50 protein-coding genes and 1 pseudogene (2 of these 51 only partly in view) are annotated in these 56,487 nt (G+C 63.3%); 24 read left to right on the forward strand and 27 right to left on the reverse strand.

The features are described from left to right. The 3 genes from JFU57_RS29020 to JFU57_RS29030 form a co-directional block, all read right to left on the reverse strand. A protein-coding gene (locus JFU57_RS29020) for a translocation/assembly module TamB domain-containing protein (RefSeq protein WP_201131653.1) crosses the window boundary here: on the reverse strand, positions 1-567 show its 5' end (the start). It extends 3,105 nt beyond the left edge of the window; the window shows 567 of its 3,672 coding nt (coding positions 1-567); it begins with the start codon at positions 565-567; the stop codon falls past the left edge of the window. Then, a complete protein-coding gene (locus JFU57_RS29025) occupies positions 564-2,291 on the reverse strand; it encodes an autotransporter assembly complex protein TamA (protein WP_201131654.1) in 1,728 nt (575 codons plus the stop codon). The genes JFU57_RS29020 and JFU57_RS29025 overlap by 4 nt, the downstream gene beginning before the upstream one ends. A 65-nt stretch (positions 2,292-2,356) precedes the next feature. Next, on the reverse strand, positions 2,357-3,007 hold the full coding sequence (locus JFU57_RS29030; protein WP_020296772.1) for a GNAT family N-acetyltransferase: 651 nt from the start codon (positions 3,005-3,007) through the stop codon (positions 2,357-2,359). A gap of 174 nt (positions 3,008-3,181) precedes the next feature. Here JFU57_RS29030 and xthA point away from each other — a divergent pair, with 174 nt between their 5' ends. Further along, positions 3,182-3,994, forward strand: a complete 813-nt coding sequence (gene xthA / locus JFU57_RS29035; protein WP_020296773.1) for an exodeoxyribonuclease III — start codon at positions 3,182-3,184, stop codon at positions 3,992-3,994. A gap of 59 nt (positions 3,995-4,053) precedes the next feature. On the opposite strand, the gene JFU57_RS29040 is transcribed toward xthA, so the two are convergent. Next, positions 4,054-4,380: a YegP family protein gene (locus JFU57_RS29040; protein WP_020296774.1), complete on the reverse strand. Its 327-nt coding sequence runs from the start codon at positions 4,378-4,380 to the stop codon at positions 4,054-4,056. Between the two features lie 253 nt (positions 4,381-4,633). Between JFU57_RS29040 and JFU57_RS29045 the strand changes: the two genes are divergently transcribed. Further along, positions 4,634-6,016, forward strand: coding sequence for a substrate-binding domain-containing protein (locus JFU57_RS29045; protein WP_078473607.1), 1,383 nt, complete (start codon positions 4,634-4,636; stop codon positions 6,014-6,016). Between the two features lie 52 nt (positions 6,017-6,068). Here the strand turns inward: JFU57_RS29045 and JFU57_RS29050 are convergent, their stop codons facing one another. Then, the gene (locus JFU57_RS29050) at positions 6,069-7,298 is read right to left on the reverse strand and encodes an acyl-CoA dehydrogenase (protein WP_020296776.1); all 1,230 of its coding nucleotides are present in this window, start codon (positions 7,296-7,298) and stop codon (positions 6,069-6,071) included. 179 nt (positions 7,299-7,477) lie between these two features. Between JFU57_RS29050 and JFU57_RS29055 the strand changes: the two genes are divergently transcribed. The 3 genes from JFU57_RS29055 (at position 7,478) to JFU57_RS29065 (ending at position 9,906) form a co-directional block, all read left to right on the forward strand. Then, the gene (locus JFU57_RS29055) at positions 7,478-8,413 is read left to right on the forward strand and encodes a LysR family transcriptional regulator (RefSeq protein WP_020296777.1); all 936 of its coding nucleotides are present in this window, start codon (positions 7,478-7,480) and stop codon (positions 8,411-8,413) included. Between the two features lie 115 nt (positions 8,414-8,528). Next, on the forward strand, positions 8,529-8,933 hold the full coding sequence (locus JFU57_RS29060; RefSeq protein ID WP_020296778.1) for a MerR family transcriptional regulator: 405 nt from the start codon (positions 8,529-8,531) through the stop codon (positions 8,931-8,933). A gap of 73 nt (positions 8,934-9,006) precedes the next feature. After that, positions 9,007-9,906 (forward strand): hydroxymethylglutaryl-CoA lyase, encoded by a 900-nt coding sequence (locus tag JFU57_RS29065; RefSeq protein WP_201131655.1) that lies wholly within the window; start codon positions 9,007-9,009, stop codon positions 9,904-9,906. 638 nt (positions 9,907-10,544) lie between these two features. Here JFU57_RS29065 and JFU57_RS29070 read toward each other — a convergent pair. Then, positions 10,545-12,239, reverse strand: coding sequence for an AMP-binding protein (locus tag JFU57_RS29070; RefSeq protein ID WP_201131656.1), 1,695 nt, complete (start codon positions 12,237-12,239; stop codon positions 10,545-10,547). A 258-nt stretch (positions 12,240-12,497) separates the two neighbouring features. On the opposite strand from JFU57_RS29070, the gene JFU57_RS29075 reads away from it, so the two are divergent. From JFU57_RS29075 to JFU57_RS29090, 4 genes are all read left to right on the forward strand, one after another. Continuing rightward, positions 12,498-13,661 carry an isovaleryl-CoA dehydrogenase gene (locus JFU57_RS29075; RefSeq protein WP_078473610.1) on the forward strand — a complete coding sequence of 388 codons (1,164 nt, stop codon included), beginning with the start codon at positions 12,498-12,500 and terminating at the stop codon, positions 13,659-13,661. 106 nt (positions 13,662-13,767) lie between these two features. Then, positions 13,768-15,372, forward strand: coding sequence for a carboxyl transferase domain-containing protein (locus JFU57_RS29080; RefSeq protein ID WP_201131657.1), 1,605 nt, complete (start codon positions 13,768-13,770; stop codon positions 15,370-15,372). A 17-nt stretch (positions 15,373-15,389) separates the two neighbouring features. Continuing rightward, positions 15,390-16,205: a gamma-carboxygeranoyl-CoA hydratase gene (locus JFU57_RS29085; RefSeq protein ID WP_201131658.1), complete on the forward strand. Its 816-nt coding sequence runs from the start codon at positions 15,390-15,392 to the stop codon at positions 16,203-16,205. After that, positions 16,205-18,160, forward strand: coding sequence for an acetyl/propionyl/methylcrotonyl-CoA carboxylase subunit alpha (locus JFU57_RS29090; RefSeq protein ID WP_201131659.1), 1,956 nt, complete (start codon positions 16,205-16,207; stop codon positions 18,158-18,160). The genes JFU57_RS29085 and JFU57_RS29090 overlap by 1 nt, the downstream gene beginning before the upstream one ends. Positions 18,161-18,211: 51 nt before the next feature. On the opposite strand, the gene JFU57_RS29095 is transcribed toward JFU57_RS29090, so the two are convergent. Continuing rightward, complete coding sequence (locus JFU57_RS29095; RefSeq protein ID WP_201131660.1) at positions 18,212-18,877, reverse strand: LexA family protein; 666 nt, start codon at positions 18,875-18,877, stop codon at positions 18,212-18,214. Positions 18,878-19,007: 130 nt separating this feature from the next. On the opposite strand from JFU57_RS29095, the gene JFU57_RS29100 reads away from it, so the two are divergent. Together JFU57_RS29100 and JFU57_RS29105 are read left to right on the forward strand one after the other, a co-directional pair. Further along, positions 19,008-19,349 (forward strand): DUF6124 family protein, encoded by a 342-nt coding sequence (locus tag JFU57_RS29100; protein WP_078473614.1) that lies wholly within the window; start codon positions 19,008-19,010, stop codon positions 19,347-19,349. A gap of 490 nt (positions 19,350-19,839) precedes the next feature. Further along, positions 19,840-20,991 carry a M14 family metallopeptidase gene (locus JFU57_RS29105; protein ID WP_078473615.1) on the forward strand — a complete coding sequence of 384 codons (1,152 nt, stop codon included), beginning with the start codon at positions 19,840-19,842 and terminating at the stop codon, positions 20,989-20,991. 42 nt (positions 20,992-21,033) lie between these two features. Here JFU57_RS29105 and JFU57_RS29110 read toward each other — a convergent pair. Further along, positions 21,034-21,479: pseudogene (locus JFU57_RS29110) on the reverse strand (winged helix-turn-helix transcriptional regulator). A gap of 104 nt (positions 21,480-21,583) precedes the next feature. On the opposite strand from JFU57_RS29110, the gene JFU57_RS29115 reads away from it, so the two are divergent. After that, positions 21,584-22,810 carry an MFS transporter gene (locus tag JFU57_RS29115; RefSeq protein WP_421549218.1) on the forward strand — a complete coding sequence of 409 codons (1,227 nt, stop codon included), beginning with the start codon at positions 21,584-21,586 and terminating at the stop codon, positions 22,808-22,810. 18 nt (positions 22,811-22,828) lie between these two features. Here JFU57_RS29115 and JFU57_RS29120 read toward each other — a convergent pair whose 3' ends face one another. Continuing rightward, entirely contained in the window at positions 22,829-23,368 is a 540-nt protein-coding gene (locus JFU57_RS29120; RefSeq protein WP_078473617.1) for a cytochrome b, read from the reverse strand. Then, positions 23,365-24,453, reverse strand: coding sequence for a catalase family peroxidase (locus tag JFU57_RS29125; RefSeq protein ID WP_201131661.1), 1,089 nt, complete (start codon positions 24,451-24,453; stop codon positions 23,365-23,367). Before JFU57_RS29125 ends, JFU57_RS29120 begins: the two co-directional genes overlap by 4 nt. Before the next feature lie 168 nt (positions 24,454-24,621). Here JFU57_RS29125 and JFU57_RS29130 point away from each other — a divergent pair, with 168 nt between their 5' ends. Together JFU57_RS29130 and JFU57_RS29135 are read left to right on the forward strand one after the other, a co-directional pair. Beyond that, positions 24,622-25,128 carry an RNA polymerase sigma factor gene (locus JFU57_RS29130; protein WP_078473619.1) on the forward strand — a complete coding sequence of 169 codons (507 nt, stop codon included), beginning with the start codon at positions 24,622-24,624 and terminating at the stop codon, positions 25,126-25,128. Next, positions 25,125-25,877: an anti-sigma factor family protein gene (locus tag JFU57_RS29135; RefSeq protein WP_201131662.1), complete on the forward strand. Its 753-nt coding sequence runs from the start codon at positions 25,125-25,127 to the stop codon at positions 25,875-25,877. Before JFU57_RS29130 ends, JFU57_RS29135 begins: the two co-directional genes overlap by 4 nt. A 15-nt stretch (positions 25,878-25,892) precedes the next feature. On the opposite strand, the gene JFU57_RS29140 is transcribed toward JFU57_RS29135, so the two are convergent. The 7 genes from JFU57_RS29140 to JFU57_RS29170 form a co-directional block, all read right to left on the reverse strand. Beyond that, positions 25,893-26,882, reverse strand: a complete 990-nt coding sequence (locus tag JFU57_RS29140) for a Csu type fimbrial protein (RefSeq protein ID WP_201131663.1) — start codon at positions 26,880-26,882, stop codon at positions 25,893-25,895. A 28-nt stretch (positions 26,883-26,910) separates the two neighbouring features. Next, the gene (locus JFU57_RS29145; RefSeq protein ID WP_201131664.1) at positions 26,911-29,268 is read right to left on the reverse strand and encodes a fimbria/pilus outer membrane usher protein; all 2,358 of its coding nucleotides are present in this window, start codon (positions 29,266-29,268) and stop codon (positions 26,911-26,913) included. Positions 29,269-29,464: 196 nt separating this feature from the next. Next, entirely contained in the window at positions 29,465-30,259 is a 795-nt protein-coding gene (locus tag JFU57_RS29150) for a fimbrial biogenesis chaperone (protein WP_201131665.1), read from the reverse strand. A 43-nt stretch (positions 30,260-30,302) separates the two neighbouring features. Next, complete coding sequence (locus JFU57_RS29155) at positions 30,303-30,803, reverse strand: Csu type fimbrial protein (RefSeq protein WP_078473623.1); 501 nt, start codon at positions 30,801-30,803, stop codon at positions 30,303-30,305. 4 nt (positions 30,804-30,807) lie between these two features. Continuing rightward, positions 30,808-31,344 (reverse strand): Csu type fimbrial protein, encoded by a 537-nt coding sequence (locus JFU57_RS29160; RefSeq protein ID WP_201131666.1) that lies wholly within the window; start codon positions 31,342-31,344, stop codon positions 30,808-30,810. A 20-nt stretch (positions 31,345-31,364) separates the two neighbouring features. Next, a complete protein-coding gene (locus tag JFU57_RS29165; protein WP_078473625.1) occupies positions 31,365-31,904 on the reverse strand; it encodes a spore coat protein U domain-containing protein in 540 nt (179 codons plus the stop codon). Positions 31,905-32,004: 100 nt separating this feature from the next. Then, positions 32,005-32,505 carry a Csu type fimbrial protein gene (locus tag JFU57_RS29170; RefSeq protein ID WP_421549222.1) on the reverse strand — a complete coding sequence of 167 codons (501 nt, stop codon included), beginning with the start codon at positions 32,503-32,505 and terminating at the stop codon, positions 32,005-32,007. 307 nt (positions 32,506-32,812) lie between these two features. Here JFU57_RS29170 and zapE point away from each other — a divergent pair, with 307 nt between their 5' ends. After that, positions 32,813-33,952 carry a cell division protein ZapE gene (gene zapE, locus JFU57_RS29175; RefSeq protein ID WP_201132226.1) on the forward strand — a complete coding sequence of 380 codons (1,140 nt, stop codon included), beginning with the start codon at positions 32,813-32,815 and terminating at the stop codon, positions 33,950-33,952. A gap of 92 nt (positions 33,953-34,044) precedes the next feature. Further along, entirely contained in the window at positions 34,045-35,358 is a 1,314-nt protein-coding gene (locus JFU57_RS29180) for a leucine-rich repeat-containing protein kinase family protein (protein WP_201131668.1), read from the forward strand. 51 nt (positions 35,359-35,409) lie between these two features. Here the strand turns inward: JFU57_RS29180 and JFU57_RS29185 are convergent, their stop codons facing one another. Continuing rightward, positions 35,410-36,114: a YebC/PmpR family DNA-binding transcriptional regulator gene (locus JFU57_RS29185; protein WP_020296803.1), complete on the reverse strand. Its 705-nt coding sequence runs from the start codon at positions 36,112-36,114 to the stop codon at positions 35,410-35,412. Positions 36,115-36,235: 121 nt separating this feature from the next. Beyond that, positions 36,236-37,096 (reverse strand): LysR substrate-binding domain-containing protein, encoded by an 861-nt coding sequence (locus JFU57_RS29190; protein WP_201131669.1) that lies wholly within the window; start codon positions 37,094-37,096, stop codon positions 36,236-36,238. An 81-nt stretch (positions 37,097-37,177) separates the two neighbouring features. Here JFU57_RS29190 and JFU57_RS29195 point away from each other — a divergent pair, with 81 nt between their 5' ends. The 3 genes from JFU57_RS29195 to JFU57_RS29205 all read left to right on the forward strand — a co-directional run bounded on the left by JFU57_RS29195 (position 37,178) and on the right by JFU57_RS29205 (position 39,964). After that, positions 37,178-38,320: a 2-aminoethylphosphonate--pyruvate transaminase gene (locus JFU57_RS29195; RefSeq protein ID WP_201132227.1), complete on the forward strand. Its 1,143-nt coding sequence runs from the start codon at positions 37,178-37,180 to the stop codon at positions 38,318-38,320. Between the two features lie 86 nt (positions 38,321-38,406). Further along, a complete protein-coding gene (gene phnX / locus JFU57_RS29200) occupies positions 38,407-39,234 on the forward strand; it encodes a phosphonoacetaldehyde hydrolase (protein WP_201131670.1) in 828 nt (275 codons plus the stop codon). A gap of 181 nt (positions 39,235-39,415) precedes the next feature. Then, on the forward strand, positions 39,416-39,964 hold the full coding sequence (locus tag JFU57_RS29205) for a cytochrome b (RefSeq protein WP_020296807.1): 549 nt from the start codon (positions 39,416-39,418) through the stop codon (positions 39,962-39,964). Here the strand turns inward: JFU57_RS29205 and JFU57_RS29210 are convergent. Together JFU57_RS29210 and JFU57_RS29215 are read right to left on the reverse strand one after the other, a co-directional pair. Then, entirely contained in the window at positions 39,961-40,890 is a 930-nt protein-coding gene (locus tag JFU57_RS29210; protein ID WP_201131671.1) for a 1-aminocyclopropane-1-carboxylate deaminase/D-cysteine desulfhydrase, read from the reverse strand. The two genes, JFU57_RS29205 and JFU57_RS29210, sit on opposite strands and share 4 nt — an antisense overlap. Positions 40,891-41,045: 155 nt before the next feature. Continuing rightward, positions 41,046-43,085: an NADPH-dependent 2,4-dienoyl-CoA reductase gene (locus JFU57_RS29215; RefSeq protein WP_201131672.1), complete on the reverse strand. Its 2,040-nt coding sequence runs from the start codon at positions 43,083-43,085 to the stop codon at positions 41,046-41,048. Between the two features lie 209 nt (positions 43,086-43,294). On the opposite strand from JFU57_RS29215, the gene JFU57_RS29220 reads away from it, so the two are divergent. From JFU57_RS29220 to JFU57_RS29230, 3 genes are all read left to right on the forward strand, one after another. After that, positions 43,295-44,425 (forward strand): carbon-nitrogen hydrolase family protein, encoded by a 1,131-nt coding sequence (locus tag JFU57_RS29220; RefSeq protein ID WP_201131673.1) that lies wholly within the window; start codon positions 43,295-43,297, stop codon positions 44,423-44,425. Between the two features lie 3 nt (positions 44,426-44,428). Next, the gene (locus tag JFU57_RS29225; RefSeq protein ID WP_201131674.1) at positions 44,429-45,469 is read left to right on the forward strand and encodes an AraC family transcriptional regulator; all 1,041 of its coding nucleotides are present in this window, start codon (positions 44,429-44,431) and stop codon (positions 45,467-45,469) included. 332 nt (positions 45,470-45,801) lie between these two features. Beyond that, the gene (locus tag JFU57_RS29230) at positions 45,802-46,872 is read left to right on the forward strand and encodes a transketolase-like TK C-terminal-containing protein (RefSeq protein WP_201131675.1); all 1,071 of its coding nucleotides are present in this window, start codon (positions 45,802-45,804) and stop codon (positions 46,870-46,872) included. Here the strand turns inward: JFU57_RS29230 and JFU57_RS29235 are convergent. Further along, positions 46,869-47,357: a MarR family winged helix-turn-helix transcriptional regulator gene (locus JFU57_RS29235; RefSeq protein WP_020296813.1), complete on the reverse strand. Its 489-nt coding sequence runs from the start codon at positions 47,355-47,357 to the stop codon at positions 46,869-46,871. The two genes, JFU57_RS29230 and JFU57_RS29235, sit on opposite strands and share 4 nt — an antisense overlap. A 159-nt stretch (positions 47,358-47,516) precedes the next feature. Between JFU57_RS29235 and aceE the strand changes: the two genes are divergently transcribed. Further along, positions 47,517-50,189: a pyruvate dehydrogenase (acetyl-transferring), homodimeric type gene (gene aceE / locus JFU57_RS29240; protein WP_201131676.1), complete on the forward strand. Its 2,673-nt coding sequence runs from the start codon at positions 47,517-47,519 to the stop codon at positions 50,187-50,189. Positions 50,190-50,196: 7 nt separating this feature from the next. Here the strand turns inward: aceE and JFU57_RS29245 are convergent, their stop codons facing one another. Together JFU57_RS29245 and JFU57_RS29250 are read right to left on the reverse strand one after the other, a co-directional pair. Beyond that, on the reverse strand, positions 50,197-51,045 hold the full coding sequence (locus JFU57_RS29245; RefSeq protein WP_201131677.1) for a DUF2242 domain-containing protein: 849 nt from the start codon (positions 51,043-51,045) through the stop codon (positions 50,197-50,199). Between the two features lie 81 nt (positions 51,046-51,126). Further along, positions 51,127-52,035 (reverse strand): LysR family transcriptional regulator, encoded by a 909-nt coding sequence (locus JFU57_RS29250; protein WP_201131678.1) that lies wholly within the window; start codon positions 52,033-52,035, stop codon positions 51,127-51,129. Positions 52,036-52,159: 124 nt separating this feature from the next. On the opposite strand from JFU57_RS29250, the gene JFU57_RS29255 reads away from it, so the two are divergent. Continuing rightward, positions 52,160-53,365, forward strand: a complete 1,206-nt coding sequence (locus JFU57_RS29255) for an MFS transporter (protein WP_201131679.1) — start codon at positions 52,160-52,162, stop codon at positions 53,363-53,365. A gap of 63 nt (positions 53,366-53,428) precedes the next feature. Here JFU57_RS29255 and JFU57_RS29260 read toward each other — a convergent pair whose 3' ends face one another. The 3 genes from JFU57_RS29260 to lon form a co-directional block, all read right to left on the reverse strand. After that, positions 53,429-55,300: a SurA N-terminal domain-containing protein gene (locus JFU57_RS29260; protein ID WP_201131680.1), complete on the reverse strand. Its 1,872-nt coding sequence runs from the start codon at positions 55,298-55,300 to the stop codon at positions 53,429-53,431. A 229-nt stretch (positions 55,301-55,529) separates the two neighbouring features. Next, positions 55,530-55,859, reverse strand: a complete 330-nt coding sequence (locus JFU57_RS29265; RefSeq protein ID WP_020296819.1) for an HU family DNA-binding protein — start codon at positions 55,857-55,859, stop codon at positions 55,530-55,532. A gap of 94 nt (positions 55,860-55,953) precedes the next feature. Further along, positions 55,954-56,487: the final stretch of an endopeptidase La gene (lon, locus tag JFU57_RS29270; protein WP_020296820.1), read on the reverse strand. 1,863 nt of this gene lie beyond the right edge of the window; 534 of the gene's 2,397 nt are visible here — the last part of the coding sequence; the start codon falls outside the window, past its right edge; it ends in the stop codon at positions 55,954-55,956.

The raw sequence follows: 56,487 nt of genomic DNA on the forward strand, positions 1-56,487 counted from the left end.
GCCGCTGGCCTGCAGGGGCCAGTTGCCGCTGGGGTGCAGCAGCCCAGACAGGTTCAGGCTCAGGTCGTCGCGCTGCAGCTGCAGTGAGTCGATCTGCAAGCCCTGGGCGGTCCATTGCGCGGCCAGTTGCAGGCCTTTGAGTTGCTCGCTGCCGTTAAACAGCAGGTTGCCGACCCGCACCTGACCCAGCTCGATCGCCAGCGGCAATTGCAGGTCCGGCAGGCTGATGGGGCCGCTGCTGTCGTCGCTGCCCGGGGGGAATTGCAGACTGACCTGCTCCACATCCAACTGCTCGATGCACAGGGTCATGCGCAGCAGGCACGATGGCGACCAGGCAAACTTCGGCGCCACCAGCTCGACCCGGCTGCTGCCTTGCTCCCACAGCAGGTGATCGGCGCTCCACTGGCCAGCCAACTGCCCGGCAAAATTTTCCACGCTCAAGCCCGGTACCCGGCCCAGGGCCCAGCGACTGCCGGCCTGAGTACCTACTAGCAAGGCCACACTCACCACCAGCAGCAACAGCAGCGCCACCATTGCCAGCAGCGTTATTTTCAAACCACGCTTCACAGCTCCGGCCCCATGGAAAAGTGCAATCGAATACCACCGTCATCATTCAGCGCGTGGGCCAGGTCGAGGCGAATCGGCCCCACCGGTGACACCCAGCGCACGCCAAGGCCGACCCCGGTCTTGAGGTTCGGCAGTTCGAGCTTATTGAAGGAGTTGCCCTGGTCGACGAAGGTCGCGATGCGCCACTTCTCGGCAATCGAATACTGATACTCGACACTGCCGGCCACCATGTAGCGCCCACCGATACGGTCGCCGTCGGAGTTTTCCGGGGACAGGCTCTGATAGTCATAACCGCGCACACTTTGGTCGCCACCGGCGAAGAAGCGCAGGGACGGCGGGATCGATTTATAACCGTTGGTGGCACTGCCACCGAACTGCACCCGCCCCAGGAAGCGGTGGTTATCCCAGACCGTGGTCAGCCCCTTGAGCAGCACCGTGCCGTACAGCAGGTTGGTGTCGGAGGCCAGGCCTTCCTTGGCCAGCTTGGTGTCGAATTGCAGGCGATAGCCGTTGTGCGGATCGATGCGGTTGTCACTGCGCAGGTAGGAATACGTCAGCCCGGGCATCAGCAGGTTGCTCAGGCCCGAGTCATCGCCCAGGCGATATTCTTCGCGCTGCCATTTCAACGACACCACGCGCTGCCAACCACTGGGCAGCTTGCTGTGCCATTCAGGGCCGATGGTCAGCAGTTTGCTGAGGGTGTCGGTGTTGGCGATTTCTTCATTCTGATAGCCACCGGCAAAACGCAGTTTGTCGGTGAGCGGTGGATCCAGCGGGATGTCATACCACAGCCCGACGTTCTGCCGGGGCGCCGAAACCTCGGCCTCCCAGCCATAGCTGTGGCCCTGCGGGTTGACCCAGTGCCGGGTCCAGTTGGCCTTGGCCCGAGGCCCGACGTCGGTGGAAAAACCCAGGCCCAGGCCCATGGTCCGGGGCTTGCGGGTTTCCAGCTGGACCGCCACCGGGATCACGTCGTTGGCCGCTGCCGTGGGCGCCGCGTCGACCCGCACGCCCTCGAAATAGCCACTCGATTGCAGCGCCTGGTTGAGTTCGGCAATCAGCTCGGAGTCATAGGGTGCGCCGGCCTTGAACGGCACCATGCGCTGCAGCAGCTCTTCATCGAACGGCGCATCGCCGGCGAAGCTGACCTTACCCAACGCATAGCGCGGGCCGCTGTCGTACACCAGTTCGATATCCGCGACCCCTGCCTGGGGATCGACCGCCAGCCGCTGCCGGGTGAAACGCCCACTGAAAAAGCCATAGCGCGAGGCCTGATTCTGAATCAGGCGCTTCGCATCTTCGTAGTAACCGTGGTTGAGCACGGCCCCGGTTTTGAGCTGGTCGCTCTTGGGCACTCGGAAAGCCTTGAGGCTGGCCGCCGGGCCTTCGATACGCACGATGACGTCGCGCAGGTGCACGGGTTCGCCGGGGTCGATATTCAATACCAGACGTGGCTTTTCGCCACCTTTGACGTCGCTGCTGATCTGCGGCTGATAGTAGCCAAGGGCCTGGGCGGCCTTGCGCGCCTGCTCCTCGGCGCCGCGACTGAAGCGCAGCAAGGCCTCTTCGTCACGGTCTCCGACACCGCCAATGTAGCCCTCCACATTGGCCTTCAACTCGTCATTGGCCGGCTTGACCCTGACATCCAGTTCGCTTTGCGCCAGCGCCGCACAGCTTGTAAACAGCAGCAACAGGCTGCTGGTGATTCTTCCAGGAAACTTCATAGGCGCGGATGCTATCACGAGCTTGGGAGCGTGATAGAACCCACAGCCCCCGGAAAAGTTCTATCTCAAGCTGTTGCGCTGTGTAACACCTGGGGATTGGCGTGAAAAAAAACGTGCTCGCGAATCGGCCCCACAGCGATTTCGCCGATCTCTTCATAACCCTGGCGCTTGTAGAACTCCAGGTAGCGTGGGTTGCCGGTATCGAGCACCACGCCCTGGGAGTTTTCGTCCACCGCGCACCAGTTGTGCACGGCGGTCAGCAGTTGCTCGCCAAAGTGCTGGCCCTGGAATTGCGGGTGAATCCCCAGCAGCGGCAACACGTGCACAGCGTCGCTGGGCAAACAGGCGCTGACTGCTGCGTGGTAGTCCAGGTAACGCCGGGTGCAGCGAAAGCCGGTGCTCAGCACCATGCGCAGGCGCCAGGCCCAGCTTTCGGTGATCCCCAGCCGGCGCTGGGGCGGTGCGATCAGGGCAATGCCGATCAAGCGGTCGTTGACCAGCAGGCCGATGGCTGGCAGATCCTGCAGAAAATGCTGTTTGACCAGTTCCCGTACCGTGGCCCGCACGCGCTGCTCATACCCCGGGCGCTCGGACTCGAACAGAAAACCGAAGGTCGGTTCATGCCGGTAGGCCTGGTACAACAGCGAACGCGCCTCCCGCGAGTAGCCGCTGTCGAGCATGTGGATATCGGCGATGGCAGTGGATGTTTCAGGCATTGCGGTTGACTCCCCTGGACCCGGCTCAAATGGCCGCGCTCTTGTTGTTACGAGCCTTTTCGTCCGGTGATCGTTCCCCGGTCCAAGGACATTAGCAGCGCATCCGGGCTGCCGCCACGCTGGTGGCGCTGCGACTTGTCGGCTAGCATCGCTGTTTTGCCAGGACCGCCGACCATGAAAATCGTCTCGTTCAACATCAACGGGCTACGTGCCCGCCCTCATCAGCTGGCGGCGCTGATCGAGAAACACCAGCCGGATGTCATCGGCCTGCAGGAAACCAAAGTCTCGGACGAGCAGTTCCCCCTGGCTGATGTCCAGGCCCTGGGTTACCACGTGCATTATCACGGGCAGAAAGGCCATTACGGTGTGGCGCTGCTTTCGCGCCAGGCGCCCCTGAGCCTGCACAAGGGGTTCGAAGGCGATGACGAAGAGGCCCAGCGGCGTTTTATCTGGGGCACCTTCGCCGACGCCGATGGCACCCCGGTGACCATCATGAACGGCTACTTCCCCCAGGGCGAAAGCCGCGACCATCCGACCAAATTCCCGGCCAAGCAGCGTTTCTACAACGACTTGCAACAGCTGCTGGAAAGCCGCTTCAGCAACGACCAGCCCTTGATCGTCATGGGCGATGTGAACATATCGCCGGAAGACTGCGACATCGGCATCGGCCCGGAGAACATGAAGCGCTGGTTGAAAACCGGCAAGTGCAGCTTCCTGCCGGAAGAGCGCGAGTGGATGGCGCGCCTGAAGAACTGGGGCCTGGTGGACAGCTTCCGTCACCTCAACCCGGAGGTCAGCGACCGCTTCAGCTGGTTCGACTACCGCAGCCGCGGCTTTGAGGATGATCCCAAGCGCGGCCTGCGCATCGACCTGATCATGGCGTCCAACGGACTGCTGCCACGGGTCAAGGATGCCGGGGTCGACTACGAATTGCGCGGCATGGAAAAACCCTCCGACCATGCGCCGATCTGGCTCGAACTGAGCTGATTCACCGGCTTTCGCCCAGGCACAAAAAAGCCCATCGCAAGATGGGCTTTTTCATGAGGTCAGCGCAGCTCGATATGCGGGGTGGTGCCAGCGGCCATGATGGCTTCGATGGCGATCTCGCGGGTCGGCTCCGAATCATAGAGGTGGCTGGCGATGATCACCTCCTGGCCGGCCTTGAGCTTGAAGTACGACTTGCCGCCCTGGGAAATCTTGCGCACATAGCGCTCGGCAGATGCGCAATGACGACGAAACAACGCAATGGCTGCTTCGGCAGTGTCTCGACACGGGTAGCGGTTGCTTTGCAGCAGGGTCTTGGCTTCCTTGGACTTCAACAGGAATCTGCATTCGCCACTGTCATACTGCTTCAGCTCGAACCAGGCACTCATTTCCAACTCCTTTGAACAACGAAATAGCAGCAACATGCTGCTGGGGAGCCTGTCGGGGATGCAGGCTTCGCAGCGCTTCCAATCCCCGCCAGACAAAGTTTTCGACTCTATCCATCCCCCCAAGGAAGGTCTTTAGGACATATCTGAAAGTCCGTCGGATCCTTCCCGAAACATCAGCCGCCGGCTGTCACATCCGCGTCACCTCCCTGACTTAATCTCGCCGCAACTCCCCTCCATAGAAGGCCGGTAGCGCATGCCCCGCGTGTTGACAGTCAGTGAACGAGATATCTGGTGCCGGACCCTCAGCATGTTGCTGATCGGTTTTGCCTGCTACGCCCTGCCCTGGTCGGTGTTCGCCGCCCTGCCGCTGGGCAGCGACAACAGCAGCGTGCTGCGTATCCAGGGCTCCAACACCATTGGCGCCAAACTCGGCCCGGCCCTGGTCAAGGGCTTGCTGGAGGAACAAGGGCTGCACAAGGTGCGGATCGAAGCCACGGGCAAGGACAACGAGCAGCGGGTGGTGGGCCAGACCAGCCAGGGCCGGCCCGTGCGGGTTGACGTCGCCGCCCACGGTTCCAGTACCGGTTTTGCCGCCCTGAAAAATGCCAGCGCCGACCTCGCCGCCGCCTCACGCGCCATCAAAGACAGCGAACTGGTGGAGCTGGAAACCCTGGGCGACTTGAAAAGCCCGGGCGCCGAGCAGGTGATCGCCATCGACGGCCTGGCAATCATCCTCAACCCCCACAACCCGCTGACCCAATTGAACACCGAGCAACTGGCGCGTGTGTTCAGTGGCGAGGTCAAGACCTGGGAAGAATTGGGGGGCGTCGGCGGCGCCATTCATTTATATGCCCGCGATGATCAATCCGGGACCTACGACACCTTCAAGGAGCTGGTACTCAGCCGGCGCGGCAAGGCCCTGGGCAGCGCCGCCAAACGCTTCGAGTCCAGCGAGCAATTGTCCGATGCGGTCAGCCAGGATCCCCAGGGCATCGGCTTTATCGGCCTGCCCTACGTGCGCCAGGCCAAGGCCGTGGCCATCGTCGACGGCGAGTCGCAGGCCATGCAGCCGCTCAACAGCCTGATCGCCACCGAGGACTACCCACTGTCGCGGCGCCTGTATTTTTACCTACCGCCCAATGGCCACAACCCCTGGGCCACGGCGCTGGTGGACTTCGCTCAAAGCGCCAGGGGCCAGGCCATCGTCGCCGCCAATGGTTTTGTCGCGCAGACGGTGCAAGCCATGAGCGTGACGGCCAGCCCGCAGATGCCCGAGGGTTACCAGGCCATCGCGCGCCAGGCGCAACGGCTGACGGTCAACTTTCGCTTCGAGGAAGGCAGCGCCAGCCTGGACAACAAGGCACGCCAGGACCTGAACCGGGTGCTGGACTTTCTCAAGCAGCACGCCAAGCTCGATCGGCAGGTGACACTGGTGGGGTTTGGCGATGCCAAGAGCGATACCGCCCGCGCCGCGCTGCTGTCCAAGCTGCGGGCCATGGCAGTGCGCCGGGAACTGGTGAAAAGCGGAGTGGTACTGCGCGAAATCCAGGGATATGGCGCGCAGATGCCGGTGGCCGCCAACACGGCGGACGAGGGCCGGATCAAGAATCGCCGGGTTGAAGTCTGGGTCTACTGAGGGCGGCAACCCGGCAGCGCGAGGCCAAACCAGCCCCGCGATGCCTGAGCGGTCAGTGGCTGCTGCGCAGCATCTCCTTGGGCACGTATTTGCCGATTTCAAACTTGCCGATCGCGGCGCGGTGCACTTCGTCCGGGCCGTCGGCCAGGCGCAGGGTGCGCTGCATGGCATACATATAGGCCAGCGGGAAATCATTGGAGACCCCGGCCCCACCGTGGATCTGGATCGCCCGGTCGATCACCTTCAACGCTACGTTCGGCGCCACCACCTTGATTTGGGCGATTTCGCTTTTCGCCACCTTGTTGCCGACGGTGTCCATCATGTACGCCGCCTTGAGGGTCAGCAGGCGCGCCATGTCGATCTCCATCCGCGAATCGGCGATCTTGTCGATATTGCCCCCCAGGCGTGCCAGGGGTTTGCCGAACGCGGTGCGGCTTACCGCACGCTTGCACATCAGTTCCAGGGCGCGCTCGGCCATGCCGATCGAACGCATGCAGTGGTGGATGCGCCCCGGGCCCAGGCGACCCTGGGCGATCTCGAAGCCCCGGCCTTCACCCAGCAACACGTTCTCGTAAGGCACCCGCACATTGTCGAACAGCACTTCGGCGTGGCCGTGAGGCGCATCGTCGTAGCCGAACACCGGCAGCGGCCGCACGATCTTCACCCCCGGGGCATCCACCGGCACCAGGATCATCGAGTGCTGCTGGTGACGCGGCGCGTCCGGGTTGCTCAGGCCCATGAAGATCAGGATCTTGCAGCGCGGGTCGCAGGCACCCGAAGTCCACCACTTCTTGCCGTTGATCACCCACTCGTCGCCATCACGCACGGCACGGGCGGCCATATTGGTGGCGTCGGACGAGGCCACATCCGGCTCGGTCATGGCAAAGGCCGAACGAATCTCGCCGCGCAGCAGTGGCTCAAGCCAGCGTTGCTTCTGTTCTTCGTTGGCGTAGCGCACCAGCACTTCCATGTTGCCGGTGTCCGGCGCCGAGCAGTTGAAGGGCTCGGGGCCCAGCAGCGAGCGGCCCATGATTTCCGCCAGGGGCGCATATTCAAGGTTGGTCAGGCCGGCGCCGAGTTCCGACTCGGGCAGAAACAGGTTCCACAAGCCCTCGGCCTTGGCCTTGCGCTTGAGCTCTTCCATGATCGCGGTCGGCTGCCAGCGGTCACCTTCGGCGACCTGGCGTTCGAACACCGCTTCAGCCGGGTAGACGTAAGCGTCCATGAACGCGGTGACGCGCTCACGCAGTTCCTGAACCTTGGGGGAGTAAGCGAAATCCATGGGCAGCTACCTTCTTGAGGGAGGTGGTTGAGGGCATGGAATCGATGCTAGAACAGCTTACGAAAATTTACCTAGCCTATTCTCGGCGTGTATTAACATTCATCACCGATATATGATCGGCTGATCGGCAAGGCCCACCGGCCCTATCAGGACGCCCCCAACAATAAGAGTGCAGCGCCATGAATCTGAGCAAGGTCGACCTCAACCTCTTTATCGTTTTCGACGCGATCTACACCGAAGCCAACCTCACCCGCGCCGGGCAAATCGTCGGCATCACCCAACCGGCGGTGTCCAACGCCCTGGCCCGCCTGCGCGAGACCTTCAACGACCCGTTGTTCGTGCGTACTGCCCAGGGCATGGTGCCGACGCCGATGGCGCAGAACATCATCGGCCCGGTGCGCAACGCCCTGTCGCTGCTGCGGGTGTCGGTCCAGGAAAGCCGCATCTTCAACCCGTTGCAGGCGGTCAAGACCTACCGCATCAGCATGACCGACCTCACCGAGGCGGTGATCCTGCCCCCGCTGTTCCAACGCCTGCGGCGCCTGGCGCCGACGGTGATCATCGAAAGCTTCCTGTCCAAGCGCCGGGAAACCACCAAGGAACTGGCCGCCGGCCGCCTGGATTTCGCGGTCGACGCCCCGCTCAACACCGACCCCCAGGTGCGCCACGTCAAGCTGATGGAAGACCGCTACGTGTGCGCCATGCGCAAGGGCCACCCCATGGCCGGCAAGGAAAAACTCAGCCTCGATGACTACCTGTCACTGACCCATATTCATATTTCCAGCCGTCGCAGTGGCCTGGGTCATGTCGACCTGGCACTGGGCAAGATGGGGATCCAGCGCAAGATCGCCCTGCGCTCCCAGCATTACCTGATGGCCTCCCAGGTGCTGCAGCAGACCGACATGGTCATGACCGTGCCGGAACGCTTTGCCCGGCGCCATGAACTGCACGCCTTCAATCTGCCGGTCAATGACGTGCCACCGGTGGAAACCCACCTCTACTGGCACGAAAGCACCGACCAGGACCCGGCCAACCGCTGGATGCGCGAGCAGATGATCGAGCTGTGCCAGCAGGTCACCGCCCACGAGAAGAAGCTGGACAAGCAGGCGGTCTGAGGGACGCAGCGGCTTTTTCGGCGGCAGGCCTGGCACGCCTGCCGGCGAGAAGTCTGCTTGACGTATACGTCAACCAGGAATTAGCTTAGCGCCAAGACTTTTCTTGAGCGCCTCCATGAGCAGCCAGACCTACAGCATCTCCGACCTCGCCCGCGAGCTCGACATCACCACCCGGGCGATCCGTTTCTATGAAGAACAAGGCCTGCTGGCCCCCGAGCGTCGGGGCCAGGAACGCATCTATTCGCCCCGGGACAAAGTCAGCCTGAAGCTGATCTTGCGCGGCAAGCGCATCGGCTTTTCCCTGGCCGAATGCCGCGAGCTGATCGAACTCTACGACCCCAGCAGCGGCAATCAGAAACAACTGCACAGCATGCTGGCGAAAATCGCCGAACGCCGCGACCAGCTGGAACAGCAACTGCTGGATATCGAACAGATGAAACTGGAGCTCGATACCGCCGAGGAGCGCTGCATCCAGGCCCTGGAGCAAACCATCGAGAACCAGAAGAACGCCGTCCAGTAACAGGCCCTTCGACCCGCCCCAGCGCAACGGCCCCCCGCGGCCCTACGCCATCCCTTATAAAAGGTGCACCTGAATGTCACTCCCAAGCCATGTACGCCTGATTGAAGTCGGCCCTCGCGACGGCCTGCAAAACGAAGCCCAGCCCATCAGCGTCGAGGCCAAGGTGCAGTTGGTGGACGCCCTGACCGCCGCCGGCGTCGGCTATATAGAAGTCGGCAGTTTCGTCTCGCCCAAATGGGTGCCGCAAATGGCCGGCTCGGCCGAAGTCTTTGCCCAGATCCAGCGCAAGTCGGGCGTGATCTACGGGGCCCTGGCGCCCAACCTGCGCGGATTTGAAGACGCCCTGGCGGCGGGGGTCAAAGAGGTGGCGGTGTTCGCGGCGGCCTCTGAAGCGTTTTCCCAACGCAATATCAATTGCTCCATCAGCGAGAGCCTGGAACGCTTCGTGCCCATCATGGACGCCGCCAAACAGCACGGCGTGAGTGTGCGCGGTTACGTGTCCTGCGTGCTCGGCTGCCCTTATGAAGGCGATGTGGCACCCGAGCAAGTGGCCCTGGTGGCCCGCGAGCTGTACGCCATGGGCTGCTACGAAGTGTCCTTGGGGGACACCATCGGCACCGGTACCGCTGGGGCTACCCGCCGGATGTTCGACGTGGTGGGCGCCGATGTACCGCGCGACAAGCTCGCCGGGCACTTCCACGACACCTACGGCCAGGCCATGGCCAACATCTACGCCAGCCTGCTTGAAGGCATCGCGGTGTTCGACAGCTCGATCGCCGGCCTCGGCGGCTGCCCCTACGCCAAGGGCGCCAGCGGCAACGTCGCCAGCGAAGACGTGCTGTACCTGCTCAATGGCCTGGGCATCGAGACCGGCATCGACATGGAGCGCCTGATCCTGGCGGGGGAACAGATCTGCACCGTGCTCGGTCGCGCCAGTGGCTCCCGCGTGGCCCGGGCGCGTAACGCCGGTTGAGGGGCACGGTGTTACCGGCCCCGATGGAGTGGGGCCGAAACGAGTAACACGGAAACAGTTTGTCGAATTTCCAGCGGCACAGTTCGCGCAACAAAATCTCAAGCCATTGATTTTAAATAGATTTAAAAAGTTGGCACGGCTTCTGCTATCTCTATTGCATAACAAGAATAAAAAGCAGCAAACCTAATAAAAATAAGACGTAACGACTCTGACATAACAAAAACAACACGGCAGAGACGCAGCTAACAGATTTTTTTGGAGAAGGTGTGCTTTTCAGGGTGCTCTCAGGAGTAACCCACAACCGGGCAGAGAACAATAAAACTACCTTCAGGTAGCTCCCGAACTGGTTGGATCGCTTGGCGAGAAAGTAGATCAGCGCTCAAAAAAATACGTTTGCTCTTGACCCCGGATGGGGGTCGCCAAAAACAGCAGTACGGGTAACGGTTACCAAAAACAACAACAGACCGCCCCGCAATAATAAAAAAAGAGCACGCAACGACAAATTAAAGGGGAGCTTCGGCTCCCCTTTGTGCTTTCCGCCATTGTGCTTTTTGCACCCTTCCCCCCTGGCATACCTGACTGACCCGCGCTGCGCGCCGGCACCCGCGATAAAACCTTGCAGATGCCGGCCCCCGCTCTCATGGCCGCTCGCGCAACTCCTCGATGCTGATTTCACGCATGCGAAACTTCTGGATCTTGCCGGTCACGGTCATGGGGAACTCTTCGACGAACTTGAAGTAACGCGGCGTCTTGAAGTGCGCAATGCGCTCCTTGCACCAGGTTTGCAACTCCAGCTCATTGGCAGTATGGCCAGGGTGGAATTTGATCCAGGCCACAATCTCTTCGCCGTATCTGTCGCATGGAATGCCGATCACCTGCACATCGGCCACCGCCGGGTGGGTGAAGAAGAACTCTTCCAGCTCCCGCGGGTAAATATTCTCGCCGCCGCGAATGATCATGTCCTTGTTGCGCCCGGCAATGCACACATAACCCTGCTCGCTCATGGTCGCCAGGTCGCCGGTGTGCATCCAGCCTGCCGGGTCGATGGCTTCGGCGGTGCCCTGGGGGTTGTTCCAGTAGCCGAGCATCACGCTGTAGCCACGGGTGCACAGTTCGCCGATGGTGCCACGAGGCACGAGGTTCCCGGCCTCGTCGATGATTTTGCTTTCCAGTTGCGGCTGGGTGCGCCCGACCGTGGTCACCCGCAGTTCCAGCTCATCGGCCGGGCCGGTCTGCAACGACACCGGGCTGGTTTCGGTCATGCCATAGGCGATCTGCACCTCACTCATGTGCATTTCACTGATCACCCGGCGCATCACTTCAATCGGACAAGTGGCCCCGGCCATGATCCCGGTACGCAGGCTCGACAGGTCGAATTCGGCGCGGCGCGGCTGGTCGAGCATGGCGATAAACATGGTCGGCACTCCATACAACCCGGTGGCGCGCTCTTCGGCCACGGTGGCCAGGGTCAGCAACGGGTCGAAGGCATCGTTGGGATAGATCATGGTGGTGCCATGGGTGATGCAACCGAGGTTGCCCATGACCATGCCGAAGCAGTGGTACAGCGGCACCGGTATGACCAGGCGATCCTCGTGGGTCAGCCCCAGGCTTTCACCGACCATGTAACCGTTATTGAGGATGTTGTAGTGGCTCAGGGTCGCCCCCTTGGGGAAACCGGTGGTGCCGGAGGTGTACTGGATGTTCACCGCCTGGTCGAAATCCAGGCTGCGTTGCCGCTCCTGCAATTGCTCGGCACTCACGCCCGCGCCCAGCGCCTCCAGTTGCGACCAGGGCAGAAAGCCCGAAGGCGGCTGCGCATCGAGGCTGATGACCCCACGCAGGTCCGGCAGCCGCTCACTCTGCAGGCGGCCGATGGACTGCTCGGCCAACTCCGGCACCAGCCCCTGAAGCATGGCGTGGTAGTCGGAGCTTTTGAACGCCCCCGCGCACACCAGCCACTGGCAGCCGGATTGCTTGAGCACGTATTCCAGTTCGGAACTGCGGTAGGCCGGGTTGATGTTGACCAGGATCGCACCGATCTTGGCGCTGGCGAATTGGCTGATGCACCACTGCGCGCAGTTGGGGGCCCAGATGCCGAGGCGGTCCCCGGTCTTCAGGCCCAGCGCCAGCAACGCCCGAGCATGCAGGTCGACGGCGGTGGCCAATTGTTGCCAGGTGTAGCGCAGTTGCTGATGTCGCACGACCAGCGCTTCTCCCTGGGGATAGCGCGCTACGGTGTTATCGAACGCCTGACCGATGGTCAGCGCCAGCAAGGCCTTGTCTTGCGATCCACGGCTGTAGCTATGGCTCGGTTGGGAACCTGGTTGATCCATGATGACCCCTATTGTCTTTATTAGTGGGTATACCGGAGCGAAACATCGGTGTGAGAACCTGCCCACGATTTGCGGGTGAACAGGTTCTCAAGGAGGCTGGCTCCAATTGAAAACGCTGCTACTCTGGCTCAAGTTGACGTTTACGTAAAGGGTGATTGACAGCCACTGATCGCAAGTTTACGTTAACGTAAAGGTGAGAGCACATCCGCCCCGCTCTCTCACGCCCATCCTCAATAAAAACAAGCTTGAAGGTGCCCCATGAGCTATCCGACCCTGAACTTTGCCCTTGGCGAAACCATCGACATGCTTCGCCACCAGGTCCAGGCCTTCGTCAAGGCCGAGCTGGCGCCACGAGCGGCACAGATCGACGTCGATAACCTGTTCCCTGCCGACATGTGGCGCAAATTCGGCGACATGGGGCTGCTGGGTATCACCGTCGCCGAAGAATACGGTGGCGCCGGCCTGGGGTACCTGGCCCACGTGGTGGCCATGGAAGAAATCAGCCGGGGTTCGGCCTCCGTGGCCCTGTCCTACGGCGCCCACTCCAACCTCTGCGTGAACCAGATCAATCGCAACGGCAACCACGAACAGAAAACCAAGTACCTGCCCAAACTGATCAGCGGCGAACACGTCGGCGCCCTGGCCATGAGCGAGCCCAACGCCGGTTCCGACGTGGTCTCGATGAAGCTGCGCGCCGACAAGCGCGGCGACCGCTATGTGCTCAACGGCAGCAAGACCTGGATCACCAATGGTCCCGACGCCAACACCTATGTGATCTACGCCAAGACCGACCTGGAAAAGGGCGCCCACGGCATCACCGCGTTCATTGTCGAGCGTGACTGGAAAGGCTTCAGCCGCAGCAACAAGTTCGACAAGCTCGGCATGCGCGGCTCCAACACCTGCGAACTGTTTTTCGATGATGTCGAAGTGCCGGAAGAAAACATCCTCGGCGCCCTCAACGGTGGCGTCAAAGTGCTGATGAGCGGCCTGGACTACGAGCGCGTGGTGCTCTCCGGCGGCCCGACCGGGATCATGCAGGCCTGCATGGACCTGGTGGTGCCCTACATCCACGACCGCAAGCAATTCGGCAAAAGCATCGGCGAGTTCCAGCTGATCCAGGGCAAGGTCGCCGACATGTACACCCAACTCAACGCCAGCCGTGCCTACCTGTACGCGGTTGCCCAGGCCTGCGAGCGCGGCGAAACCACGCGCAAGGATGCCGCCGGGGTGATCCTCTACAGCGCCGAGCGCGCGACCCAGATGGCCCTCGACGCGATCCAGATCCTGGGCGGCAACGGCTACATCAACGAATTCCCGGCAGGCCGTCTGCTGCGTGACGCCAAGCTCTATGAAATCGGCGCCGGCACCAGCGAAATCCGTCGCATGCTGATCGGCCGCGAGCTGTTCAACGAAACGAAGTAGGAGCAGCGGCGAGCGACACGCCTCAAGCGGCAAGCGAGAGCTGCCTTAACATCGACTTACTCTTGCAGCTTGAAGCCTGTCGCTTGAAGCTGCCGTAGGCCCTCCTATGATTCTGAAGTCTCAGCTCCACCCAAAATCCCCCGAGTTCGCGCAGAACGCCGCCAGCATGCTGGCCCAGGTCGACGCGCTGCACACCCTGCTCGCCCAGGTCCAGCAAGGCGGCGGCGCCAAGGCCCAGGAACGTCACACCTCACGCGGCAAGTTGCTGCCCCGCGAGCGGATCAACCGCCTGCTCGACCCCGGCTCGCCATTTCTGGAAATCAGCCCGCTGGCGGCCTACGAGGTGTACGGCGAAGACGTGCCGGCTGCCGGAGTCATCGCCGGCATCGGGCGGGTGGAAGGAGTCGAATGCATGATCGTGGCCAACGATGCCACGGTAAAAGGCGGCTCCTACTACCCCCTGACCGTGAAAAAGCACTTGCGGGCGCAGACCATCGCCCAGCAGAACCGCCTGCCCTGCATCTACCTGGTGGACTCCGGCGGCGCCAACCTGCCACGTCAGGACGAGGTGTTTCCGGACCGCGAGCACTTCGGGCGGATCTTCTTCAACCAGGCCAACATGAGTGCCCAGGGCATCGCCCAGATCGCCGTGGTCATGGGTTCCTGCACTGCTGGTGGGGCCTATGTGCCGGCCATGGCGGACGAAGCCATCATGGTCCGCGAACAGGCGACCATCTTCCTCGCCGGCCCACCCCTGGTCAAAGCCGCCACCGGTGAAGTGGTCAGCGCCGAGGACCTGGGCGGGGCCGATGTGCACTGCAAGATCTCCGGGGTCGCCGACCATTACGCCGACAGCGATGAACACGCCCTGGCCCTGGCCCGACGCAGCGTGGCCAACCTCAACTGGCGCAAACAGGGCGAGGTGCAGCAACGCACCCCCATCGCCCCGCTGTTTGCCAGCGACGAGCTGTACGGGGTAATCCCGGCGGACGCCAAGCAACCCTTCGATGTGCGCGAAGTGATCGCGCGCCTGGTGGACGGCTCGGTGTTCGATGAGTTCAAGGCGCTGTTTGGCACCACCCTAGTCTGCGGTTTCGCGCACCTGCATGGCTACCCGATCGCGATCCTGGCCAATAACGGGATCCTGTTCGCCGAAGCCGCGCAAAAAGGCGCGCACTTTATCGAGCTGGCCTGCCAGCGCGGCATTCCCCTGCTGTTTCTGCAGAACATCACCGGTTTCATGGTCGGCCAGAAGTACGAAGCCGGCGGTATCGCCAAGCACGGCGCCAAGCTGGTGACCGCCGTGGCGTGCGCCAAGGTGCCGAAGTTCACGGTGATCATCGGCGGCAGTTTCGGCGCGGGTAACTACGGCATGTGCGGCCGCGCCTACGACCCGCGCTTTTTGTGGATGTGGCCCAACGCCCGCATCGGCGTGATGGGCGCCGAGCAGGCAGCCGGGGTCCTGGTGCAGGTCAAGCGCGAGCAGGCCGAACGCAGCGGCCAGGCGTTCAGCGCCGCCCAGGAAGCCGAGATCAAGCAACCGATCCTCGATCAGTACGAGCACCAGGGCCACCCCTACTACTCCAGCGCACGGCTGTGGGACGACGGCGTCATCGACCCGGCGCAGACCCGCGACGTGCTGGCCCTGGCGCTGTCCGCCTCCCTCAACGCCCCCATCGAACAGAGCCGCTTCGGCGTGTTCCGCATGTGACCCGGAGCGAGACCAAAATGACCGACTTCAATACCCTGGAACTGCTGACCGACCCGCGTGGCTTTGCCACCCTGTGGCTCAGCCGTGAACAGAAGAACAACGCCTTCAACGCAGAAATGATCCGCGAGTTGATCATCGCCCTCGACCAGGTGCAGAGCGATGCCAGCCTGCGCTTTCTGCTGCTGCGCGGACGGGGCAAACACTTCAGCGCCGGGGCCGACCTGGCCTGGATGCAGCAATCGGCGGAACTGGACTACCACACCAACCTCGACGACGCCCGGGAACTGGCGGAGTTGATGTACAACCTGGCCAAACTGAAGATCCCGACCCTGGCCGTGGTCCAGGGTGCGGCCTTTGGCGGAGCCCTGGGCCTGATCAGTTGCTGCGACATGGCGATCGGCGCCGACGAGGCGCAGTTCTGCCTCTCGGAAGTGCGCATCGGCCTGGCGCCGGCCGTGATCAGCCCATTTGTGGTCCAGGCCATCGGTGAGCGCGCTGCTCGCCGCTACGCCCTGACCGCCGAGCGCTTTGGCGGCCAGCGGGCCCGTGAAATAGGCCTGCTGGCGGAAAGCTACCCGGCCACCGAACTGGCGCAACAGGTCGAACTGTGGATCGACAACCTGCTGCTCAACAGCCCGGCCGCGATGCGTGCCAGCAAGGACCTGCTGCGTGAAGTGGGCAACGGTGCCCTGACCCCGGCCCTGCGTCGCTACTGTGAAAACGCCATTGCGCGGATTCGGGTCAGCGCCGAAGGCCAGGAAGGCCTGCGCGCCTTCCTGCAAAAACGCCCGCCCAGCTGGCAGGCCGAGACGACCACCAAGGAGCCACGTTGATGAGCGCCCCTGTTCTTACCACCCTGCTGGTGGCCAACCGCGGTGAAATCGCCTGCCGCGTGATGCGGACCGCCAAAGCCCTGGGCCTCACCACCGTGGCCGTGCACAGCGCCACTGACCGCGATGCCCGGCACAGCCGCGAAGCGGATATCCGCGTCGACCTGGGCGGCAGCAAGGCCGCTGACAGTTACCTGCAAATCGACAAGCTGATCGCCGCGGCCAAGGCCAGCGGCGCCCAGGCGATCCACCCTGGCTATGGCTTTCTCTCGGAAAACGCCGGCTTTGCCCGGGCCATTGAAGCCGCCGGCCTGATCTTCCTCGGCCCGCCCGCCTCGGCCATCGACGCCATGGGCAGCAAATCGGCAGCCAAGGCCCTGATGGAAGTTGCCGGCGTGCCTCTGGTGCCCGGCTACCACGGCGAAGCCCAGGACCTGGAAACCTTCCGCGACGCCGCCGAGCGCATTGGCTACCCGGTGCTGCTCAAGGCCACGGCGGGCGGGGGCGGCAAAGGCATGAAGGTGGTGGAAGAGGTCAGCCAACTGGCCGAGGCCCTGGCATCGGCCCAGCGTGAAGCACAGTCGTCGTTCGGCGACTCGCGGATGCTGGTGGAAAAATACGTGCTCAAGCCGCGCCACGTGGAGATTCAGGTGTTCGCCGATCAACACGGCAATTGCCTGTACCTCAACGAACGCGACTGCTCGATCCAGCGTCGCCACCAGAAAGTCGTCGAAGAAGCCCCGGCCCCGGGCCTGAGCGCTGAGCAACGCCAGGCCATGGGTGAAGCCGCGGTCCGCGCCGCTCAAGCCATTGGCTATGTTGGCGCGGGCACGGTGGAGTTCCTGCTGGATTCGCGCGGCGAGTTTTTCTTCATGGAGATGAACACCCGCCTGCAGGTCGAGCACCCGGTGACCGAAGCCATTACCGGCCTCGACCTGGTGGCCTGGCAGATCCGTGTCGCCCAGGGCGAGCCTCTGCCCATGACCCAGGACCAGGTGCCGCTGCGGGGGCACGCGATCGAAGTGCGGCTGTACGCCGAAGACCCGGGCAACGATTTCCTGCCGGCCACCGGGCGCCTGGCCTTGTACCGTGAATCGGCGGCAGGGCCGGGGCGCCGGGTCGACAGTGGGGTCGAGGAAGGCGACAGCGTGTCGCCCTTCTACGACCCGATGCTGGGCAAGCTGATTGCCTGGGGCGAGGACCGCGAACAAGCGCGCCTGCGCCTGCTGGCGATGCTCGATGAGTTCGCCATCGGCGGCCTGAAGACCAACCTCGCCTTCCTGCGGCGCATCATTGGCCACCCGGCGTTCGCCGCCGCCGAACTCGACACCGGTTTTATCCCGCGCTACCAGGATCAGCTGCTGCCGGCACCGACTGCCCTGGGTGACGAGTTCTGGCAAGCGGCGGCCCAAGGCTACATCCAGAGCCAGCCCGACCGGGTCCGTGACGATGACCGACACTCGCCGTGGGCCAGTGCCAGTGGCTTTCGCAGCGGCCTGCCGGCTCAAACCACGTTGCACCTGAGCTGCGATGGCCAGGACCAGGCGATCCAGCTGGGCGCGCCAAACCCGGCGCTGAAGCTCAAGGACCAGACACTCAGCGTCGAGCATCAGGGCCTGCGGCGCCAACACCGGGCGATCCGCCAGGGCGACGCGCTGTACCTGCAGTGGCAGGGGGAAATGCGCAGCATCACCTTGTACGACCCGATCGCCGCAGTGGACGCCAGCCATGGCCAACAAGGCGGCCTGACGGCTCCGATGAACGGCAGTATCGTGCGCGTGCTCGTTCAGCCCGGGCAAAGCGTCGAGGCCGGAGCGCAACTGGTGGTGCTGGAAGCCATGAAGATGGAGCACAGCATCCGCGCCCCGCACGCCGGAGTGATCAAGGCGCTGTATTGCCAGGAAGGCGAGATGGTCAGTGAAGGCAGCGCTCTGGTGGAACTGGAATCTGCCGAGTAGAAAGCCAAGAACCGTTCCCACTGCAGTGTGGGAACGGTCCTTATTTGCTGGTTAGAATTTCGCGGTAGCCTGCATCACCACACCAATGATCCGACACTCATCGCTGTAGAGCATCTTCGGATAGGTGGGGTTGAGCGGCACCAGGAACCGCTGCCCGCCCTCCTCCACCAGCTTGCGGAAGATCGCTTCGTCATTGCCCGGGCATTGCACAATCACCAGCTTGCCGGGGACGGCCTCGACCGCCGTGTCCACCAGCACCAACATGTCCTGGCCGATACTGACGCCACTGGGCGCGATCATCGCGTCGCCTACCACCACTAACCAGAACGCCGCGCCCTGAGCCTGGTAGTCCGACAGCTCGTAGCGTTCGGCCGCATAGAGCGCCTGCCCGTCTTCACGAACCTCACCGACGTCGCGCCAGTCACTGACCGGGTAGCGAAAGTACGGGTTGTACTTTTCGATCAGCGACGGTTCGTCGGTCAGCGGCAGGCCTTCGTCGTCCACCAGGGGCTTCTCGCGAATCACCAGAGCGACCTCGAGAAAGCCCATGCCGATTTCATCGAGCACGCGGTTCATGTCCTCGATCTTGGGCTGGCGGCGTTTGCTCAGCCAATGGCCGATGCCGCCCTGGGACATGCCTAGGCGCTCTGCGAGTCTTTCTTGTGTGACCTTGCGGCCTTTCATGTTGGCTTTAACCAACTCGATCCATTTGTCCATGGCCGGAACAATACGTTGTGTATTTCCGCCCTCAACACACAACTTGTAGTATTTGAAATCTCGTCACAAATACAATAAGTATTAGTCTTGTCTGGACCTCTTTCCTCTTTTCAACAGGGCAGATCGATCCATGAATACAACTCGCAAGGACGTGCCGGAAACCGACTCCGAGAGCCACCTGAGCTCACTGCAAGGCAGCCACGCAGCTCGACGGGCGATGGACTATTACTTGAAACCGATTATTTCCGAATCCGTGGAGCCAGAGCGGCTGTTCGAGGTCAGGCGGTCGATCAGCAGCGAGGAAGCCATGATTCACGCTTCCGACCTGCTGCGCTGTGCTGCTGCCACCGCGTACGAGGCGGCCAACCACTTGCGCGGGACGCACCGCGACCTGACGTTTTCCGTGGTGCACATGATCGACCTGGCCAAGGCGCTGGTGGACCGGTGCGTGGAAGGCAGCAAGGAAGAATGATGGGGAACGGGACATGGGCGCCGCGCCGGTCGCGAAATGGCCGGACAGCGGGCAAAGGGGAAAATATTTTCTATCGGCAAGGGAAAAACATTTGACTTGCAAATGATAATGATTATTATTGCATGCAGCTGGTCGCGAGATCAGTCGATAAACCAAGGGACCTTAGGTCGGACTCTTGGAATATCTCCTCATCAGGCTAATCACGGTTTTTGACCCGGCTTTTTGCCGGGTCTTTTTTTTTGCCAGTTATTCTGGCTAGGCTTCAGGCTAATGAAGTCGGGTACATCTGAATTCGATGGCGGCGATGATATCAAAAGAATATTTCATTGCAACACAACGCCCGTCGTAAAAGGCCCAACTATCGTAAAACAGCGCTTGAGAATCAATCGCATAGCCTCTAAGCTGCTTTCGCGTCAAGGACGACGCCCCCTACTTTATTCGCGCCCAGTGTGTAAAGTACGGCCATAAAAATCATATTCAGGAATCGATTATGACCGTGGCCAAAAGCTCTTTTCAGATCTCTGCCGACTTCGACAGCGGCAACATCGATGTACTCGATATCAGCAATCCCCTCCAGGCTTCCCTGGCCATCAGGCCCGATACCCGCAGCCCGCACTTCCAGTGGTTCCACTTCAAGGCCAGCGGCCTGCACATCGGCCAGGAACACTGGTTTCGCCTGACCAACGCCAGCAAATCCTCATACAGCAGGGCCTGGACCGGCTATCAGGCTGTGGCCTCCTACGACCATGTGAACTGGTTTCGCATCCCGACCATTTTCGAAGGCGACGCCCTGCGCTTCAATCTTGAAGCCACCCAGACCCACGCCTGGTTCGCCTACTTCGAACCCTACAGCCGCGGCCGTCATGACTGGCTGATCGAACAGGCACTGGGCAAGGCCGGCACCGAACTGCTGGCCACGGGTAAAAGCGTCGAGGGCCGGGACATCCAGCTGTTGCGCAAAGGCAGTGGCGCCGAAGGCCAGCGCAAGATCTGGATCATCGCCCAGCAGCACCCCGGCGAACACATGGCCGAGTGGTTCATGGAAGGTGTGCTCGAGCGCCTGCAGCGCCATGACGATGCCGAGCTCAATACCCTGCTGGCCGGGGCCGATCTGTACCTGGTGCCGAACATGAACCCCGACGGCGCCTTCCATGGTCATCTGCGCACCAACGCCATGGGCCAGGACCTGAACCGCGCCTGGCAGAACGCCAGCCAGGAATTGAGCCCGGAAGTGTTGTTCGTCCAGCAGCAAATGCAGAAATACGGCGTCGACCTGTTCCTCGACGTGCATGGCGACGAAGAGATTCCCCATGTGTTCGCCGCCGGCTGCGAAGGCAACCCAGGCTACACCCCGCGCCTGGAACAGCTTGAAGAGCAGTTCCGCAGCCACCTCAAGCACCAGACCCGGGACTTCCAGACCACCCACGGCTACCCGCGCTCGCAGCCGGGCCACGCCAATATGACCCTGGCCTGCAACAGCGTCGGTGAGCAATACGATTGCCTGTCGCTGACCCTGGAAATGCCCTTCAAGGACCACGACGACAATCCCAACCCCTACACCGGTTGGTCCGGCAAGCGCTCGATGCAGCTGGGCAAGGACGTGCTGAGTACCTTCGCCAGCCTGGTCAACAACCTGCGCTAACCCCGCGGTGCGGCTGCATGAGGCAACTCACGCAGCCGCGCTTCACTGCGCCGGCAGGCGCAGGCAATCATCCGGCCCCAGCAGGCGTCCATCCGCCGCACGCAGCTCCAGCGCCTGCACCGGCTGCCCGTTTTCGCGGTCGACCACCCGTGAATGCGCCTCCCCCGCCTCGAAGAAAAACGCCTCCCCCACTGGCGCAAGCCGATGATCAGGGGGAAAAGGCCCTTGCCCTTTTCCGTCAGCACGTACTCCTGGTAGGCACTGCCATCGGAAGCCGGCACCACCTGGAAAATCCCGTGGTTCACCAGGGTGCGCAGGCGAGCGGCGAGGATGTTTTTGGCCATGCCCAGGTTGCGCTGGAACTCGCCAAAGCGGCGGATGCCATCAAAGGCGTCCCGGACGATCAGCAACGACCACCAATCACCGATGGCATCCAGTGAGCGGGCGACCGGGCATTCGGCGCCTTGCAGACGTGTGCGTTTGACCATGGGTGGGGTTCACTCCGGGCTTTCAGAAAAGTGGTTGCAATATAAAACCAGTCTCACTAGGGTACAAGTGGTTTCATAACGCAACCACTTACAGCGAGCCCAGCATGCCACACCCAACTTTGCCCTCATCTGAACCTCCCCTGTCCGCCCCCGGCATCCGCGCCTCGGTGGTGCTGCTGTTCGCCGTCGCCTGTGGCCTGGCAGTGGGCAATGTGTATTACGCCCAGCCGTTGCTGGACGCCATGGGCCAGGCCTTTGGCATGCCGGCGGCCAGCGTCGGCGGCGTGGTCAGCCTGACTCAGGTGGGGTATGGGCTGGGCCTGTTGCTGTTGGTGCCCCTGGGAGACCTGCTCAACCGCCGGCGCCTGATCGTCGGCCAGACGTTGCTCTCGGTCGTGGCGCTGCTGGTGGTGGCGCTGGCCCCGAGCAGTACCTGGCTGCTGCTGGGCATGGCCGGCTGCGGCCTGCTGGCGGTGGTGACCCAAGTGCTGGTGGCCTACGCCGCCAACCTCGCCGCGCCCCATGAGCGGGGCCGGGTGGTGGGCATGGTCACCAGCGGTATCGTGATCGGCATCCTGCTGGCCCGCACCGTGTCCGGCAGCATGGCCGACCTCGCGGGCTGGCGCTCGGTGTACCTGCTGTCGGCCGGGCTGACCCTGCTGATGGCTGTGCTGCTGTGGCGAGTGCTGCCGAAAACCGAACAAAAGCCGGCCGCCAGCCACTATGGCCAGTTGATTCGCTCGATGTTCAGCCTGTTCCGCGAAGAAAAGGTCCTGCGCGACCGGGCGCTGCTGGCGATGTTGATCTTCGCCGCCGGCACCGTGCTCTGGACCCCGCTGGTGCTGCCCCTGAGTGCCCCGCCGCTGTCGCTGTCCCACACCGAGATCGGCCTGTTCGGCCTGGCCGGCGCCGCCGGAGCCCTGGGCGCTGCCCGGGCCGGGGCCTGGGCGGATCGCGGTTGGGCGCAGTGGACCAGCGGCCTGGCCCTGGCCCTGATGCTGGCCTCCTGGCTGCCCATCGCGTTTACCCAGTCCTCGCTGTGGGCGCTGCTGGTGGGTGTGATCACCTTCGACCTGGGCTTGCAGGCGGTGCATGTCACCAGCCAGAGCCTGATCTACAGCGTGCGCCCTGAAGCCCAGAGCCGCCTGGCCGCCGGTTACATGGTGTTTTACTCGATCGGCAGTGCCGGCGGCTCGATCGCCTCGACCACCGTGTATGCCTGGGCCGGCTGGACCGGGGTCTGCCTGCTGGGCGCGGCGATCAATGGCCTGGCGCTGCTGTATTGGCTGTGGAGCCTGGCGCCGCAAAAGCAGGCACTTTGTGCTTCCTGAAACGACGCCCGCGCCCCCTCAGCCCTTGCCACGCAACATGCTTTGCAGCACCCCGTCACGCCGGACCCAGCCGTGAAACAGGGCCGCCGCCAAATGCAGCAGCACCGTCAGAAACAACAAGTAGGCGAGCAGACCATGGGCCTTGCGCAACACTGCGAAGACCTGGGCATTGGCCGGCAGGATCGCCGGCAGTTGCCACGCACTGCCGAGCATCACCGGGTCTCCCGCCGCCGAGATCATCGCCCAGCCCAGCAACGGCAGAATCAGCATCAGTGCATACAACAGCAAATGCGAGGCCTTGGCTGCCAGCACCTGCCAGCCCGGCAGGTCGGCAGGCAGCGGCGGCTGCCGGGTGGAAAAGCGTACAAACAGACGTACGATCACCAGCAGCAAAATCGCAATGCCCAGGGGCTTGTGCAGGTGGATCAGCCATTCATGGCGCTCGGACACCGAGGCCACCATGCCGGCGCCGATAAACAGCATGGCGATGACCATCAGCGCCATCAGCCAGTGCAGCAGCCGCGCCAAGGGCGCGAAGTGGTTCGGGTGGGCGCTCATGGGCGGGCCTCCTGGGACGGCAATTGGCTGACTTCACTGGTGCGGCGCAGGTAGGAACTGGCGTACGCCGCCGAACGCGCGGCCAGCAGCGGGTCGTCGGAGCCTTCAATCCCGGCGGGCAGAACCAGCGGGTCGTAGTTGATGTCGCGGCATTCGCCATTGTTTTGCGCCTGGGTGCTTTGCAGCACCAGGGTCCCGGCATTCAGCACCTTGCGGTCGGCGGGCCAGGCCTTGCTCGCATCGACCGTGGGGTCGCCGGGGTTGGCCAGGGTGATCATCAACTGCCATTTCAACGGCCCGGCCGCGAGGCGCTTGACCAGGTCCTGCTGCAGAAAGTCAGCCCCCTGGGGAGCATTGACGTCGGCAGCGTCCCGGGCCTCCGGCACCACGCCCCAACGTACCGCCTGGCGCTGACCGCTGGCGTTCACCAGGTAAAACGCATTGATGCCGTTGTAGGTCTCGGTGGCGTAGCTGGCCGAGGGTTTGGCGCCCTTGACCCATTGCAGGAACGGCGCCGTCTCCGGATGGCCGGCAAAGAATGCCGGCATGCTGGCCGGGTTGGGCTTGCCAGTGGCCGGGTCGGGCGAACTGGCCTGCTGCATTTGATAGAAGGCTTCGGGCGTTCCCACCGGGAACAGCGGCATGCTGTTCATCCCCGTACGCCACTGCTGGCCGTTGGCCTGGGTGAAACGCAAGGCCAGGCTGCGGATCGGCACGCTGCTGTCGGGCGCATAGGGGTTGCCGCTGGGCAAGGCGAACCGCCCGACCACCGGGGTCCGGGCTGCGCTGAAGACCTGGGCGCTGGAATAGGCGCGGGCCTCGGGGCTGCTCTCGAAGTAGCCGATCACGCACACGCCCTTGGCATGGTTGCGACGAAATCCGGGATGCACCCCGTTGTTTTTCTCCAGCACGTCCACCAGGGCCTTGGGCGTCAGCCGCTGTGGGTCCAGGGTGCCGCGCACGTAGGCGAAGGCGCCGGCCACGGCGACCACCACCAGGGCGATCCCGGCCAGGCGCAGGACCAGGCTGCCGGTGCCCAGGGGCGGCGGAGTGGGCGGCGAAGGCGGTGTCGGGTGATCAACCATGAAAAACTCCAGGGCCGTGGGCCGCAGGTGGCAAGGATCAGACAGACGCAGGGCAACGGGCTTTATTCCATGGCGCGGTGTTTATTTTTCCGGCCGGGGAATAACCTCAGGCGTCGGGCGTCTTCCTAGGCTCAAGCGTAGTGACTGGCCAAAAACCTGCAGGAACCCATGAACGAACTCGATCAACAGTTGCGCCTGCTGATTCCCCGGCTGCGGCGCTTTGCCGTGTCGCTGACGCGCAATCCCAGCAGCGCCGACGACCTGGTGCAGGCGTGCCTGGAGCGGGCGCTGACGAGTTGGACCGACAAACGGCCCGACGGTGACTTGCGTGCCTGGCTGTTCGCGATCCTCTACCGACAGTTTCTCGATGCCCATCGCCGTTCCCGGCGTTACGCGCGAATGCTGGCGTTCTTTACCGGCCGCGACGACAGCCAACCCTCAACGGAGCGCACGGTCCTGGCCCAATCGGCCCTGGCCGCCTTCGACCGCCTGAGCACCGAGCAGCGCGCCCTGCTGCTGTGGGTTTCGGTCGAGGGGTTGAGCTACAAGGAGGTCGCCGAGATTCTCGACGTCCCCACCGGCACCGTGATGTCGCGCCTGTCCCGCGCTCGCCAGGCCCTGCGCCAGCTCACCGACGGCGAAATCCACAGCCCTTCTTTGCGGATACTCAAATGATCAGCCTGCCCCCCAGCGAACACGACCTGCACGCCTACGTCGACCATCGGCTCAGTGACAGCGACCGGCGCCTGCTGGAGACCTACCTCGGTTCCCACCCGGAACTGGCCGCGCAGGTGCAGGCCTGGCAGCAGGACGCCCAGCACCTGCGCGCGGCCCTGGGCGGTGCCTTGCAGCAAGCGCCAAACCCGCAGTTGGACCCGGTGCAGATTCGCCAGCGTCTCAAGCACCAGGTGCGGCGCCAGTTGGCCAGCGCGGCGTTGCTGCTGATTGCCGTCGGCCTCGGCGGTTTCAGCGGCTGGCAGGCGCGGGAGATGACCCTGGCCAACGGCACGCCACCGATGACCGACGCCCTGCAGGCCTACCGCCTGTTCGCCCAGGAGCAGATCCTGCCGGCTGATTTCAAGGTGGATGACAGCCGCACGATGCAAACCTGGCTCGACCGCTACTTCACCCAGGCCACTCGCCTGCCGGACCTGCAAAGCGCCGGGTTCAAGGCGGTCAGCGCACGCCTGCTGAGCACCGAGCAAGGACCGGCGGCGATGGTGCTGTACCAGGATCCCGACGGGCGCAAGCTGAGTTTCTATATTCGCCCGCCGGGCCCGCAGAACAAACTGCTGCCCCGAGGCAGTCGCCGCGATGGCGAGTTGCAGGCGGTGTACTGGTCCGACAGCGGCTACAACTACGCCATGGTCAGCCCGACGGACTCGCCGGCGGCGCAAATGCTGCAACAGACCCAACGCTTTTAAGCCCTGGCCGGCGCGTTAAAAGCCCACATCCAGCACCACGTTGTCGAGGTAGGTGCCAGCCGGTGGCGTGGCCTGGTCGGTGTAGATTTTGGCGTTGTAGTTGAAGATCTGGCTGCCCGTGCCCAGGCCGTTGCCGGGGAAGACCTCGGCATCGGTACTGGCGCGCCGGGCCGCGCCGACACTGCCCCAGCGGGTGCTGCCGGCGCTTTTGAAGATGTCGTAGGCCAGGTAGTTGCTACCGGAAATCATCCGCCGCCGACCGCCCGCGCTGAGCGGTTGCTGGCCATCGCTCAGGCCCACCGTGTAGGCGCTGCCCTTGGTGCACATGAGGTTGATGGTCTGCCCGGTGACGGTGGCGAAAGCGCTGATCACCGGGGCGCTGCCGAAACTGATATTGGGCGCGGTAATCACGCAATCGTTGGACACGGTCATGGTGACGGTCAGGGACTTGGTCCCGCTGCCGATGTCCCGCCCCAGGCATCCGCCCAACACGGCAATCCCGGAGCAGTAGTTCCAGTTCCAGAAGATGCTCAGGTTTTCGGTATAGACCCCCGCCGCCACGTTGCTCCCGGTGATGCTGCCCAGGTAGATCGGCACCTGCTTGGCCACGGTCGGGCTGCCCAGCAGCCCCAGCAGATCGATAATCGAATTGCGTCCGAAATCGAATGGCGTGCCCCGGGTAATCGGGTAGCTGGTGCTGTTGTTGCCATACAGGGTGTAGCCGATGACGTCGCCCGTCGGCCCCAGCAGGCCGCTCTGGGTCGAGGTGATGGTGGCGTAGAAATGGTCATTGGTGGCCAGCACGGACAACAGCGAGCCGGTGCAGCTCAAGCCGGCGTTGAGGCTGGAACTGGGCTGGCTGGTGGTGCGCACGGCAATCGAGCTGATGGTGCCAAACGCCGCCGGGCTGGTGGTGACCGTGGTGCACAAGGCCAGTGCCGGATACGGCAGCAGCAGTGCCAGGCCGCCCAGCACCCCTGTCCAGCGGTGGGTTTGCCCTTGCATGTCGAACCTCCTTTTTGCGTGTCCGGCCTCATTGGCACAGTAAGGGCCCGATGAGCGGCACCTGTTGCTGTTGCATATCCACGGGAAATTGCGCGCTGCAGGTCTGGCCGTCGGCCAGGGTCACGTGCAAGGTGTTCTGCGGCGCCAGGTTCTCCAGGTACACCAGGCCGTCCCAGCCGACCACCGCCCAGGTCCCGCTCTGCTCATGCTGGACGCTGCTGCCCAGGGGCAATTCCTGCTGCCGGGCATCCACCAGCACCACGCTGGCGGCGATGATCCGGCTCAATGGAAACTCCAGCAGGTAGCCGCTGCCGCGCCGCACGGCGATCCGTTGCTCGACATTCGGGCTCTGCACGTTGGCCGGCAGGTTCAACGGGTCGATTTCGTACTTGCCGCGGTAGTAGGCACTGCTCCAGGGCACCAGCAGGTGGCCGTTCTTGTCGGTCTGGCCCACCAACTGGTTCTCGTAGCGCACCGGGATATCCCGGTAACCGTCGGTACTGACCACCACAAAGGCATCGTCGATGCGGTTGGCGGCGAACACCTGGCGGTCCATCCACACCAGCGAACCGCTGGCATCGGCCCAACGGCTCTGGGCTTCGCTGCTGCCATAGACCCCGGCCTGCAACTGCACCGATTGCAGGCGCCAGGTCAGGTCGGCCTGACGGTAGGCCGGGCCGTCGCCATGGGCATAACCGAGGTTGAAACCGACCCCGCCCTCGCTGGGCACCGAGCGGCTGTAGTTGACCCGCTGGCGATTCTCCCCGGCCTTGCTGCGCTCGTTGCCGATGCTCAGGCTGCCGCGCAGGTCGAAGGGGATCACCAGTTGCGCCTGCATCGCCCAGTCGCTGTCACCGATCTCGCGGTTGGCCGACAGGTAGAAACTGCTGTTGCCCCACAGTGACTTGCTCCAGGTCAGGTTTAGCAGCCGGGTGCGCGAATCATCGGCGGCGCGCACATCGAAATAGCCCGCACCGAGGCTGCCGTAACGCTCGAGGTTGAGGCTCAGGGTGACTTGCTCGCTGCGCTGGCTGAGGCTGGCATAGGGGCTGTCGACCACGGTCAGGTCGGCATAGCGGTCATGGCGCTGCATGCGTTGGTACGCCAGGCTGTAGCGCTGGCTGCTGTATTGATAGCCGAAGCTGAGTTGCTGGCCGCCATCGCCGTCGAACCGGCTTTGGCTGAGGGCGGTGTTGAGCACACCGAAGTTGCCCAGGCGCAGGTTGCCCCCCACCCCACCGAGGGTCAGGGAGTCCGAGGCTTCGGCGTGGCTTTCCAGGGTCAGGCTGTCACTCAGGCCGTAACGCAGGCTGCCCGAGGTCACGCCGGGGCCATAACCGAAATCGCGCACGGTGTAGTCTCGGCGCAGGGTCCCGGCGGCCACCGAGAAATCCGTCAGGCCTTTTTGCAACAGGGTGCTGGTGACGTAGAACGGCACCGTGGTCGACACCTGCCGCCCCAGGGCATCGGTGGTCACCACCACCGCCTCTCCCGCTCCGTTGATAAACGGAATGTTGGTCAGGGTATAGGGTCCGGGTTGCAGGTCGGCACTGCTGGACTTGTAGCCATTGATAAACAGATCGACCGAGGACGGTACTGCCGCTTCCCCGGCGAACTGCGGCAAGGGGTAGGTCACCAGGTCCGGGCGCACGCCAAAGTCCCGGGACAGTTGCACCCCGCCCAGGCGCACCGAGTTGCTCCAGGGCAATGCGCCGCTGACCAGGTCCCCGGCCTCGTACGTCAGCATCCGCACATCGTCGGAGTAACGCCACGTGGTGTCATAGCGCCGGTAGCCGTTATTCAGGGTACCGTTGCCAGCGCCGGACAGCGTGCGCCGGTACTGCCCGGTATTGGACAGCGTGCCCCAGCTGTCGAACAGCCGCACCTCGTTCCAGGCCGCGAGGTAGGTGCCGGCATCATCGGTGTCATTGAGGTACAGATCGTAATTGAGCAAACCACCGAAACTGGTGCGGGCCTCGGTCTGCGGATAGGCCTGGCGACTGCCGACCCACTGCTCGGGCAACCAGTTCGCCGGCACATTCAACAGCAGGCGCTGGCCCTGGCTGTCGTACTCGCTGTGCAGCCCGGGCAGGCTGTCCAGATCGATCTCGTCAGGCAAGGTCTCGGGCAGTTTCATGCCGCTGGCCCGCAGCACGCTGACCGGCACCAGGAAATGCCCTGCCCGCTGCTGCACCGGCACCACCTGCCCGGTATTGAGCTGATTGACCACCAGTTCCAGATACAGCTGCGCATCGGTTACGGCCTCCAGGCTCGTGGGCGGCGGCGGCAGGTCGCCCGCCTGGCTCTCAGGCGCCAGCAGCAACCCGCACAGGCCGCTGGCCAACCAGGTTGAACGCCAGAAACAGCGAGCCGACCCCTGGCTCATGTTGAGTGTGCGTCCATCTATGGACATCTCCATCCCGAGACAAGCGGCCCGCCTTGTCCCTGTCCACTGGCGAGCACTCCGGCTCCGGCCAGCTGTGTGACTTGGTCCTTATCCGGGGCGCACGCACCCACAGCCGCGCGACCACCGACAGCGCGCGAGCCGGCTTCAGGACCACCTGGTGAATCAGCTCAGCGGGTTAGCGGGTCGGCGCCAGACTCTGCACCTGTGGCGCGCCGTTGACCCGCCATTGCAGGGTCGAGTCGCCGGCCAGTGCCTCGGGGGCCGGCCAACGCATCACCGCCCCCGGCAGCACATACCCGAGCAGGCCCTCGACCAAGGGCTTGGCCTGCCCCGCCTGCTTGAACGCCACGTCGGTCAGTCGCGCATGCACCGCGCCCTGGTTGCGCACCTCGACATAGGAGCGCCCGTCCGCCGCCACTTTGCGCCAGCTCAGGTCCGGCACTCCGGCCCCCTTGGGGTCGCGTTTGCGGGTGGTGTCTTCCTTGCTCCAGAGCCCGGGGCCGTAGGCGAACAGCGGCACCGAATAGCGCATCTGGAAACGAATCGCGGCGGCAGTCTTGTTGTCACCAGTGGCCTCGACCGGCGCGGCCGAAGGGATCTCATCGATGATGATGCGGTAGGCCAGCTCCTGGCCCGGCGGCACTTCGCGGGTTCGGGTCAGGCGCACCAGCTGCTTTTGCCCGGGCTCGATCTTGGCCACCGGCGGGCTGCCGATGACGTCGCGCTGGTTCTGGTACTGGTCGGCGAAACCGCTCTGGTTCCAGGCAAAGACCCGGATCTGCAGGTTCGCGGTCTCGGTGCCGCGGTTTTCCAGCCACAGGGCGCTGGCTTGCTGGTCCGCTTCGAGGACCGGGTCAATCGGCCAGATCAGCACCGAACTGGCGGCCTGCACCTGGCTCGCCCCCAGCAGCACCAGCCCCAACAGCGCGCAACGCGCGCGCCGCACCTGCGCAAGTAAAGGTGAAGACATACTGCAACTCCTTATGCCCTAAGGCCTTGATCGCTCAGCTCCATCACCACGACAGCTGCACCTGCAGCACATCGCTGTATGTCCCCCCAGGCTGATTGCCCGGCAATTGCACCTGCCCATAGATCGGCAGGCTGATGTTATTGGCATCGCTGTAGGCCACCGCCACGCTCTGGCCGATACCCAGGCTCTGGCTGTAGGCCGCATCGCGAAACAACTGATACGCCACCCGCGCACTGCCGCTATTGAGCTGCATGTGCCGCCCGCTGCTGTTGTACTGCCCGCCGTCGACGGTCATGTTCAGGGTCACCCCCGGCGTGCATTGCAGCTGTACCCCGCCGCTCAGCGCGACCCTCACGGTGCTGGTGGACAGCGCCGACAGGCTGCCGAACCCCAGGTTGCCGTAGTTCGAGACCCCGCCCACCACCAGGCAGCCGGCGGTCACGGTAGCGCTGACCTGGAAGCTCTGGCTGGTCACCGCCGCCAGTGGCGGCGGGACACTGCAGGCACAGAGCACTGCCAGGGCCGCACAACGGTGGCGGGCCATGGCATCAGAACGTCAGTTCGACGGCGATGGTGTCGCTGTAGTTGCCCGCCGGCAGCCCGGCCTTGCCCACTGCCTTGCCGTACAGGTTGACGGTCTGCGCCACCCCGGTGCTGGCGGCGAGGGTGATCACTCCGTCGATGGCCAGCAATTGCGAGTGCCCGGTATCGGTGTACAGGTCGTAGGGCACAAAGTTGCCATTGCCATCGGCCAGGGCCCGCGAGCCGCCGCTGGACTGGCCGTCATGAGACCCGGCACGGACCTTGATCGCCGGGGTGGTGCCGGACGAGCAGAGAATCGACAGCGCCCCGCCGCCACCGCCGAGCACCTGGCCATCGGCCTCGGTGAACAGACTGTTGGCGGTGCCGAAGCTCAAGGTACCGAAGTTCAACGACGAACTGCCGCCGACGCCATTGACCTGGCAACTGCTGATCAAGGTCAGGGTCGAGTTGATCTGGCCAGTGACGGTGGTGGCGGCCTGGGCCGTTGAAACCATGGCCAGGCCCAGCAATGACCAGCCGATTCGAGATACAAGCGCGTGCATGATGTCCTTCCTCATTTGAGTTACCAATCCAGGGTGATCGTCAGGATGTCGGTGTAGATCCCCGCCGGAACCGCACGGGTGTTTGCGACCACCGAGCCGAACACCGGTATGGGCACCTGGGTTCCGTTGGTCACCGCAAAATTGCGTTGCTGGCCGATGCTGTAACTGTCGGTTCCGGAAGCATCGACGAACAAACGATAGGGAATGGTCTGCCGGCCGTTGCTCAAGCGCCGGGTGGTGCCGTCGCCGTTGAGGCCGCCATTGATGGTCACGGTGAAACCGGTGACCGAGGAATTGCACGCAACGTGCAACTGATCGTCGGCGCTGTCACTGAGGCTGGCGTTGATCGGGCGAGTCCAGGTCGGGCCCTGCTGGCCGAAATCCAGCATCCCCGGATCACTGACCGGGCTCCCCGGGACATCGCCGGTGCCACTGCTGACCTGGCAACTGGCGGTGATCACCAGGCGCGCGTCGATCTGCCCGGTGATCGCCGCGTATGCGTCGTCAGCCAGCAGCAACAGCGCGCCCAGCGCCACCGTGGTCCAGGTTCTGCGTGTCATCGCTCCCATCCTAATTCCATCAGGACTCCTGCATTGCCGCTCACCGCGAGCGACTTCCCTGCCTGTCCGGATCCACCGGAACAGCGCTATCCACCTGGGGTTACCAGGTGACCGTGACCTTCACCACATCGGAATAGAGACTGGCCCGGGGGACGCCGGCCAGCGGTTCGATACGCCCATACAAAGGCAGATCCACACTCCCCGAGTCGGGCACCCGGCCACTGACCGACACATTCACCGGCAGGGCAATACGGCGGGCGGCGTCCTGATACAGGCGGTAGGGGATGGGTGGGGTCGAGGGCTCATTGCTCGCCAGGTAACGCACGTCGCCCACGCCGCCATGCAGGCCACCGTCGACACGCAGTTGATAAGGGGTGTCCGGGTTGCATTCCAGGCGTGGCAAACGGCCGTTGATCAGGGCCGCGCCCAAGGGGCCGGCGGGGTCGTCCAGGCGCGCAGCGCTGCCAAAGTCGAGGACGCCGAGCTGCTCGATGCCGGCCTCGCGTGGCTGACCGATCAACTGGCAGCCGCGCTGCACATCGACCCGGACCTGCACCTGCAGGTCTGCGGCCGACGCGTTGCTGGCGAGCAGCGCGCTCATGGCTGCCAAAACCGAAAATCCATTCAAACCCCAGTCCTTTTGAGGAATCCGTTCTGGGTTGAAGGTTAGCCAGCGAACGATAAACGTCCAGTCGCCCCGGACGATTGGATCCATTGAAAATGGACTTACCTGAGGTTGAAAAGGGTTTTAGCCCAGGTTTTACGGGACATAAAACCTATACAGGCGGTAACTTTCTGTCTCATTTATTTTCGGGTTTTGCATGAGACTGGATGCACAGTTTTGTATTGGTTAAATTAGCGCGCCAGTTCCAGGGGGAGCGGCTCTGCAACACATCGGGGTGAATTCATTGGCCGCCTTACCGCCAAACCGCTCGCAACGCACATCCAAATGGCCACGCCTGCGCTCGCTGCTGGGCAAGGCGTTCGCCCGGCCGGCGGCTAACAGCGCCAGCACCCGATTGATCCACGACTACTTCCGGCACAAGGCCCAGGAGCAGGGCTATACCCTGAGCCACAGCCAGCAGCGGGTGATCGATTGCATGGCGCAACTGGCCAACGCCCTGCTCCGGGGCCATGGCCAGCAGGTGCGCAGCCTGTACCTGCATGGTGCGGTGGGCCGGGGCAAGAGCTGGCTGCTGGATGGGTTCTTCCGCGCCATCCCCCTGGAGCAGAAACAGCGCCTGCACTTCCACGACTTCTTCGCCCAGCTGCATCAGGGCATGTTCCGCCATCGGCAGCAGCCAGATGCCCTGGAAACCACCCTCGACGAGTTGCTGGAGCACTGCCAGGTGCTGTGCTTCGACGAGTTCCATGTGCATGACATCGGCGATGCAATGCTCATCACCCGCCTGTTCAAGGCCCTGTTCAAGCGCGGCATCGTGCTGCTGGTGACCTCCAACTACCCGCCCGAGGGGCTGCTGCCCAACCCGCTGTACCACGCACGCTTCAAACCGGTGATCGACCTGATCAACGCGCGCATGCAGGTGATGGAAGTCGGCGGCCCCCACGACTATCGCAGCCAGGCCCGCACCCACACCCAACAAGTGTTCACCCAGGGCCACTACATCTGGCCCGGCACGGCACAGCAGCGCCAGGCCTTGCAGTTGCCGGACCGCAACACCGCCGCCTTTGCCCTGACGGTGGGCGCGCGGGTGTTGCAGGCGCGGCTGTGCGACCAGCGCAGTGTGCGTTTCGAATTCAGCGACCTGTGCAACCAGCCGACCGCGGTCATGGATTACCTGGAACTGAGCCGGCGCTTTGATACCTGGATCATCGATGAGCTGCCGGACCTGGGCGAATGTTCGATTGCCGCCCAGCAGCGCTTTATCAACCTGATCGACGTGCTCTACGACCAGGACAAACGCCTGCTGCTGATCGGCGAACTGCCCCTGCGCGAAAGCCTGGGCGGCAACGCCATTGATCTGGCGCGAACCCGCAGCCGCCTGGGGCAACTGCTGGAAATCGGCCCCGAGACCCCGCTCGGCTGAGGGAGTGATCGCCGCCCCCAGCGCCAGCCGCTATCATGGCGCCCTTTTGCGCGGCTCCAGGGTCGCCTTCCTGCCGAGTGTCGGAGCTGTTCATGAATACCCTTGCTCAACTGCAAGCCGGCCAATTGGCGGGCATCAAGCGCCTGGACCTGAGCGCCGGGCTGACCGAGTTCCCCCGGGAAATCTTCGACCTGGCAGACTCCCTGGAGATCCTCAACCTCAGTGGCAACGCCCTGAGCAGCCTGCCCGACGACCTGTACCGACTGCCGCACCTGCGGATACTGTTCTGTTCCGACAACCTGTTCAGCGAACTGCCGGCCTGCCTCGGCCAGTGCGCCCAACTGAGCATGATCGGCTTCAAGGCCAACCGTATCGAACAGGTGCCGGCCGCTGCCCTGCCACCGCAGCTGCGCTGGCTGATCCTGACCGACAACCGCATCAGCGAGCTGCCTGACGAACTGGGCCGGCGCCCGCTGTTGCAAAAGCTGATGCTGGCGGGCAACCGTCTGACCCAGCTGCCGCCGAGCCTGAGCCAGTGCCACAACCTGGAGCTGCTGCGGATCGCCGCCAACCAGTTGCGGGAATTGCCGCCGTTCCTCCTCGCCCTGCCGCGCCTGACCTGGCTGGCCTACGCCGGCAACCCGCTGGAGTCCGAGGCCGATGCCGCGGCGCTGGAGGCCACGCCGAACATTCCCTGGAGCGAACTGCAGTTGCAGCAGCGCCTGGGCGAAGGCGCCTCGGGGGTGATTTATCAAGCCCAATGGCAACCTGCCGGGCACGCTGCGCGGGCAGTGGCGGTCAAGCTGTACAAGGGCGAGATGACCAGCGACGGCTCGCCGCTGCATGAAATGAATGCCTGCATCACCGCCGGCCGGCACCCGAACCTGATCCGCGTCGAAGGCCGCGTGGTCGGGCACCCCGAGGCGCAAAATGGCCTGGTGATGCAACTGATCGACCCCAGCTACCGCAACCTGGCGGGGCTGCCGAGCCTGGCCTCCTGCTCGCGGGATATCTACGCCGACACCGAGCGTTTCGATGGCCCGGTAACCTTGCGTATCGCCAGCGGTATCGCTGCGGTCGGCGCCCACCTGCACGCCCAGGGCATCACCCACGGCGACCTGTACGGGCACAACACCTTGTTGAATCAGCAGGGCGATTGCCTGCTCGGGGATTTTGGCGCGGCCTCGTTCCACGTCACCCAGGACACGGCTCAAACCCGAGCCTTGCAACGGATCGAAGTGCGGGCCTTCGGCATTCTGCTGGAGGAGTTGCTGCAACGCACCGACAGCGGCCTGCGCGACCAACAACGAGAGGCTCTGGAGCAACTGGTCAGCCGCTGTTGTCAGCCAGAGGTGCTGGCGCGGCCGGGCTTTGAAGAGGTTCTGGAGGTATTGCGCGAGGTTTGACTTGGGCGACGCTGGCGGCCGCTGAACTGAACGGCCGCCAGGGTCTGCGTCTTAACCGGCCAGACCGACGAACATGTCTTGCACGTCGTCATGGTTGTCCAGGCCTTCGAGGAAGGCTTCGACTTCGGCCATCTGCTCGTCGGTGAGGCCGCTGACCGGGTTTTTCGGCTGGTAGCCGAGCTTGGCCGAGAGCACGGTGAACCCTTGCTCGGGCAGGGCTTTCTGCACGGCATCCAGGTCCGCAGGCTCGGTCAGGAACAGGGTCGCGCCGTCTTCACCTGGCTCGAAATCCTGGGCCCCGGCTTCGATGGCGGCCAGCTCAGGGTCGGCGTCCGGGCTGTCAGGCGATGCTTCGATCATGCCGACGTGGTTGAAGTCCCAGGCCACCGAGCCGGAAGCGCCCAGTTGGCCCTTGCGGAAGGCCACGCGGATTTCAGCGACGGTACGGTTGATGTTGTCGGTGACGCATTCAACGATCAGCGGCACCTGATGCGGGGCGAAGCCCTCGTAAGTCACGCGATGGTATTGCACGGTTTCGCCCAGTTGGCCGGAACCTTTCTTGATGGCACGCTCCAGGGTCTCACGGGGCATCGAGGCCTTTTTCGCCTGCTCGACCACCAGACGCAGGTGCGCGTTGGTCGAGGTGTCTGCGCCGTTGCGTGCGGCGATGGTGATCTCTTTCACCAGCTTGCCGAAGATCTTGCCCTTGGCGTTGGCTGCTGCTTCTTTGTGTTTAACCTTCCACTGTGCGCCCATTACTCACTCTCTTGATCGATGGCGTCGAGTTGGATTTGGCCGACGCGATGGGCAAGTTTACCCGTCCTCAAGGCGCCAATCGACCAAAAAGTCAGATCGGCGATGGCGCCAGGGCGGGCCCTTACTCCGCTGCCAGTTCGAAGAACGCCTGGATCAGGCGCAACTCCCGGCGTCGCTCCATGCACCCCAGCCAATGCCGGTTGAGCAGGCCCTCGCCAATGATCGGCAGCGCCCGCACCCGTGGGTCGGGGCTGACCTCCACCGACGACACCACGCCCACCCCCAATTGGGCCGCGACCGCCTCGGTCACGGCCTCGCGGCTGTCCAGCTCCAGCAACACCCGAGGGTTGACCTGGGCCAGGGCGCAGGCCTGGTCAAACGTGCGGCGAGTGGTCGAGTTCGGCTCACGCAAGACCATGATCACCTGGTCCAACTGTTCCAGAAGCACCCCTTCGGGCCGGGCCAGCCATGGATGATCGGCCGGCACCAGGGCGCAGATCCGCGACTCGCCCAAGCCGTGCAAATGCAGGCCCTTGCGCGGCTCGACTTCGGTCAGTACCGCGACATCGGCATGTTCGGACAGCAGCGCCGCCAGGGTTTCCTGGGCATTGCCCAGGCGCAGGTTGACGGTGATGCCCGGATACCGCGCGCGCAGGCGAGCCAGCAGCGGCATCACCAGGTGCGGCCCGTCCGCCGCCACCTCCAGGCGTCCGCTCAGCAGCTGGCGGTTGGCTTCCAGCAGCGCCTGGGCCTCTTCCGACAAACTGAACATGGCCCGGGTGATGGCCGCCAGCTTGATCCCCTCCTCCGTCAGTTCGACCCGGCGTGCGGTCCGCCGCAACAGGGTGATCTGGTAGTGCTCCTCCAGCGCCTTGATGTGCCCGGTGACCGCCGGCTGGCTGATAAACAGCCGCGCCGCGGCCCGGGTAAAGCTGCCTTCACGGGCCACGGCATCGAATGCGCGGAGTTGGAATAAATTCATATCTATCAGCCTCACTTATCGCTGGCATCACAACAAACAATTTGATTGATGACAAGCCAAACTGCAATTTAGGCCCCGTAGATTTCACCCCACAGCGCACCTGCGAGGACCCCGCATGACCACCGCCGCCCCCTTCTGCTCACCCCTGGCCCCCTGACCACCTCGGCGCGTACCCGTCAGGCGATGTTGGTGGACTGGGGCTCATGGGACGAAGGCTTCAACCAGCTGACCGCCAGCCTCTGCGAGCAATTGCTGGCCATCGTCAACGGCACCGACAGCCACCATTGCGTGCCCCTGCAAGGCAGCGGCACCTTTGCCGTGGAAGCCGCCATCGGCACCCTGGTACCGCGCGATGGCAAGGTCCTGGTGCTGATCAACGGCGCTTATGGCAAACGCCTGGCGAAGATCTGCGAGGTGCTCGGCCGCAACTATCTGACCTTTGAAACCGCCGAAGACCAACCGACCACCGCCGCCGACGTCGAGCGCCTGTTGCAGGCAGACCCCGGCATCACCCATGTGGCGCTGATCCACTGTGAAACCAGCACCGGCATCCTCAACCCGCTGGCGGACATTGCCCAAGTCACGGCCCGCCATGGCAAACGCCTGATCATCGACGCCATGAGCTCGTTTGGCGCGCTGCCGATCGATGCCCGGCAGGTGCCATTCGACGCCCTGATCGCCGCCTCCGGCAAATGCCTGGAAGGCGTGCCGGGCATGGGCCTGGTCTTCGCCCGCAAGGACGCCCTGGCCCAGGCCGCCGGCAACAGCCACTCCCTGGCCATGGACCTGTTCGACCAGCACAGCTACATGGCCAAGACCGGCCAATGGCGCTTCACCCCGCCGACCCACGTGGTCGCGGCGCTGCACGAAGCGCTGTTGCAGTACGCCGAAGAAGGCGGCTTGCCGGCACGCCATCAGCGTTATGCCGATAACTGCCAGGCCCTGATCGAGGCCATGGTCGCCCTGGGCTTTCGCCGTTTTCTACCGGCACAGATCCAGGCGCCGATCATCGTCACCTTCCATGCCCCCAAAGACCCGCGCTACCAGTTCAAGGCGTTCTACGAGCGGGTCAAGGCCAAGGGTTTCATCCTCTATCCCGGCAAGCTGACCGAGGTCGAGACCTTTCGCGTGGGCTGTATCGGTCACGTCAACCCGGCCCAGATGCAGGCTGCGGTGGCGGCCATCGCCCAGGCGCTTGAAGAAATGCAGGTGCTGGAAATCTGACACCCAGCCCGCAGCAAAAAACCGATTGCCCTTTAAACGCCGACCTCCGGCCCACGCGGATCACCCGCCCCCAACAGGACTTCGCCATGAGCTACAACACCCCCAGCCAACTGCAAGCCGCCATCCTCGACTGGGCCGGCACCGTGGTCGACTTCGGCTCCTTTGCGCCGACCCAGATCTTCGTCGAAGCCTTTGCCGAGTTCGATGTGCAGGTGTCCATCGAAGAAGCCCGCGGCCCGATGGGCATGGGCAAGTGGGACCACATCCGCACCCTGTGCAACCTGCCGGCGGTGGCCGAGCGCTATCGCAAAGCTTTCGGCCGTACCCCGAGCGATGACGATGTCACGGCCATCTACCAGCGCTTTATGCCGCTGCAGATCGAAAAGATCGCCGAACACTCGGCCCTGATCCCCGGTGCCCTGGACACCATCGCCCAGTTGCGCGAGCAGGGGCTGAAGATCGGTTCGTGCTCCGGTTATCCGAAGCAGGTGATGGACAAGGTGGTGCAGCTGGCGGCAAAAAATGGCTACGTCGCCGACCATGTGGTGGCCACCGATGAAGTGCCCAACGGCCGCCCCTGGCCGGCTCAGGCCCTGGCCAACGTGATTGCCCTGGGCATCGAAGATGTGGCGGCCTGCGTCAAGGTCGACGACACCGTGCCCGGTATCCTCGAAGGCCGTCGCGCCGGCATGTGGACCGTGGCCCTGACCTGTTCCGGCAACGCCCTGGGCTTGAGCTACGAAACCTATCGCGCCCTCGACAGCGAGACCCTGGCCAGCGAGCGCAAACGTATACACGCCCTGTTCGCAAGCTCGCGCCCGCACTACCTGATCGACACCCTCGCCGACCTGCCCCAGGTGGTCGCCGATATCAACCAGCGCCTGGCCCGGGGCGAGACACCCCAGGGCTGCTGATCGGCCCCCTACCCGCCGGAACGGCAGCCTGTTGCGGGGCTGCCGCTTTTTAGGGTTTTTTCGTGCGGCGCGGCCTAAACCTCGCACCAGGTCAAGGCGCACCGGCTCAAACAGGATTACAGTTAAAGCACTCCGTCGTTCAAGAACGGAGGTTTCAGCCCTGATGAGTGAGGAAAGTCGTATGCCCTGGAAGAACTCCGATGCTCGATACAGCACGGTCTCTATCACCTTGCACTGGCTGATGCTGGTGCTGCTGGCGGTGGTTTACGCCTGCATTGAGTTGCGCGGCATCTTTCCCAAAGGCAGTGGCGGGCGGACGCTGATCAAGGAAGCCCACTTCATGCTCGGCCTGACGGTGTTCCTGCTGGTCTGGCTGCGCCTGTTTGCACGCAGCCTGGGGGTGGCGCCGAAAATCGTGCCGACACCGCCCAACTGGCAGCAGTGGCTGGCCAAGCTGATGCACTGGGCGCTGTACCTGTTCATGATTGCCATGCCGATCCTGGGTTGGCTGATCACCAGCGCCGAAGGGCATCAGGTGATGTTCTACGGCATCGACCTGCCGCTGCTGATCGCCGAGAACAAGCCGCTGGCCAAGCAGATCGAAGGCTGGCACGTACTGGGCGGCACCATCGGCTACTGGCTGATCGGCCTGCATGCGCTGGCCGGTCTGTATCACCACTACTTCATGCGCGACAACACCCTGCTGCGGATGCTGCCTAAACGCAGCTAAGCAGCGCCGGTCATGCCCCGGCGGCCCTGCAGGCCGCCGGTGTGGACAAACACCAGGCGGGTTCCCCGGGCAAAACGCCGCGCCTCGACCGCCTCCCGCAACGCCAGCAAGGCCTTGCCGGTGTACAACGGCTCCAGCGCGATACCACTCTGGCCTTCACTGGCCTCGATAAACGCCAGCAACGGCGGGTCGACCTTGGCAAAACCACCGCGACTAGCATCAAACAACTCGTAGCCCGATGCCGTGTGCCCAGCCTCGCACAGGATCCGTTCGACGTTCTGCGCCACCCCATGATCGTCCGGCACCGCCAGCGCGCCATACACCGGGTGCGCGCCATGTTCGGCCAGCACCAGGCCGGCCAGGGTGGTGCCGGTGCCGCAGGCCAGCCACCAGCCGTGATAATCCGCCCAGCCGAGCCCACTCAACTGCTGGCGAACCTGCGCCACCAGCCCCCTGCAACCCCGCGCCCCGGGCAAGCCGCCGCCGCCCTCGGGCACCGGGTACAGCTGTGGGTACCGGGTTTGCCAGGGTGCCCAGAACCCGGGCTCGTGCCGCGCCCGATAGCCGCCATAGCCGAGCCAGTGCACGTGCATGCCCATGCGTTTGAGGTCGAGCACGGTGGGGGTGTCTTGCGGATGACCGCGCAGCAGGCCGGCGGTGGCGAAACCAAAGCGTTGCCCCGCCGCGGCGAGGGCATGCAGGTGATTGGAGTGGGCCCCGCCAAGGCTGATGATTCCACTGGCCCCGGCCTGGCGCGCCGCCGCCAGGTATTCAAGCAACTTGAACCACTTGTTGCCGCTGATCAGTGGATCGATCTGCTCCAGGCGCAGTACCGCAACCTCGACCCCGGCCTGGGCCAGCCAGTCCAGGGTCATGGGTTGCAGCGGTGCCTGGGGTAGCCAGTCGAAGGAATCGGGGAAGGACATCGGCGCGGGGTTCGGCTAACAAAAGGAGCGCAGTCTAGCAGGGGTGTGGCCCACAGGGCTCAGGGCCGCAGCGGCTACACGGTACATGCCTGTAGCCGCTGCCGAGCCCGCGAGGCTGCGCTGGCCCTCATGACCAACGCCTCGCCCAAGCCCTCTTACAATGCCGCAGCCAACCGCGATCCCTGATTAATCGCGCGCTTGGCATCCAGCTCCGCCGCCACATCAGCACCACCGATCAGGTGCACGTTCTGCCCGGCAGCGAGCAGGCCGTCCTGCAGCTCGCGCAGCGGATCCTGGCCGGCACAGATCACGATGTTGTCCACCGCCAGCACTTGCGGCTCGCCGCTGTCGCCGATGCGGATATGCAAGCCGGCGTCGTCAATCTTCAGGTACTCAACGCTGTTGAGCATCTGCACCTGCTTGTTTTTCAGCCCGGTGCGGTGGATCCAGCCGGTGGTCTTGCCCAGGCCGTCACCCACCTTGGACGCCTTGCGCTGCAACAAGAAGACCTGGCGCGCCGGGGCATGGGGCTGGGCCTTGATCCCGGCCACGCCGCCACGGGCCTGCAACTGGGTATCGATGCCCCACTCTTTCCAGAACGCTTCACGGTCCTGGCTGGTGGCGACGCCCTGATGCACCAGGAATTCCGACACATCGAACCCGATGCCACCGGCACCAATCACCGCCACGCTCTTGCCCACCGGCTTGCGTTCCAGCAGCACGTCCAGGTAACTCAGGACCTTGGCATGTTCAACCCCCGGGATCGCCGGCAGGCGCGGGGCGATGCCGGTGGCGAGGATGATTTCGTCATAACCGCCAGCCACCAGTTGCGCCACATCCACCCGAGTGTTCAGGCACACCTCGACATGGGTGGTCTGCAGTTTGCGTTTGAAGTAGCGCAGGGTTTCGAAGAACTCTTCCTTGCCCGGCACGCGCTTGGCGACGTTGAACTGGCCGCCGATTTCACTCGCCGAATCGAACAGGGTCACCTGGTGCCCGCGCTCGGCCGCCACCGTGGCAGCGGACAACCCGGCAGGACCGGCACCGACCACGGCGATTTTCTTGATCTGCTGCACCGGCAGGTAATTGAGCTCGGTTTCATGGCAGGCCCGCGGGTTGACCAGGCAACTGGTGAGCTTGCCGCCAAAGGTATGGTCCAGGCAGGCCTGGTTGCAGCCGATGCAGGTGTTGATTTCATCCGCGCGGCCTTCGGCGGCCTTGTTGACGAAGTCCGGGTCGGCCAGAAACGGCCGCGCCATGGACACCATGTCGGCATCGCCCTCGGCGAGGATCTGCTCGGCGACTTCCGGGGTGTTGATGCGGTTGGTGGTGATCAGCGGAATCGCCACCTCGCCTCGCAGCTTGGCCGTGACCTTGCTGAATGCGGCACGCGGGACCTTGGTGGCGATGGTCGGGATCCGCGCTTCGTGCCAGCCGATCCCGGTGTTGATCAGGGTGGCGCCGGCCTGCTCGATGGCCTTGGCCAGTTGCACGATTTCTTCCCAGGAGCTGCCGCCTTCCACCAGGTCGAGCATCGACAGACGGAAAATGATGATGAAGTTCGGACCTACGGCTTCGCGCACCCGACGCACGATTTCCACCGGCAGGCGCATACGGTTTTCGTAGCTGCCGCCCCAACGATCGGTGCGATGGTTGGTGTGGGCCGCCAGGAACTGGTTAATGAAGTAACCTTCCGAGCCCATGATTTCGACGCCGTCGTACTCGGCCTTCTGTGCCAGGGCCGAGCAGGTGACGAAATCGCGGATCTGCTTCTCGATGCCCTCCTCGTCCAGCTCCTTGGGCTTGAACGGGTTGATCGGCGCCTGGATCGCGCTTGGCGCCACCTGTTTCGGGCTGTAGGCGTAGCGTCCGGCGTGGAGGATCTGCATGCAGATCTTGCCACCCGCCTCATGCACCGCGCGGGTCACGATCTGGTGCTTGAGCGCCTCTTCCTCGGTGGTCAGCTTGGCGGCACCGGAGTACACGCCCCCTTCGTCGTTGGGGCCGATACCGCCGGTCACCATCAGGCCGACACCGCCCCGGGCGCGCTCGGCGAAGTAGGCCGCCATGCGCTCGAAGCCGCCGGGTTTTTCTTCAAGCCCGGTGTGCATTGAGCCCATCAGGGTGCGGTTGCGCAGGGTGGTAAACCCCAGGTCCAGCGGGGCCAACAGGTGCGGGTAGTGAGCGGCGGCCATCGGTAACTCCACATCGAGCGTTCACGGAAAAATGCGGAAGCTCTGCGGCTTCCATCAGTCATGCTCGACAGACTAAGAGCAGCGCACCGGCCGCTCAATGACCGTAACTGACAACTTATTGATCCAAATGCGCAGCGCCCCTTGGCAAGCGTCGGCATGGGCCCTACCCTAGTCGACGAATCCTGCACACGGCCGCTGACTGTTTTCCCATGCGCAAACTTCTCTATTTAACCGCCTCCATGGCCCTGATCGCCGCCCTCACCAGCTATGCCATCTGGACCCGAGAGCGTCCGGTCGGGCACTACCTGTCGGACCTGCGCATCAACCTCGCCGTGGACCAGGGCCAGCCCGCCGACCACGGCAACCTGCTGGGCATCCAGCCCGAGCTGTTCCCCACCGATTATCAAAGCCCCGAACGCCTGCACCGCAAGCTCGCGGCCTACCTGCAGCAGGCCCGCGACAAGGGCCTGCTGAATGAAAAAACCATCGTCGTACTGCCCGAACACGTGGGCACCTGGCTGATGGTCAGCGGCGAGAAAAACGAGCTGTACCAGGCCGCCACCCTGAAAGAAGCCATGAACTGGCTGGCGGTCAGCAACCCACTGCCCTTCCTGCGGGCACTGATCGTTGCCAAGGGTGACAGTCGCCTGCAAGACGCTCACCTGCGGATGAAAGCCAAGGCCATGGCCCGGGATTATCAACAGCTGTTTGGCGGCCTGGCCAAAGAGTTTCAGGTGACCCTGGTGGCCGGCTCCATCGTGCTGCCGGAACCAAGCGTCAACCAGGGCACCCTGCAGATCGGCAGCGGCGCGCTGTACAACAGCAGCCTGGTATTTGGCCGCGATGGCCTGCCCATAGGCCAGCCACAGCGCCAGCTGTACCCGGACTTCACCGAGCGCGGCTTTATCAGCCCCGCCAAGGACCAGGCCGTCAACGTCATCGACACCCCCGCCGGGCGCCTCGGGGTATTGATCGGCAGCGACAGCTGGTACCCGGACAACTACCGCAAGCTCGACGAACAAGGCGCGCAACTGGTAGCCGTGCCGGCGGTGGTCATCGGTCGTGGCACCTGGGACAAACCGTGGCGTGGCTACAAGAACGAAATGACCCCCAGCGAGATCAGTCTCAAACCCGGCGAACTCAGTGAAGGCGAAGCCTGGCATCGCCTGACCCTGACCGCCCGCGCCCCCAGCAGCCAAGCCACAGCCGGGGTCAGCGTGTTCCTGCGGGGGCAGTTCTGGGACCAGCGCAGCACCGGCCAGAGCTTTATCAGCAGCCCCGAACAGACCTATGCCGACGACGCAGCCCGCGGCGCCCGCCTGTTGAATATCTGGTTGTAGGTGATGAAGCCGCAACCCATGCGCCTGGGCGATCTGTCGGTGGGCTTCGTCCATAGCCTGGCCGATGCCATGGGCAGCCATGGCCTGGACCCGACGCCATTGCTGGCGCAATACGGGCTGGACGCGGCGCGATTGGGCGAAGCCGGCGCCCGGCTGTCGATTCCGCGTTACATGCGCCTGGGCCATGCGGCGATTCAGCTCACCGGCGACCCGGCCCTGGGCCTGCGCATGGGCCAACTCGGCCGTCTCAGCCAGCTCGGGCTGGCCGGGGTCACTGCCGCCCAAGCGCCGACCGTGCGCGAAGCCGCGCGTTGCCTGACGCGCTTTGAAGCCTTGTACGGCTCCAACTACCGGGGCCAATCGAGCTTTCACGAAGACGCCGACGGCGCCTGGCTGCGCTTCTATTCCATCAGCCCGTACAACGCCTACAACCGTTTCGTGGTCGACTCGATCATCGCCGGCTGGCTGCAACAGCTGTCCAGCCTGAGCCCGCAGCCGATCACGGCCGAACAGATCGACATCGAATTCGCCGCCCCGGATTACCACGCCGACTACGCACGACTGGGCAACTGCCCGATCCAGTTCGGCGCCGAACACAACCAACTGCGCCTGAGCCAGGCCAGCCTCGCCCAGCGCAACCCCGAGCACTGCCCCAGTACCTGGCGCCTGCTGCTGCAATTGTGTGAACGGGAGTTGGAGCAATTGACCCGCACCCGCAGCCTGCGCGAGCGCATCACTCAGTTGCTGGGGCCGTTGCTCAATGGCGGTCGCGAACCCGACCTGGAAGAAGTGGCGGCACGCCTCAAGCTGCCGACCTGGACCCTGCGGCGCAAGCTGGCCGAGGAAGGGACTCAGTTTCGCGCCATTCTCAACGATACCCGTCGCGATCTGGCCATGACTTACATTCGTGACACCGAACTGGCATTCGGTGAAATCGCCTACCTGCTGGGCTTCGCCTCAGCCGAGGCTTTTCAACGCGCATTCAAACGCTGGAGCGGCCAGACGCCCGGCGAGTTTCGCCGCAGCCACCGGCATTTCGCCTAAAAAAAAGCCACCGGCCTTACAGCTCGGTGGCGTCTTCTGTTGGGTCCAGCGGGTCCAATTCAAATGCCTGGTACTCCAGCAGTTCTTCCTGGTAATCGTCCATTGCGTCGTCCTTTGCCGTTGTATGAATAACCTGTTGCCTAATGACCTTCGCCCTCAGCATAAAGTGCCGGGATGACAGAAAAAATACTGCACGTTCCCTGCTGATAAAACGTAGCAGGCGGCAACGGAATTAGCTCGGCCAAGTTAGATGCAACTGCAATCATTGCAATTGCAATGATATTGGCATTTCCGCTAGGGTAGCCGTCTGATCCCTCCAGACGGCGCGCACCATGACCTCATCCCGCTTCGGCTCCCCTTCCCCATCCCACGCCGGCCAAGCCGCCCGTGCCTGCATCGACTGCCTGACCTTGGGCAACCCGGCAACACCAGCGCGCTCGCCGCTGTTCACGGTAATGGAGATCGCCAATACCCTGGAGCTGGAGCGCAGCGTGGCCAATCAGGCCTGGGTGGTGCGCAATAACGCCCGGCAAGGCGCATCGACCCGCATCAGCGCCTGGCCGTTGCGGTTCTCCCGGGACACCCGGGAAAAACCGCTGCTCTACCTGCACAGCGCCCATTCTTCGGCGCAGCTGTGCGCGGTTTCCGCCGAGTCGGCGCGGCGCGGCATTTTCTGCAACGACAATGAAACCCTGACCACCTCCTGGCCCAAAGGCGCCGATCCGTCCCTGCCGCTGTGGCTGGCCAACAACCCGGATTGCCTGCCCTTCGACCCGGCCTCGGGCGACGAAACCCGGGCAATTGTCCTGGACGCGCTGCACCGCTTGTATGTCGAGGGCCAGCCCGGTTTCTACTACCTGGCCCTGCATGACCACGAACAGGGTCCGAGGCTCGGTGCCCAGGACCGGGGAGACGCCTTGCAGGGCATGTACAAAGTCGCCGAGTCCGGCCCGCTCGATGCCAGCCTGCGGGTGCGTCTGCTGGGGGCCGGCCAGGCCTTCGAAGAGGTACGCCAGGCGGCGGCGCTGCTGGAGCAGGACTGGGGGGTCGCCAGCCAGCTCTGGAGCTGCCCCAGTTACAACCGCCTGGCCCGCGAAGCGGCAGCCGCCGAGCGCTGGAACCGCCTGCATCCAGAAGCCGCCAAACGCAGTGCCCACCTGATGCGCTGCTTGGGGCGCAGCCGTGACCCGGTCCTGGCGGTGACCGGTTACGGCCAGGCGGTGACCGACCAACTGCGCGGCTTCGTGAAGGCACGCTTCGTCGCCCTGGGCGCCGGCTCGGCGACCGCCCGCAGCCCGAGCCGGCAGTGGATCGCGACCCTGGCGCTCAAGGCCCTGGCCGATGAACAGCGCCTGCCGACAGCCAAGGTCGAGCAGGCTTTGCAGCGCTATGGCTTGCGCTAGGCGGGGCGTGACCGCCGGGTGCCTGGGCGCACGTCCGCGCCACTGGTGGAGGCACGGGCCAGGGCGGCAGTGCGTTCCAGGGCATCGGCAAAGCTGTGTTTCTGCTGCTCGTCGAGCTGGGACAGAAACAGCTCGGCCACCGCGCTTTCGTAGATTTTCCACATCTTTTTGCGCAGTTTCCGCCCTTCTTCAGTGATGGTCACAAACGCGGCACGTCCATCGCCGTCGCAGCGCGAACGTTGCACCAGGCCTTCGTTTTCCAGGCGGTCGACCAATCGCGTCAGGTTGTAGCGCTCGATGGCCAGCACATCCGCCAGTTCGTGCATGCGCCGGGTGCCTTCGGGGCCGCTTTCCAGGCCCCACAAGGCGTCGTACCAGGCATAGGCCGGCAGCCCGGCATCTGCCAGGCGACGCTCGATTTCACGAATGACCGTGCGATGAGCCCTGACAAAACGGAACCAGACATCGGGCTCATTTGAAGACATGCAACACCATCCGCGGGACTGAAGAGGGTTGCAATAGTAGCGCATGCCGGGATAGATTCGGCCATGTAGTTGCAATTGCAATTACATTTATCGGCACGCAAGCCCTCTCGATCCCACAAGGATCCGCGCGCTGGAACCCCGCTCAACCTGGAGCCAGGCATGACCCAGAACAACATCGCAACGCTCGACCACGATCCCCAGGAAACCCGCGAATGGCTCGACTCCATCGAGTCCGTACTGAGCGCCGAAGGCCGGCCGCGGGCCCATTACCTGATCGATCAATTGCTGGATTTCGACGTTGCACGACATGGCGATTTCTACGGTCGGGTGACCACCCCCTACATCAACACCATCGCTCCCGAGCGCCAGTTGCCCTACCCCGGCAACCTCGACATCGAGCGCCGGATCAATGCCTTTATCCGCTGGAACGCCATGGCCATGGTGCTGCGCGCCGGCAAGCACTCGGGGGTCGGTGGCCATATCGCCACCTACGCCTCCGCCGCGGTCTTGTATGACGTGGGTTTCGATCACTTCTTCCGGGGCCGTACCGACAGCTTCGACGGCGACATGGTGTATATCCAGGGCCACTCCTCGCCGGGTATCTATGGCCGCGCCTACCTCGAAGGCCGCATCGACGAAGCCCAGCTCGACAACTTTCGCCGCGAATCCGCTGGCAACGGGATCTCGTCCTACCCACATCCGCGGTTGATGCCGGACTTCTGGCAATTTCCCACCGTGTCCATGGGCCTGGGCCCGATCACCGCCGCCTACCAGGCGCGCTTTATGCGCTACCTGGAGTTCCGCGGTCTCAAGCAGCACCAGGGGCGCAAGGTCTGGGCCTTCCTCGGCGATGGCGAGATGGACCAGCCAGAGTCCCTGGCGGCGATCTCCCTGGCGGGACGGGAAAAGCTCGACAACCTGATCTTCGTGGTCAACTGCAACCTGCAACGTCTCGACGGCCCGGTGCGGGGCAACGCCAAGGTGATCCAGGAATTCGAAAGCCTGTATCGCGCTGCCGGCTGGAACGTGATCAAGGTGATTTGGGGCAGTGGCTGGGACGCCTTGCTGGACAAGGACCGCAGCGGCCTGCTGCGCCAGCGCATGATGGAGTGCGTGGACGGTGACTATCAGAACTACAAGTCGCAAAACGGCGCCTATGTGCGCGAGCACTTCTTCGGTAAATACCCGGAATTGCTGGAGCTGGTAGCAGACCTCTCGGACGACGAGATCTGGAAGCTGTCACGCGGTGGCCATGACCCGGACAAGGTCTACAACGCCTACGCTGCCGCCATGCGTCACCCTGGCCAACCGACGGTGATCCTGGCGAAAACCGTCAAGGGCTTCGGCATGGGCGAGGCTGGCGAAGGTCAGAACATCAACCACCAGCTGAAGAAAATGGGCGCTGACGCCATCAGGGCCTTCCGCGACCGCTTCGAACTGCCGGTCAGCGACGAACAACTGGCCGACCTGCCCTACCTCAAGCCCGCTGCCGACAGCCCGGAAGGCCGCTATTTCGCGGCACGACGCGAGAGCCTGGGCGGCCATATCCCGTCCCGCAGCAGCCAGGCGCCGGCCCTGGTCATCCCGCCACTGACGGCCTTTGCCACGCAACTTCAGGACACCGGCGAGCGCGCGATTTCCACCACCATGGCCTTTGTGCGCATTCTCGGCACACTGCTTAAGGACCCACAGATCGGCAAACTGGTGGTGCCGATCGTGCCCGATGAATCGCGAACCTTCGGCATGGAAAGCCTGTTCCGCCAGATCGGTATCCACTCGGCGGTCGGCCAGCTGTACACCCCGCAGGACGCCGGGCAATTGAGCTACTACAAGGAAAGCAAGGACGGCCAGATCATGCAGGAGGGGCTCAATGAATCAGGGGCCATCTCATCCTGGATCGCCGCCAGCACCTCCTACAGCAACCACGGTCTGATGACCCTGCCGTTCTACATCTTCTATTCGATGTTCGGCTTCCAGCGGGTCGGCGACCTGACCTGGGCTGCCGGTGATGCCCGGGCTCGCGGCTTCCTGCTGGGCGCCACCGCCGGGCGCACCACCCTGATGGGCGAAGGCCTGCAGCACGACGACGGCCACAGCCATGTGCTGGCCTCGGTGGTGCCGTGCTGCGTCGCCTATGACCCGACCTTCGCCTACGAACTGGCGGTGATCATTCAGGAAGGCATGCGCCGCATGTATGTCGAACAGGAAGACGTCTACTACTACATCACTCTGCTCAACGAAAACTATCCTCACCCAGCCATGCCCGACGGGGTTCAAGACGGGATCATCAAGGGCCTGTACCGCTTGAGTACCGGCGCCTCCAAACCCCGGCAGCCGCGCGTGCAACTGATGGGCAGCGGTTCGATCCTGCGCGAGGTGATGGCCGCCAGCGAGTTGCTGCTCAAGGATTTTGCCGTCGCCAGCGACGTCTGGAGCGCCACCAGCCTCACCGAACTGCGGCGCCAGGGTCATGAAGTGGAGCGCTGGAACCTGCTGCACCCGGAGCAGCCGCCCCGTACCAGCCATGTGCAGGACTGCCTGGCCGGCCAGATCGGTCCGCTGGTGGTGGCCACCGACTACATGAAGATCTTTGCCGACCAGATCCGGCCCTTTGTCGAGAAGCGACGCTTCGTCGCCCTGGGCACCGACGGCTTTGGCCAGTCAGACACCCGAGAAGCCTTGCGCACGTTGTTCGAGGTGGATCGGCACTTTATCGTGTTGGCGGCGCTGAAAGCCCTGGCTGACGACGGCGAAATCCCCTACAGCCGGGTCTCGGAAGCCATCAGCCGCTATGGGATCGATATCAACAAGAGCGACCCCATGGCGGTCTGACGCGGTTCTATCGAGGCATGGCCGGAATCGGCTCGCTCGGCGGTGGCAGGTTGCTCGGTGGGGGCGGTGTCACCACTTCGGGGGCCGGCACCGGCTCGCTGGTTGCACCGGTTTCGGCCGGTGCGACGGGTGCGATGGGGGCCGCTTCCGGCGGTGGCACCATGGGTTCGGAAACATTCGGCTCAGCGGCCGCCGGTGCTAGCGCTGCCGGCTCGGCAGCCGGGGTGGGCGCAGGCGCTGTCGACGCGGGTTCGGCAGCAGCCGGCTTGGGCTCGGGCACGCCAAGATCGGTCTTGGGCTTCTCGACAATGTGCGCGGCTTTCTTCGCCTCAGGCGGCAGGAACAGCTCAACCAACGCAAAGTAGCGGTCGTAGAACTTGGCCGAGGACACGGTTTCGCTGGCCACCTTGACCATCGAATCATCGGTCGAGCCGATCGGCATCGATACCGACCCCAGCACCCCGACCCCGAGGCTCGCGGAGTTGTTGACCTTCTTCAGCGCATAGCGGTCCTGCAAGGCGTTGGCGAACATGGTCGAGTGATGGTCGACGCTGCCATCCTGAGCGCAGACCACGCTGAAGCTGATCTCCAGGTGGGTTTCGCCGGTCTGCTGAAAGCTCTTGTGGCCGCTGACCAGCTTCGGATCGCTGCTCGTGATGATGTAGCCCTGACTGAGCAAGGCCCGGCGCGCCGCTTCGCAGGAGGCGGTATCGCTCACCGGGTAATTGCGGGAAAAGGTGCCGGAATCGTCGAAATTCTCATGCTCGTAAATGGCGGTCTTTTGCGTCGAGCAACCCGCGATGGCCGCCAATAGCAGCACCAGTCCGGCAGCCGGCATGTGAAATGATCTGAACATCGAAAATCCTGAGGAAAACAGTCCGGCGCGTATTGTGCAACAGAACCACGCTACAGAGCGCACGGATTGATGTCTTAAAATTTATACAGAATGACTGACCGCGTATTCCGGGAAAAGTCGCACAGATAAATGATCGATCAGCGCGCGCACCTTGGCTGCCGAGTGACGACTCGACGGCCAGAGGATCCAGAATGTGCCGCTGTAGTCCAGGTGCTCATCGAGCACCTGCTGCAGCGCCCCTTGCTCCAGCGCCTCGCGCACCATGAAATCCGGCAGGCAGGCAATCCCCAGGCCACGGCGCACGGCATGGTCCACCGCCTCGATCGACGTGCTGACAAAACGGGTCGGCAAGAGCACTTCCGCGGCCCCCGGCAGGCGGCGCAGGGGCCAGGGCTCGAGCTTGCCGGTGTGATGGAAGGTGTGGCGCAAACAGGCATGGGACGCCAGGTCCGCCGGGTAGTGCGGCACTCCGTGACTCTCGAAGTAATCCGGGGTACCCACCAGCATCTGACGAAACTCGCCCAGCTTGCGCGCCATCAACCGCGAATCCCTGGGATTGCCGGTGCGCACCACCGCGTCAAAACCCTCCTCGACCACATCCACCATGCGGTCCGTCAGGTCGATATCCAACTCGATCTCCGGATACAACTGCATGAAATCCGCCAGCACCGGCATCAGCAGACCGTGCACCTGGGGCAGACTGATACGCAGCTTGCCTCGGGGCGCACTGGAGGATTTGCACAGTTCGAACTCGGCGGCTTCAACCTCCGCGGTGATCCGCCGACAACGCTGAAGAAACCCCGCGCCCTCGGCGGTCAGGGTGATGCTGCGGGTGCTGCGATGAAACAAACGGGTGGCCAGCCGCTCTTCGAGCCGGGCAATGCTTTTGCCGACGGCCGAGGAAGAGACCCCCAGCAGGCGCCCTGCTTCAGTAAAACTGCGGGTTTCCGCCACCTGCACAAACACCGAAATACTGCCGAGCCAATCCATCGCCCACTCCGCACATTAAGGACATGGATGTCCGATAAGTTCGGAACCTTAGCCTATTTTTCTAATAGGCACAGCGCCCTACTCTCAAGCCCGCACTTCTGCATACTCAACCGGGCCTGAAACCATGACCGAACCCCTTGCCACCGCCGACCTGCTGGAAACCGACTCCAGACGTTGCGAACGGCTCCCCATCAGCGGCTTGCTGGCGCTGGCCACCGCCGGCTTCATCACCATCCTGACCGAGGCCCTACCGGCCGGATTACTGCCGCAGATGAGCCTGGACCTCAAGGTGTCCCAGGCGCTGGTCGGCCAGTTGGTGACCTTTTACGCCCTCGGCTCGCTGCTGGCGGCAATCCCCCTGGTGCTGCTGACCCAAGGCTGGCGTCGTCGCCCGCTGCTGCTGACGGCGATCGGCGGTTTTGCCGTGGTCAACAGCGTCACTGCCCTGTCGGATAATTACACCCTGACCCTGATCGCCCGGCTGTTTGCGGGGGTCTTCGCCGGGTTGCTCTGGGCCTTGCTGGCCGGCTACGCCAGCCGCATGGTGGCACCGCGTCTGCAAGGTCGGGCGATTGCCGTGGCCATGCTCGGCGCGCCGCTGGCGTTGTCCCTGGGTATTCCGGCAGGCACCCTGCTCGGCAATGTCCTGGGTTGGCGCTTGAGCTTTGCCGTCATGACCCTGCTGACCCTGGTGTTGATCGGCTGGGTGCGCTTTCAGGTGCCGGACTTTCCCGGGCAACGCGCAGAAAAACGCCTTTCGCTGGCCCGGGTATTTACCTTGCCCGGGGTAAGACCGGTGCTGTTCGTGACCTTTGCCTTTGTGCTCGGCCACAACATTCTCTACACCTACATCGCACCTTTTCTGGAGGCGGCCGGTATCGCCGGGCAGATCGAACGGGTGCTGCTGGTGTTTGGATTGGCAGCCGTGGCCGGCATCTGGGGCGTGGGCCTGCTGATCGACCGCTGGGCGCGGCAACTGGTGCTGATCAGTTGCAGCCTGTTTATCCTGTGCGCGCTGATCCTGGCCTTCTATAGCCAACTGCCCCTGGCTATTTACACTGCTGTCGCGATTTGGGGTGTGTCATTTGGCGGGCTGCCGACCTTGCTGCAAACAGCCCTGGCGAAAACCGCCGGGGATTCGGCAGATGCCGCCCAGTCGATGCTGGTGACCGTGTGGAACCTGGCCATCGCCGGCGGTGGACTGGCAGGCGCGGTGCTGCTCGAAGGCCCGGGGGTCGCGACGTTCTCCTGGGTGATCATCGGTCTGCTGCTGATGTCCCTATGGGTCACGGCGAACGCCAGGCGCCACGGTTTCCCTGCCCTTAGCTAAAAAAAAGACCCCGTCCTTGCGGACGGGGTCTTTTAGTGTTGCTTCAGTGCCGCAGGACAGTCATCAGTAACGCTTGATGTCTGCCTGTCTCTCCAGCTGCTTGCGGTAGGCGGCAAAGTCTTGCTGCCCCACACGCGATGCCAGGAAGCGACGGTACTGAGCCTTCTCTTCTTCAGTCGGCGCAGCCGCCTCGTTCACCCCGTTCAACTGCAGGATCACCAGGCTGCCATCAGGCAGGGTCACGCTGCTGAAGGTCGGTTTGTCCTTGGCTTCAGGCTTGCTCATGCGGAACAACGCTTGCAGCACAGTAGGTTCAACCCCTTCCTGGCCACGAGTAACCGCTTCGCTGACTTTCCAGCTCTGACCATCCACCGGCTTGTTCAACGGCGTCTTGCCGTCGCGCAGGCTGGCGATCAAGGCTTCAGCCTTGGTCTTGGCGGCAGCACTGGCGTGCTCCTTGGCCAATTGGGTACGGATGCTGCCGGCAACGCTTTCCAGCGGCAGTTGCTCAGGCTTGCGATGTTCCTTGGCGCGCAGGACCACTACGGTTTCCGGGTCGAGTTCAATGGCGGTGCTGTTGGCACCTTCATCAAGCACTTCCGGGCTGAAAGCAGCCTGGATCACGTTGCGGTTGGCCGCGATACCGTCACCGCCTTCACGGCTGAATGGCGCGGAGGTGTGCACGGTCAGCTTCAGTTCCTGAGCCGGTTGGGCAAGGTCCGAGGCTTCGAACGACGAGTCTTCCAATTGCTTGGTGGCCTCGACAAAACGCTGCTCGACCTGCTGGGTCTTCAGCTCGCGGGTCAGCTTGTCTTTCAGGCTGGCGAAGCTTGGAACTTCCGGAGCTTCAACACCCAGCAACTTGATCAAGTGGAAACCGAACGAGGTGCGCACCGGTGCCGAAACCTGATCCTTGGCCAGCGCGTACAACGCCTGCTCGAAGACCGGGTCATAGACGCCAGGGCCGGCGTAACCCAGGTCACCGCCATTGCTGGCCGAGCCCGGATCCTGGGAGAACTCTTTGGCCAGAGCCTCGAAGCTTTCACCCTTGGCCAGACGTGCCTGGATCTCTTCGATCTTGGCTTTGGCCTGGGCCTCGTTCACCTTGTCGTTGACTTCGATCAGGATGTGCGCGCCGCGACGCTGCTCAGCCAGGTTCGAGGTTTCTTTCTGATACTGCGCCTGCAGATCTTCATCCTTGACCGTGACCTGATCGAAGAAAGCGGATTTCTTCAGTTCCAGGTAATCGATCACGACTTGATCCGGAGTCATGAACTCCTTGGCGTGTTCGTCGTAGTAAGCCTTGACTTCGTCGTCAGTCACTTTGACCGCGGAAGGGTCAGCCTTGACAGTCAGGGAAGCGAAATCACGGGTCTGTTTTTCCAGACGCGCGAATGCCAGCACCTGGGCATCGGTGACAAAACCGCTGCCCGCGAGACCTGCACGTACCTGGCCGATCAGCATTTCCTGAGCCAGCATCTGACGGAATTGCAGGCGGCTGTAGCCCAACTGACGAATCACCTGGTCGAAACGCTCAGGGCTGAACTTGCCATCTACCTGGAATTCAGGTGTCTGCAGGATCACTTGATCCAGTGCGGCTTCAGAGAAAGCGAACTTGGAATTTTCGGCGCCTTGCAGCAGCAACTTGCGGTCGATCAGCCCTTTCAAGGCAGCCTCGCGCAGCATTTTTTCGTCAAGCAAGGAAGCATCGAAATCTTTGCCCAGCTGTTGCATCAGTTGGCGACGTTGCATGTCGACCGCTTGGCTGAGCTCGTTCTGAGTGATTTCCTCACCGTTGACCTTGGCCGCGTCCTGGCTGGTGGTAGTGGCTTTGAAAATGGCATCGAAACCGGTAAGGGCCATCAATGCGACGATGACCCCGATAATGGTCTTGGCAATCCAGCCTTGTGAATTGTCCCTGATATTCTGCAGCATGCGTCCCCCAGAAACGGTCGTACTTCAAATTAAGCAACCGTGGAGCGTGGGTAGAGTCCGGATAGAAGAAAGGCGCATCCGAGGATGCGCCTTCTCGTAACTGGCGGAGCGGTCGGAGGCTCGAACCTGCGACCCCCGGCGTGAGCCGATATTCTAACCGGCTGGCTAACCGCTCCGCGGCCAGATCGGGAATGACCCCGACCCGGGTGGGTAAAGGCTTGAACGAAGCTTAGTTAACGGCTTCTTTCAGAGCTTTACCGGCTTTGAAACCTGGCTTTTTAGCTGCAGCGATTTCCAGCGTCTTACCGGTCTGAGGGTTACGACCAATGCGAGCAGGACGATCGGTAACAGAGAAAGTACCGAAACCAACCAGTACCACAGAGTCGCCGGCCTTGAGAGCGCCAGTGACGGATTCGATCACAGCGTCCAGCGCACGGCCAGCAGCAGCTTTCGGGATATCAGCAGATGCAGCGATAGCATCAATCAGTTCCGACTTGTTCACTCTAAGTCCCCTTATATATCTATTTGAGTATGATTCTAAGTTTTTTGGTGAAAGCAAAAACGAGTGCTGAATGGCCTACAGACACTTAAGAGCCGCTTTATAACAAGGGCTCTAAAAAGCTGTCAAGGAAGCCCATCAGGCTAATGCGTACTTAATGCGTACTAATTCTTTCCTTAGAGTCAGAGTCGCGTTTTTCATCCTTTGCAACTATCTCGGGAGCTACATCCGGCAAGGGCTCCGGCGCGTATTGCAGCGCAATTTGCAGGACCTCGTCAATCCATTTAACCGGTTTAATCTGTAGATCCTGCTTGATATTGTCAGGAATTTCTTTCAAATCGCGAACATTCTCTTCTGGAATGATCACGGTTTTGATCCCACCACGGTGGGCCGCAAGCAATTTCTCTTTCAGGCCACCGATGGCCAATACCTGACCACGCAAGGTGATTTCACCGGTCATGGCTACATCCGCACGAACCGGAATCCCGGTCAGCGCCGAAACCAGCGCCGTGCACATGCCTACGCCTGCGCTAGGACCGTCTTTTGGCGTCGCCCCTTCCGGCATATGGATGTGAGTGTCGCGCTTCTCGTGGAAGTCCAGGGGAATCCCCAGGCTCTTGGCCCGGCTGCGCACTACTGTCAGTGCTGCAGTGATCGATTCGACCATCACATCGCCCAGGGAGCCGGT

It is taken from the genome of Pseudomonas sp. TH07 (assembly GCF_016651285.1).
In the GTDB taxonomy this organism is placed as follows: Bacteria; Pseudomonadota; Gammaproteobacteria; order Pseudomonadales; family Pseudomonadaceae; genus Aquipseudomonas.

What these genes read in the sequence shown, in the direction of transcription:
- JFU57_RS29215 (WP_201131672.1), bottom strand. Translation starts at nt 43,085, where the DNA reads ATGGCCGCCGCTCACTACCCGCACCTGTTGGCCCCGCTGGACCTGGGG.
- JFU57_RS29105 (WP_078473615.1), top strand. Translation starts at nt 19,840, where the DNA reads ATGACCGTGGCCAAAAGCTCTTTTCAGATCTCTGCCGACTTCGACAGC.
- JFU57_RS29120 (WP_078473617.1), bottom strand. Translation starts at nt 23,368, where the DNA reads ATGAGCGCCCACCCGAACCACTTCGCGCCCTTGGCGCGGCTGCTGCAC.
- JFU57_RS29255 (WP_201131679.1), top strand. Translation starts at nt 52,160, where the DNA reads ATGACCGAACCCCTTGCCACCGCCGACCTGCTGGAAACCGACTCCAGA.
- JFU57_RS29180 (WP_201131668.1), top strand. Translation starts at nt 34,045, where the DNA reads ATGAATACCCTTGCTCAACTGCAAGCCGGCCAATTGGCGGGCATCAAG.
- JFU57_RS29135 (WP_201131662.1), top strand. Translation starts at nt 25,125, where the DNA reads ATGATCAGCCTGCCCCCCAGCGAACACGACCTGCACGCCTACGTCGAC.
- JFU57_RS29230 (WP_201131675.1), top strand. Translation starts at nt 45,802, where the DNA reads ATGACCTCATCCCGCTTCGGCTCCCCTTCCCCATCCCACGCCGGCCAA.
- JFU57_RS29150 (WP_201131665.1), bottom strand. Translation starts at nt 30,259, where the DNA reads ATGTCTTCACCTTTACTTGCGCAGGTGCGGCGCGCGCGTTGCGCGCTG.
- JFU57_RS29140 (WP_201131663.1), bottom strand. Translation starts at nt 26,882, where the DNA reads ATGCAAGGGCAAACCCACCGCTGGACAGGGGTGCTGGGCGGCCTGGCA.
- JFU57_RS29115 (WP_421549218.1), top strand. Translation starts at nt 21,584, where the DNA reads ATGCCACACCCAACTTTGCCCTCATCTGAACCTCCCCTGTCCGCCCCC.
- JFU57_RS29245 (WP_201131677.1), bottom strand. Translation starts at nt 51,045, where the DNA reads ATGTTCAGATCATTTCACATGCCGGCTGCCGGACTGGTGCTGCTATTG.
- JFU57_RS29130 (WP_078473619.1), top strand. Translation starts at nt 24,622, where the DNA reads ATGAACGAACTCGATCAACAGTTGCGCCTGCTGATTCCCCGGCTGCGG.
- JFU57_RS29145 (WP_201131664.1), bottom strand. Translation starts at nt 29,268, where the DNA reads ATGAGCCAGGGGTCGGCTCGCTGTTTCTGGCGTTCAACCTGGTTGGCC.
- JFU57_RS29165 (WP_078473625.1), bottom strand. Translation starts at nt 31,904, where the DNA reads ATGACACGCAGAACCTGGACCACGGTGGCGCTGGGCGCGCTGTTGCTG.
- JFU57_RS29045 (WP_078473607.1), top strand. Translation starts at nt 4,634, where the DNA reads ATGCCCCGCGTGTTGACAGTCAGTGAACGAGATATCTGGTGCCGGACC.
- JFU57_RS29050 (WP_020296776.1), bottom strand. Translation starts at nt 7,298, where the DNA reads ATGGATTTCGCTTACTCCCCCAAGGTTCAGGAACTGCGTGAGCGCGTC.
- JFU57_RS29190 (WP_201131669.1), bottom strand. Translation starts at nt 37,096, where the DNA reads ATGAATTTATTCCAACTCCGCGCATTCGATGCCGTGGCCCGTGAAGGC.
- JFU57_RS29090 (WP_201131659.1), top strand. Translation starts at nt 16,205, where the DNA reads ATGAGCGCCCCTGTTCTTACCACCCTGCTGGTGGCCAACCGCGGTGAA.
- JFU57_RS29160 (WP_201131666.1), bottom strand. Translation starts at nt 31,344, where the DNA reads ATGCACGCGCTTGTATCTCGAATCGGCTGGTCATTGCTGGGCCTGGCC.
- JFU57_RS29030 (WP_020296772.1), bottom strand. Translation starts at nt 3,007, where the DNA reads ATGCCTGAAACATCCACTGCCATCGCCGATATCCACATGCTCGACAGC.
- JFU57_RS29210 (WP_201131671.1), bottom strand. Translation starts at nt 40,890, where the DNA reads ATGTCCTTCCCCGATTCCTTCGACTGGCTACCCCAGGCACCGCTGCAA.
- JFU57_RS29220 (WP_201131673.1), top strand. Translation starts at nt 43,295, where the DNA reads ATGCGCAAACTTCTCTATTTAACCGCCTCCATGGCCCTGATCGCCGCC.
- JFU57_RS29250 (WP_201131678.1), bottom strand. Translation starts at nt 52,035, where the DNA reads ATGGATTGGCTCGGCAGTATTTCGGTGTTTGTGCAGGTGGCGGAAACC.
- JFU57_RS29170 (WP_421549222.1), bottom strand. Translation starts at nt 32,505, where the DNA reads ATGAGCGCGCTGCTCGCCAGCAACGCGTCGGCCGCAGACCTGCAGGTG.
- phnX (WP_201131670.1), top strand. Translation starts at nt 38,407, where the DNA reads ATGAGCTACAACACCCCCAGCCAACTGCAAGCCGCCATCCTCGACTGG.
- JFU57_RS29095 (WP_201131660.1), bottom strand. Translation starts at nt 18,877, where the DNA reads ATGGACAAATGGATCGAGTTGGTTAAAGCCAACATGAAAGGCCGCAAG.
- xthA (WP_020296773.1), top strand. Translation starts at nt 3,182, where the DNA reads ATGAAAATCGTCTCGTTCAACATCAACGGGCTACGTGCCCGCCCTCAT.
- JFU57_RS29075 (WP_078473610.1), top strand. Translation starts at nt 12,498, where the DNA reads ATGAGCTATCCGACCCTGAACTTTGCCCTTGGCGAAACCATCGACATG.
- JFU57_RS29065 (WP_201131655.1), top strand. Translation starts at nt 9,007, where the DNA reads ATGTCACTCCCAAGCCATGTACGCCTGATTGAAGTCGGCCCTCGCGAC.
- JFU57_RS29260 (WP_201131680.1), bottom strand. Translation starts at nt 55,300, where the DNA reads ATGCTGCAGAATATCAGGGACAATTCACAAGGCTGGATTGCCAAGACC.
- JFU57_RS29070 (WP_201131656.1), bottom strand. Translation starts at nt 12,239, where the DNA reads ATGGATCAACCAGGTTCCCAACCGAGCCATAGCTACAGCCGTGGATCG.
- JFU57_RS29225 (WP_201131674.1), top strand. Translation starts at nt 44,429, where the DNA reads ATGAAGCCGCAACCCATGCGCCTGGGCGATCTGTCGGTGGGCTTCGTC.
- JFU57_RS29155 (WP_078473623.1), bottom strand. Translation starts at nt 30,803, where the DNA reads ATGGCCCGCCACCGTTGTGCGGCCCTGGCAGTGCTCTGTGCCTGCAGT.
- aceE (WP_201131676.1), top strand. Translation starts at nt 47,517, where the DNA reads ATGACCCAGAACAACATCGCAACGCTCGACCACGATCCCCAGGAAACC.
- JFU57_RS29185 (WP_020296803.1), bottom strand. Translation starts at nt 36,114, where the DNA reads ATGGGCGCACAGTGGAAGGTTAAACACAAAGAAGCAGCAGCCAACGCC.
- JFU57_RS29235 (WP_020296813.1), bottom strand. Translation starts at nt 47,357, where the DNA reads ATGTCTTCAAATGAGCCCGATGTCTGGTTCCGTTTTGTCAGGGCTCAT.
- JFU57_RS29060 (WP_020296778.1), top strand. Translation starts at nt 8,529, where the DNA reads ATGAGCAGCCAGACCTACAGCATCTCCGACCTCGCCCGCGAGCTCGAC.
- JFU57_RS29055 (WP_020296777.1), top strand. Translation starts at nt 7,478, where the DNA reads ATGAATCTGAGCAAGGTCGACCTCAACCTCTTTATCGTTTTCGACGCG.
- JFU57_RS29085 (WP_201131658.1), top strand. Translation starts at nt 15,390, where the DNA reads ATGACCGACTTCAATACCCTGGAACTGCTGACCGACCCGCGTGGCTTT.
- JFU57_RS29125 (WP_201131661.1), bottom strand. Translation starts at nt 24,453, where the DNA reads ATGGTTGATCACCCGACACCGCCTTCGCCGCCCACTCCGCCGCCCCTG.
- JFU57_RS29205 (WP_020296807.1), top strand. Translation starts at nt 39,416, where the DNA reads ATGCCCTGGAAGAACTCCGATGCTCGATACAGCACGGTCTCTATCACC.
- JFU57_RS29025 (WP_201131654.1), bottom strand. Translation starts at nt 2,291, where the DNA reads ATGAAGTTTCCTGGAAGAATCACCAGCAGCCTGTTGCTGCTGTTTACA.
- JFU57_RS29080 (WP_201131657.1), top strand. Translation starts at nt 13,768, where the DNA reads ATGATTCTGAAGTCTCAGCTCCACCCAAAATCCCCCGAGTTCGCGCAG.
- JFU57_RS29040 (WP_020296774.1), bottom strand. Translation starts at nt 4,380, where the DNA reads ATGAGTGCCTGGTTCGAGCTGAAGCAGTATGACAGTGGCGAATGCAGA.
- JFU57_RS29100 (WP_078473614.1), top strand. Translation starts at nt 19,008, where the DNA reads ATGAATACAACTCGCAAGGACGTGCCGGAAACCGACTCCGAGAGCCAC.